The organism is Lewinella cohaerens DSM 23179, from assembly GCF_000379805.1.
Lineage (GTDB): Bacteria > Bacteroidota > Bacteroidia > Chitinophagales > Saprospiraceae > Lewinella > Lewinella cohaerens.
Genome location: NZ_KB903534.1, coordinates 173,015 through 229,035 on the forward strand (window position 1 = coordinate 173,015; position 56,021 = coordinate 229,035).

At 46.3% G+C, this 56,021-nt stretch carries 38 protein-coding genes and 1 pseudogene (1 of these 39 cut by a window edge); 24 read left to right on the forward strand and 15 right to left on the reverse strand.

Going from position 1 to position 56,021, the window contains the following annotated elements; all coding sequences use genetic code 11:
• From A3EU_RS0105570 to A3EU_RS0105585, 4 genes are all read right to left on the reverse strand, one after another.
• Positions 1–257 carry the 5' end (the start) of an OmpA family protein gene (locus A3EU_RS0105570; protein WP_020535144.1) on the reverse strand. 2,335 nt of this gene lie to the left of the window's left edge, so the window shows 257 of its 2,592 coding nt (coding positions 1–257); its start codon is at positions 255–257; the stop codon falls past the left edge of the window.
• An 86-nt stretch (positions 258–343) separates the two neighbouring features.
• Complete coding sequence (locus A3EU_RS0105575; RefSeq protein WP_020535145.1) at positions 344–1,378, reverse strand: PorP/SprF family type IX secretion system membrane protein; 1,035 nt, start codon at positions 1,376–1,378, stop codon at positions 344–346.
• A 146-nt stretch (positions 1,379–1,524) separates the two neighbouring features.
• A complete protein-coding gene (locus A3EU_RS0105580) occupies positions 1,525–2,526 on the reverse strand; it encodes a glycosyltransferase family 9 protein (protein ID WP_026211241.1) in 1,002 nt (333 codons plus the stop codon).
• A gap of 394 nt (positions 2,527–2,920) precedes the next feature.
• Positions 2,921–4,300 carry a sigma-54-dependent transcriptional regulator gene (locus tag A3EU_RS0105585; protein WP_020535148.1) on the reverse strand — a complete coding sequence of 460 codons (1,380 nt, stop codon included), beginning with the start codon at positions 4,298–4,300 and terminating at the stop codon, positions 2,921–2,923.
• A 331-nt stretch (positions 4,301–4,631) separates the two neighbouring features.
• On the opposite strand from A3EU_RS0105585, the gene A3EU_RS0105590 reads away from it, so the two are divergent.
• The 11 genes from A3EU_RS0105590 to A3EU_RS0105640 all read left to right on the forward strand — a co-directional run bounded on the left by A3EU_RS0105590 (position 4,632) and on the right by A3EU_RS0105640 (position 24,631).
• Positions 4,632–5,882, forward strand: coding sequence for an efflux RND transporter periplasmic adaptor subunit (locus A3EU_RS0105590; protein ID WP_020535149.1), 1,251 nt, complete (start codon positions 4,632–4,634; stop codon positions 5,880–5,882).
• A 14-nt stretch (positions 5,883–5,896) separates the two neighbouring features.
• Positions 5,897–6,583: an ABC transporter ATP-binding protein gene (locus A3EU_RS0105595; RefSeq protein ID WP_020535150.1), complete on the forward strand. Its 687-nt coding sequence runs from the start codon at positions 5,897–5,899 to the stop codon at positions 6,581–6,583.
• Positions 6,584–6,763: 180 nt separating this feature from the next.
• A complete protein-coding gene (locus A3EU_RS0105600) occupies positions 6,764–9,139 on the forward strand; it encodes an ABC transporter permease (RefSeq protein ID WP_020535151.1) in 2,376 nt (791 codons plus the stop codon).
• Between the two features lie 329 nt (positions 9,140–9,468).
• Positions 9,469–11,895, forward strand: coding sequence for an ABC transporter permease (locus tag A3EU_RS0105605; RefSeq protein ID WP_020535152.1), 2,427 nt, complete (start codon positions 9,469–9,471; stop codon positions 11,893–11,895).
• A 37-nt stretch (positions 11,896–11,932) separates the two neighbouring features.
• The gene (locus A3EU_RS0105610; RefSeq protein ID WP_020535153.1) at positions 11,933–14,311 is read left to right on the forward strand and encodes an ABC transporter permease; all 2,379 of its coding nucleotides are present in this window, start codon (positions 11,933–11,935) and stop codon (positions 14,309–14,311) included.
• 162 nt (positions 14,312–14,473) lie between these two features.
• The gene (locus A3EU_RS0105615) at positions 14,474–16,909 is read left to right on the forward strand and encodes an ABC transporter permease (RefSeq protein ID WP_020535154.1); all 2,436 of its coding nucleotides are present in this window, start codon (positions 14,474–14,476) and stop codon (positions 16,907–16,909) included.
• Positions 16,910–16,919: 10 nt separating this feature from the next.
• Positions 16,920–19,304 carry an FtsX-like permease family protein gene (locus tag A3EU_RS0105620; RefSeq protein WP_020535155.1) on the forward strand — a complete coding sequence of 795 codons (2,385 nt, stop codon included), beginning with the start codon at positions 16,920–16,922 and terminating at the stop codon, positions 19,302–19,304.
• 146 nt (positions 19,305–19,450) lie between these two features.
• The gene (locus A3EU_RS0105625; RefSeq protein ID WP_020535156.1) at positions 19,451–20,359 is read left to right on the forward strand and encodes an NAD(P)/FAD-dependent oxidoreductase; all 909 of its coding nucleotides are present in this window, start codon (positions 19,451–19,453) and stop codon (positions 20,357–20,359) included.
• A 171-nt stretch (positions 20,360–20,530) separates the two neighbouring features.
• A complete protein-coding gene (locus A3EU_RS0105630) occupies positions 20,531–21,475 on the forward strand; it encodes an SPFH domain-containing protein (protein ID WP_020535157.1) in 945 nt (314 codons plus the stop codon).
• Positions 21,476–21,681: 206 nt separating this feature from the next.
• Positions 21,682–23,538 carry an ATP-binding protein gene (locus A3EU_RS32545; RefSeq protein WP_083937268.1) on the forward strand — a complete coding sequence of 619 codons (1,857 nt, stop codon included), beginning with the start codon at positions 21,682–21,684 and terminating at the stop codon, positions 23,536–23,538.
• Positions 23,539–23,641: 103 nt separating this feature from the next.
• A complete protein-coding gene (locus A3EU_RS0105640; protein WP_020535159.1) occupies positions 23,642–24,631 on the forward strand; it encodes a T9SS type A sorting domain-containing protein in 990 nt (329 codons plus the stop codon).
• Positions 24,632–24,691: 60 nt separating this feature from the next.
• Here A3EU_RS0105640 and A3EU_RS0105645 read toward each other — a convergent pair whose 3' ends face one another.
• The 6 genes from A3EU_RS0105645 to A3EU_RS0105670 form a co-directional block, all read right to left on the reverse strand.
• Positions 24,692–26,716: a dipeptidyl-peptidase 3 family protein gene (locus A3EU_RS0105645; RefSeq protein ID WP_020535160.1), complete on the reverse strand. Its 2,025-nt coding sequence runs from the start codon at positions 26,714–26,716 to the stop codon at positions 24,692–24,694.
• 76 nt (positions 26,717–26,792) lie between these two features.
• Positions 26,793–27,272 (reverse strand): DUF4112 domain-containing protein, encoded by a 480-nt coding sequence (locus A3EU_RS0105650; protein WP_020535161.1) that lies wholly within the window; start codon positions 27,270–27,272, stop codon positions 26,793–26,795.
• Positions 27,273–27,350: 78 nt separating this feature from the next.
• Positions 27,351–30,521 carry a S41 family peptidase gene (locus A3EU_RS0105655; RefSeq protein WP_020535162.1) on the reverse strand — a complete coding sequence of 1,057 codons (3,171 nt, stop codon included), beginning with the start codon at positions 30,519–30,521 and terminating at the stop codon, positions 27,351–27,353.
• A 111-nt stretch (positions 30,522–30,632) separates the two neighbouring features.
• Positions 30,633–33,932, reverse strand: coding sequence for a WD40/YVTN/BNR-like repeat-containing protein (locus tag A3EU_RS0105660; RefSeq protein ID WP_020535163.1), 3,300 nt, complete (start codon positions 33,930–33,932; stop codon positions 30,633–30,635).
• 522 nt (positions 33,933–34,454) lie between these two features.
• The gene (locus tag A3EU_RS0105665; protein WP_020535164.1) at positions 34,455–34,841 is read right to left on the reverse strand and encodes an SET domain-containing protein; all 387 of its coding nucleotides are present in this window, start codon (positions 34,839–34,841) and stop codon (positions 34,455–34,457) included.
• A gap of 103 nt (positions 34,842–34,944) precedes the next feature.
• A complete protein-coding gene (locus A3EU_RS0105670) occupies positions 34,945–35,433 on the reverse strand; it encodes an acyl-CoA carboxylase biotin carboxyl carrier protein subunit (protein WP_020535165.1) in 489 nt (162 codons plus the stop codon).
• A gap of 590 nt (positions 35,434–36,023) precedes the next feature.
• Here A3EU_RS0105670 and A3EU_RS0105675 point away from each other — a divergent pair.
• From A3EU_RS0105675 to A3EU_RS0105690, 4 genes are all read left to right on the forward strand, one after another.
• Positions 36,024–37,052: an adenosine deaminase gene (locus A3EU_RS0105675; protein WP_044085507.1), complete on the forward strand. Its 1,029-nt coding sequence runs from the start codon at positions 36,024–36,026 to the stop codon at positions 37,050–37,052.
• Between the two features lie 187 nt (positions 37,053–37,239).
• A complete protein-coding gene (locus tag A3EU_RS0105680) occupies positions 37,240–37,539 on the forward strand; it encodes a hypothetical protein (protein ID WP_020535167.1) in 300 nt (99 codons plus the stop codon).
• A 26-nt stretch (positions 37,540–37,565) separates the two neighbouring features.
• Positions 37,566–37,949 (forward strand): 2TM domain-containing protein, encoded by a 384-nt coding sequence (locus A3EU_RS29530; protein WP_020535168.1) that lies wholly within the window; start codon positions 37,566–37,568, stop codon positions 37,947–37,949.
• Between the two features lie 43 nt (positions 37,950–37,992).
• Positions 37,993–38,439 (forward strand): 2TM domain-containing protein, encoded by a 447-nt coding sequence (locus A3EU_RS0105690; protein ID WP_071596851.1) that lies wholly within the window; start codon positions 37,993–37,995, stop codon positions 38,437–38,439.
• Positions 38,440–38,441: 2 nt separating this feature from the next.
• On the opposite strand, the gene A3EU_RS0105695 is transcribed toward A3EU_RS0105690, so the two are convergent.
• Positions 38,442–39,908, reverse strand: coding sequence for a hypothetical protein (locus A3EU_RS0105695; RefSeq protein WP_156825664.1), 1,467 nt, complete (start codon positions 39,906–39,908; stop codon positions 38,442–38,444).
• Between the two features lie 150 nt (positions 39,909–40,058).
• Between A3EU_RS0105695 and A3EU_RS0105700 the strand changes: the two genes are divergently transcribed.
• From A3EU_RS0105700 to A3EU_RS0105710, 3 genes are all read left to right on the forward strand, one after another.
• Complete coding sequence (locus A3EU_RS0105700) at positions 40,059–40,934, forward strand: alpha/beta fold hydrolase (protein WP_020535171.1); 876 nt, start codon at positions 40,059–40,061, stop codon at positions 40,932–40,934.
• Between the two features lie 330 nt (positions 40,935–41,264).
• Complete coding sequence (locus tag A3EU_RS0105705; RefSeq protein WP_245569336.1) at positions 41,265–41,912, forward strand: RNA polymerase sigma factor; 648 nt, start codon at positions 41,265–41,267, stop codon at positions 41,910–41,912.
• 26 nt (positions 41,913–41,938) lie between these two features.
• Positions 41,939–43,627 carry a hypothetical protein gene (locus A3EU_RS0105710; protein ID WP_020535173.1) on the forward strand — a complete coding sequence of 563 codons (1,689 nt, stop codon included), beginning with the start codon at positions 41,939–41,941 and terminating at the stop codon, positions 43,625–43,627.
• 234 nt (positions 43,628–43,861) lie between these two features.
• Here A3EU_RS0105710 and A3EU_RS0105715 read toward each other — a convergent pair whose 3' ends face one another.
• Positions 43,862–44,944 carry a CaiB/BaiF CoA transferase family protein gene (locus A3EU_RS0105715; RefSeq protein ID WP_020535174.1) on the reverse strand — a complete coding sequence of 361 codons (1,083 nt, stop codon included), beginning with the start codon at positions 44,942–44,944 and terminating at the stop codon, positions 43,862–43,864.
• Positions 44,945–45,114: 170 nt separating this feature from the next.
• Between A3EU_RS0105715 and A3EU_RS0105720 the strand changes: the two genes are divergently transcribed.
• The 3 genes from A3EU_RS0105720 (at position 45,115) to A3EU_RS0105735 (ending at position 49,392) form a co-directional block, all read left to right on the forward strand.
• A complete protein-coding gene (locus A3EU_RS0105720; RefSeq protein WP_020535175.1) occupies positions 45,115–46,407 on the forward strand; it encodes a hypothetical protein in 1,293 nt (430 codons plus the stop codon).
• 659 nt (positions 46,408–47,066) lie between these two features.
• On the forward strand, positions 47,067–48,365 hold the full coding sequence (locus A3EU_RS0105730) for an amidohydrolase (RefSeq protein ID WP_020535177.1): 1,299 nt from the start codon (positions 47,067–47,069) through the stop codon (positions 48,363–48,365).
• Positions 48,366–48,645: 280 nt separating this feature from the next.
• On the forward strand, positions 48,646–49,392 hold the full coding sequence (locus A3EU_RS0105735) for an EI24 domain-containing protein (protein ID WP_020535178.1): 747 nt from the start codon (positions 48,646–48,648) through the stop codon (positions 49,390–49,392).
• A gap of 29 nt (positions 49,393–49,421) precedes the next feature.
• Here the strand turns inward: A3EU_RS0105735 and A3EU_RS32550 are convergent, their stop codons facing one another.
• From A3EU_RS32550 to A3EU_RS0105750, 3 genes are all read right to left on the reverse strand, one after another.
• A complete protein-coding gene (locus tag A3EU_RS32550; RefSeq protein WP_020535179.1) occupies positions 49,422–50,747 on the reverse strand; it encodes a sensor histidine kinase in 1,326 nt (441 codons plus the stop codon).
• A gap of 170 nt (positions 50,748–50,917) precedes the next feature.
• On the reverse strand, positions 50,918–51,787 hold the full coding sequence (gene arsM, locus A3EU_RS0105745) for an arsenite methyltransferase (RefSeq protein ID WP_020535180.1): 870 nt from the start codon (positions 51,785–51,787) through the stop codon (positions 50,918–50,920).
• 55 nt (positions 51,788–51,842) lie between these two features.
• Positions 51,843–52,169, reverse strand: a complete 327-nt coding sequence (locus A3EU_RS0105750; RefSeq protein WP_020535181.1) for an ArsR/SmtB family transcription factor — start codon at positions 52,167–52,169, stop codon at positions 51,843–51,845.
• 412 nt (positions 52,170–52,581) lie between these two features.
• On the opposite strand from A3EU_RS0105750, the gene hemL reads away from it, so the two are divergent.
• From hemL to A3EU_RS34175, 3 genes and pseudogenes are all read left to right on the forward strand, one after another.
• Positions 52,582–53,892 (forward strand): glutamate-1-semialdehyde 2,1-aminomutase, encoded by a 1,311-nt coding sequence (gene hemL, locus A3EU_RS0105755; protein ID WP_020535182.1) that lies wholly within the window; start codon positions 52,582–52,584, stop codon positions 53,890–53,892.
• A gap of 413 nt (positions 53,893–54,305) precedes the next feature.
• Positions 54,306–54,782, forward strand: a complete 477-nt coding sequence (locus tag A3EU_RS0105760; protein WP_020535183.1) for an AsnC family protein — start codon at positions 54,306–54,308, stop codon at positions 54,780–54,782.
• A 199-nt stretch (positions 54,783–54,981) separates the two neighbouring features.
• Positions 54,982–56,021 (forward strand): annotated as a pseudogene (locus A3EU_RS34175) (hypothetical protein); the annotation flags it as partial.

Below are 56,021 nucleotides of genomic sequence, written 5' to 3' on the forward strand. Positions count from 1 at the left end.
CGCTTGTACCAGCGTTCTGCCTGGCGATAATCCCGCAATTGGTAGTTAAGTTCAGCAAGAATAGGGATGAGTTCTTCATCCTCGCGCTCTTCATAGGCCAGTTCATACTGTTCCAAGGCACGGTAATAATCATTACTGGCCATTGCCGTTTCCCCGAGTTCCAGCATGGTTTCGTAGGAAGAGGTTCCAATAGGTTGTGCGGAGAGAAAAGCAGTACTCAGCACAAGACAACAAATCAGGCTAAAAATATTCTTCATAGCTCGAAAGCTTGACTTTTTGTAATAGTAGTAAAACGTTTTTGCAGCTTGTTTAGGGTGCAGCTGCTCCACTTTAAGACTCGCAATTAGAAGCGAGGACACAAAATGGTCGGTGGCAACTCGGGTTGCTTGTAAATCTTGATGATGTAATAAGCACCTAATTCAAAGCCACCTTGGTAGTTGGTGATAGAATTGGCACTGCTTACTGTCAAGTCATAAGCAAGCGCTGCACGCAAGTCTTTGTAGTCGATACCAAAAAGAATATTGGCAGCATCACCAGCACGGTAACCAAGGCCGAAGTTGATTTTAAAATCAGCATTCATTTGTTTACCGGCCCAAGCTTGAACTTGGATTTCATTACCGCCAGCTTCTGTGGTTTGCCAAAATAACTTGGGGTTGATACTCCAATCGTTATCAAGCTCTCTTTCGTAGATGGCATGTCCAATAGCGGTTATCTCCCGCTTACTAGGTAAGCCGCCTGCGGTCAATAAGGCATTGTCATCCGTATTGAGGTGAAGACCCGCCAAACCAATCTCTATGCTAGAGATTTTGTCGATCTTGGCACGGTAAAGAAGGCCAACGTTAATGTCGGTAAAGTCCGTCATTTCTTCCTGGGTCTGGCCAAATTCGCCATCGGCAGGAGGTAAACCAAGACCACCTGAATTGGCAGCAATGATTTGCTCGTAGATAGGACTGTTGTAGTTGATACTGCGCTGCATCCGACCATATTGTGCACCTAAAGTCAGAATACTGGTTCTTTTTTTATTTGCCAGGTGGTAGCTTGCTGAGAGTTGACCGCCAGAGGTCTGAAGGTCATTTCTGCCGTATTTGTCACTCATTACAAATAATCCTACCCCGATCCAGTCTTGTTCTCTGAAGCCACGAATAATCGGTGCATCAGCATAAAAGGAAGGGGTTCCGAATTCCGTAGCATCACCTACTGTAAACCATTGGCTACGGTAAATGCCGCCAATACGCACAGAACCTTCAAAGGCTCCTGTTAATGCAGGGTTGCTGCGTAAAGGGGAATAGTCGAATAATGTGTAGTGTACATCTTGGGCAGAGAGGCCTTGCCAGCAAAAGAGCAGTACTAAAATGGGTAAAAGTCTGCTGAGCTTCATAGAAGGATTTTTCAAGATTAGCGTAATTTATTTGCTCTAAGCCGAAAGATAAATCTTTTTAGCTAAAGCAAAGACAACAATAGTGCAAATACCTTTGATGACCAACAATCTTATTGAAATAATGCGGGTAGATGACATATAATTAGTCATCTTAAGGATGTCATTTTTTCTACGGCATGTTGGGCAATAGCCTGTATCTGCTGGAGTTCCATACACTTAAAGTGTCCTTTAGGGCAACTGTTGTAGCCGATTTTAGAACATGGGCGACAAGAAAGTGCTGGTACTTCAAAAGAAATATTCAATGTGGGTTGGCCTGGTAAGTAGGGGTACATGCCAAAATCAGGGACGGTATTTCCCCAAATGGAGATAATTGGTCTGTGGAGGGCTGCCGCCATGTGCATTAATCCGGTATCATGGGATATAACCACTTCTGCTTGTCGGAGCATGTCAGCAGATTGGTGCAGCCGTAACTCACCGCATAAGTTATAGACGTGCTCCAGTTTGTCTGCTATTTGTAGGCCCGTCTCCTTATCACCAGGGCCACCGAGTAGAACCACTGGAATATTTAATGATTGGCAGAGTTCCCTCAATTTTTCCATAGGGAGCCGTTTAGTCGCATGTGCCGCTCCTATAACTAGTGCTACAAAAGATGTAGTAATACCATATACATTAGGGGTAACCTTATCTTCTTCAGGAATAAAGTGGTCTAACCCTTTTTTATCATTTTTAATACCAAGTGGCGCTGCTGCCGCTAAGTATCGGTCTACAATATGTAGGTCCGGCATACGGTTGACCTTCCAACGGGTAAGTAGCCATTTTTGCCAATTGAGCTTATTAAAGGTATAGGCACGAATGCCTAAAAGCCCTAATCGAAGACGGCGAGAGCGGAGATTGCTATGGAGGTCTATAATGGAGGAAAATTGCTCTGCACGGAGATCAGGAAGTATTTCGCTTACCTTTTTATCAATTGTCCAGATTTTGCTGAGATAGGGATTGGCTTTAAGTACTCCGGCAAAGGAAGTCTTGGTAAGGAAATGGACTTCTGCGCCAAGTTGTTGCCTCAAGCAACGAATGACGGGTGTTGTGAGTACAATGTCTCCAATAGAGGAGAAGCGGATAATGAGAATTTTTGGAACGGAAGTAGCCAAGCAGTATTCTTTTGCACGAAGATAGTGGAAGAAATGGAAAGTGGCGGCTTCAGATTGGCTTAAAATAGTACTGGGGCAGTAATGTTTAGGTGATTGTGAACCATAGTCCGCACGGCGGGCCCACCCTTAATAACTAGATTAGAATTCTAGTCCGGTTCACCACACATCTTCAGCCTGAAATGAAGACTGGAGACACGCTTTCACACCCTCTCCTGGTAGAACCAAAAGAGGCCAACATTGCGTAAAAAAAACCGATGAGACTTCTTGCCGACCAAGCAAGATTAATTACCGCTGATAGTGAGTATATAGTCATCAATACTCGAAAGCGAAGATAGGGGGATTATATGGAATTAGGTAATTTTTGTTTATTTATTTTTAATAAAAAACAAAATAGTTATAATTCGTATTTGGCCATGCGACGATATAGTGCAGCACGCGTAAGGCCTAAGTCTTCCGCCGCCTTGCTGATGTTGCCTGCATTTTTTGTGAGCGCTTTTTGTACAGCCCAGCGTTCTAATTCTTCCAGATTAACGGTGTGAGGCTCTCCCTTACTTTTGCTATTAGCGCTTGGAGACTGGAGGATGAAATCACTTGCAGTAAGTTGATTGCCATCCGCTAAAATGACGGCTCGCTCTACGGCATGGCGCAACTCTCGTATGTTTCCTGGCCAGGCGTAGGAGCGAAGAAGCGGGTATGCTGCTTTAGCGATCTCCAAATTCTCTTTCTGGTATTTACGAGCGTACTCCGCGAGGAAATATTCTACTAATAGAGGAATATCTTCCTGGCGCTCACGTAATGGTGGCAGCTTAATTTCTACGGTATTGATACGGTACAATACATCTTGACGAAAGCTGCCTTCGCTAATCATATCGTATAGCGGCATATTGGTGGCACTGATCAACCGAATATCTATATCTATTGGGTCATTGGCGCCTACTCGTGTTACTTGCCGAGTTTGTAACGCGCTCAATAATTTAGATTGTAGCGGCTGAGAGAGGTTGCCTATTTCATCTAGGAAGAGGGTGCCGGTGGAGGCTACTTCAAAACGACCCGCTCGATCTGCTTTTGCATCGGTAAAGGCGCCTTTTTTATGGCCAAAGAGTTCACTTTCGAATAAGCTTTCGGGTATAGCGCCCAAGTCTACTGTAATAAAGACCTTCTCTTTTCGGAGGGATTGCCGGTGAATTGCTCTGGCAATTACTTCTTTACCTGTTCCGTTTTCACCTAAAATAAGGACGTTTGCATCAGTTTTGGCTACTTTTTCAACCAGCGTGAATACGCGCTGCATAGCTGGTGATTCACCGATGATTTCACTAAAGGGTTGTTCCAAATCATTGGCAAGCATCTGCTGCTGATCGGTGAGTTGTTGAACTTTTCTACGAGATTGACTTAGCTCTAGTCCTGCTTTTATAGTAGTGAGTAAGCGTTCGTTACGCCAAGGTTTTTCCAGGAAATCTATCGCGCCTACCTTTACTGCTTCAACTGCCGTTTTTACGTCAGCATAAGCTGTCATCATGATCACACCGGTTTCTGGCGAAAGTTCTGTGATCTTTTCCAGCCAACGCATGCCTTCATTACCGGAAGTGTCGCCTGTACGGAAATTCATGTCCAACATCACGAGGTCAAAGGTCTTGCCTCGTAAAAGGCGAGGCAACTGGTAAGGGTTACTTTCGGTAACGACTTCGCTAAAATGTCGTGACAGTAATAGGCGTAAGCTTAAAAGGATATCTTCCTCGTCGTCAATGATGAGAATACGGGCAACTTGTTTACTCATGAAGTGAAAATGACCTTGGTGAAAAGAATGCGCTCTAAAGATACAAGACGAATGCTTAAAGTTGCAAGAGAGTGTTCATTTTTGAACACTTGTTGTCCAGTATTGCACAATTATTTGCACCTTTTGGAAAGTTTGTTAAAGGTAAGTCTTTGATTGTCAGTGTTTACTTTTTGTGGCACAGCCCTTGCCTTAAATAAAGAGAGTTTAATATACTGTTTGCTATAGACGTGTCGCCCGGTAGTGAAATATTGTCACCCGACCAAAGCATTTTTCACTCGCATAGACCCCTTAAAACCCTACTACCGGGCCGACACGATTTTAACTAAGAACGATGGATCGCAAAATAGAAAAGAAAACCTGGACTTGGCAACGGCTTACCTTAATAGGTGCAGGACTGGCCTTGGCATCGGTACTAATCGCTACCATATATAAGGATGCTGGTACAAGCCGGCTCAATGTCGAAAAGGAACGTTTGTTGCTAGACACCGTTCAGCGTGGTGTTTTTAAGGAATACATCACCTTGTTTGGTGTAGTAGAACCGATCAAGACAGTTTACCTGGACGCGATAGAAGGTGGCCGGGTAGAGGAAGTGTTTGTAGAGAATGGTTCGATGGTGAAAAAAGGACAGCAAATTTTGCGCTTGTCCAACCTCGAATTACAGCTTAATGTACTGAACCAGGAAGCTCAAATAGTGAATCAAATCAACGATATTCGGCAGACGAGTATTCTGATGGATCAGCAAAGCCTGAGTTTAAAAGACCAGGCTTTGGATGTACAGTTTCGAATGGATCTTATCGAAAAACGAAACCGTCGTAACCAAGATTTGTATACCGACAAGGTGATCTCTCAAGTAGAGTTTGAGGATACGCGTGATGAATTTGAGCACCTCAAGCGTCGTCAGTTGTTGCTGTCCAATACGATTGAAAAGGATTCATTATTCCAGGTGATGCAAGAGAACCAGATGGCTTCTACCCTGGATTTAATGCAACGCAACCTGAATTTTGCCCGAAATAGCCTGGAAAACCTAATCATTAAAGCACCGATCGATGGCCAGATTTCATCGCTTGATACCGAAGTAGGTCAGCTGATTATCAGAGGAAACCGGATTGCTCAGATTGATGTGTTGGAGCAGTTTAAAATCCGGGCCAATATTGACGAGTTTTATATCAACCGGATTTTCCCCCAGCAAGAAGGTACTTTCCTGATGGAAGGGCAAACCTACACCTTGCGAATCAATAAAATATACCCTGAGGTTACAAATGGTTCTTTTGCAGTTGACCTGATTTTTGTAGGCGAACGCCCTGAACGGATCAAACGAGGACAGACCATTTCGCTAAAACTATCGCTGAGTGATGATACCCAGGCGATGCTATTGGCCAAAGGAGGCTATTATCAAAGTACTGGTGGAAACTGGGTGTACGTACTTGACCCGGCAGCCGGTGTTGCCCGTAAACGCAACATTACCGTAGGCCGCCAGAATCCTAATTATTACGAACTGATAGAGGGCTTGCAGCCCGGAGAAGTCGTCATTGTCTCTAGTTATGAAAACTATGGAGACAAGGAAGAATTGATACTGAAATAATAAAATAAACAACAATGATAAAAACGGAAAACCTAACCAAAGTCTACCGCACCGACGAGGTGGAAACAACGGCGCTAAATGAAGTAAGCATCGAAATCAAAGCTGGAGAGTTTGTCTCCATTATGGGCCCTTCCGGGTGTGGGAAATCTACCCTGATGAATATACTGGGTATGATAGATAACCCTTCGGGCGGTAAGTACAATTTCCTGGAGCACGAAGTGTCGGGCTACTCGGAACGGCAGCGTTCTGACCTGAGAAAAAACAATATCGGATTCATCTTTCAGAGTTTCAATTTGATTGATGAATTGACAGTTTTCGAAAACGTAGAGCTTCCCCTTATTTATACCAAAGTAGGAAGTGCCGAACGTAAAGAACGTGTAGAAGAGGTGCTGGAAAAAATGAACATGATGCACCGCCGCAATTATTTTCCTCAACAACTCTCAGGCGGGCAACAACAAAGGGTAGCCGTAGGGCGTGCAATCATCAACAACCCCAAACTGATCCTGGCGGATGAACCTACGGGTAACCTGGATAGTAACAACGGTGACGACGTGATGAAAACACTCGTGAAACTGAATCAGGAAGGAGCGACCATCATTATGGTGACTCACTCGCAATACTGTGCCGAATTTGGTAACCGCATCATTCGGATGCTTGATGGCCAAGTGGTGACCGAAAATATCGTGCAGCAATATCTTTAGATGGTGTAAAAGTGTAAAGGTTGGATAGGTGTAAAAGTTGGGGGAGTATAAAGGAGTAATAGACTCGAAAACAGGAGACTGTTCACTGTTGTCAAGCACCCTAACTCTTATGTCCTTATGCCTTTTTGCGACCACATCTGAAAAAATATCCCACTATTTTACCCTTAAAACAAACCCGATATGTTACAAATTATCCTAAAATCCGCTTGGCGCCAGCTTTGGAAGAACAAAGGCTACAGTGCGATCAATATTCTGGGTTTATCGGTAGGTTTGGCAGTTGCCATTCTGAGTGGGTTGTGGGTGCATCATCACTGGCAGTATGATCGTATCTATACGGATAGTGAGTTGATTTATCGAGGGATGCAGGAGTATACTCCTAAGGATGGCGAAGCATCTGTTTTTAGTGCACTTTGCCTGCCATTAGCCCAGGTGTTGCGTGAAGAGACTCCGGGTGTCGCCTATGTTGCAGCAACAGATTGGGGCGCAAATTACAGCCTTGTACGGGGAGAACAACGTCTGCTGAGGGCAGGCATTTACGCAGAGCAGGACTTTTTACACATTTTCAGTTTCTCTTTACTCAAAGGAGACGTAGCTACGGCTTTGTCCGCTCCTAATCAGATTGTCATTAGTGAATCTGTTGCCAAAACTCTGTTTGGAGAAGAAGACCCGTTGGGGCAAACTATTTCCCTTGACAATACGGTGAGCTTACAGGTAACAGGAGTGATGCAAGACATTCCTGAGCAATCAAGTTTAGCGTTCGACTTTCTTTTGCCTTTCAGCCTGAAAGAACAAAGGGAGCCTTGGGTAGCGGAAGCTAAAGAGAGCTGGGACAATAATTCTTTCCAGCTTTATTTCAAACTGCAACCTACTGCAGATATTGCTAAGATAGAGGCCCAGCATCGCGAGGTATTAACAGCCCATAGTTCTAACAATACCTCTCTTTTTACCGTCCATGCTTTACAGGATTGGCACCTTTATGGTGAATTCGTAGACGGAAAAGCTACTACTGGATTGATTCGTTACGTGAAGTTGTTTGGAATTATTGGCTTGCTGGTGCTGTTGATTGCTTGTATCAATTTTGTAAACATCTCTACCGCCCGGGCAGAAAAGCGCAGTAAGGAAGTAGGGGTCCGCAAAGCCATAGGTGCCCGCCGTACCAACTTGATGGCGCAGTTTCTGGGAGAGGCTGGTTTTACAGTCATACTAGCTTTTGTATTGTCTTTGATTTTAGTACAATTGCTCTTGCCTTATTTTAATTTGTTGGTCAGCGAAAGTATTAGCCTCCCGTGGCAGTCGCCAGTATTTTGGGGCGTTTCGCTGGCGGTGTTATCACTTAGTACGCTACTAGCGGGTAGTTATCCAGCATTTTTTTTAACCCGCTATCAAGCAAAAGAAGTATTACAAAAAACGTATCAAATCGAGCGTGGACGTAATAGTTGGAGCCGCCGAACTTTGGTGGGTACGCAGTTTGCGGTATCGATTGCCTTGATTGCAGGCAGCCTGGTAGTACACCAGCAAGTAAAATATGCCCAGGAAAGAGATAAAGGCTATAACCAGGAACGCCTGGTAAGTGTGATGAATACACCGGGTATTAATGAAAATTTTGCTACGATTAAGAGAGAGCTATTGGCCTCCAATATGGTAGAAAATGTAACGGGATCAGGTAGCCCTATCACCTCTGTATGGTCAAACATGAGCAACATCAGTTGGCCTGGAAAAGCAGCAGACGATAATCTGGGCGTAGCTTTTGTGGCGACTGGGCCTGACTATTTTGAAACTATCGACCTTCAATTAATAGAAGGTAGACCTTTTCGGGATTATGCGGGAGCAGATACCTCGGCTTTTGTTTTGAACGAGGCGGCAGTGAAACGGATGGGGCTGGAAGATCCACTGAGTACCCAAATTATCTGGGATGAAGCTCCTTTTCAAGTAGTAGGCGTGGTAAAAGACGTGATTATGGAAACACCATTCGAACCTGTCCGACCTACTATTTTTGTCAATATGCCAACGTGGTTTAGTGTTGTTTTTATTCGCCTACGCCCCGATCAACCTACGGATCAGGCCCTGGCCAGCCTGAAAACCATCTTTGAAGCTCACGACCCCTCAACTCCCTTCAATTATGAATTTGTAGAAGAAGCGTATTCAAATAAGTTCAGTGGCACCAATTTTATTGGTACAGTAGCTTTGCTTTTTGCAGGCTTAGCCATTTTCCTTTCCGCACTCGGCCTGTTGGGGCTAGCTGTCTATCTGGCTGAACGCAGGGCTAAAGAAATAAGCATTCGGAAAATATTGGGTGCATCGGTAAGCCAATTGTGGCTGCTGCTATCACAAGAGTTTGTGTGGATTATCCTGGTAGGCGGATTGGTCGCAGTACCTCTGGGGGGGTATTTTCTCGAGGGCTGGCTAGATAATTTCACCTATCGGATTGAATTGCCGTGGCTGGTCTTTGGCTTGGCGGCTGGGATTGCATTGTTGATCGCGCTGGTGACTATCAGTTTTCAAAGCCTGAAAGCTGCGCTGGTGAATCCGGCGAAACGATTGCGGGATAATGGATAATGGTTTGATAGTTTGATTGTTGGATAGTTTGATGGTTGTTGGTTTGGAGAATCAAAATACTAGGATGCGCCATGTTTCCTTCAGTACAATAACATCTGATCATTAAGGCGCGAACCGAACAGGTGAGCGCGGTGCCCGGAGGGCGCAAGGACCAGGGATAGGAGTGGGGGGGNATCCCCACGGATAGCGCGGTGCCCCCGCGATGAGCGGTGGGCAGGGCCACAAATAAGGAGCTTGGATATCTGTCGATTGTTGATAATGACAGTTTTATACTCCAGCCTCAAATCAATTTAAATCATCGACGAAAGTCGTTTAAAGAAGTACCCGTTATGCTAAAACATACCTTAAAATCGATTCTTCGGCAACTGAAGCGGCAGTCTCTCTTTACCGGGATTCACCTCTTGGGGTTGAGTGTAGGGTTGTGTTGTGCGATGTTGTTGTTTTTGTATATCAGGCACGAGATTAATTATGATACACATCATGCAGCGGCTGACCGTATTTACCGAGTAACCCATATCGGGACGAGCCAGGGTGACGTCGAATATAGTGCAGGTACACCTTACCCGCTGGTGGATGCCTTGCGTGCGGAGGTGCCAGAACTGGAGATGGTGAGTGGCATACACGGTAGTGGTCGGGGCATTGTACGGATACCCGGAAAGGACCATTACCGCCTGGAAGACGTGTATTTCGCAGATGGTAGTTTTCTGGAGATGTTTGATTTTGGCCTTGCCCAAGGAGTGGACCCTGCTGTGATGGCGGCCCCTGGCAAAGCCGTTTTGTCGGAGGAAACCGCAAAAATGATTTTTGGAGCGGAGGACCCTGTCGGGAAGACGATCAAACTAGACGAGAAATTAGACTTGACGGTAGTAGGTACCTATGAAGATGAAAAACAAAGCCACCTGTCAGCAGACATGTTGGTGTCGTTGGCTTCGCTGAACGAAGATTTTTTAGGCTTCCCGACTGATCAATGGGGTAATAGTATTGGCGGTGCCGCTTATGTGCGCTTGCCTGAGGGGCAAACTCCAGCGCAGTTTTCGGCCAGCTTGGCGGCATTGGTTGATAAGTATATGAATGGAGAAGAAGAAGGGGTCGCTAATGAGTTGTGGTTGCAGCCATTGGGTATGATACACTTTGACCCTCGCTTTGATGGGTTAGCTTCAGTAGAGGCCATTCGGCCAGTGTACTTGTGGATTGCAGGTGCAACGGGGCTGTTGATTTTGTTGATGGCTTGCTTCAATTTTGTGAACCTGTCGCTGGCGCAAAACTTGAGCAAGCAACAAGAAGTAGGGATGCGTAAAGTGTTGGGTGCCAGTCGCATTCAGTTGTGGGCCCAATATTGGGGCGAGGCGCTGGTGCTTGCACTGAGTGCTGGTGTGGTGAGTGTGTTATTGTTGCAAATAGGATTACCCTACCTACAAGAAAAGCTGCAACAGCAAATTTCGTATCAAGGTTGGCAAGACTATTCATTGATTGGATTTGTCTTTTTGATCACTTTGATTATCAGTGTGATTGCTGGTGGTTATCCTGCATGGGTGATTGCACGCAAGAAGGCGAATGAGGTACTGAAAGGAAATAAGGTAGTGAGCGATAAGAGCCAGGTGAGCTTGCGTAAGGGACTCATTTTGGCCCAGTTTGTGATCACGCTGGTAATGATATGCAGTGCGATTACGGTTTCAAGGCAATTGGATTTTATTCAAAATAAAGACCTGGGCTTTCGGCAGGAAGCGATTTTGCAGGTTTCGCGCAATGAAACTGGCCGAAACCCGCAGTTACAAGAAGAATGGGAGCGGGAAGCGGGGGTGTCGTCGGTTACCTTCAGTTTGGGGGCACCTACCTCCAGAAATAATATCGGTTCGGATTATTATCCTAAAGGGCGTAGCCCACAGGAGCACCGAAACAGAATAGAGTTGAAGGCTGCTGATGAGCGTTACCTGGAAAATTACGATCTGGAATTATTGGCGGGGCGATTTGTTTCAGCAGAAGAAACGGCCAGAATAGGGGACAGCTTTCCCATGGAAGGAGAAGAATGGCCCTTGGTCGTCAACGAGACGTTGGCCAAGGAGATGGGATACACCAACTATGAAGAAGTGCTTGATAAACGCATTATCATTGGCTTTAATAATGCAGAAGGCTATATTGTAGGTGTCACGAAGGACTTTAATATCAGCTCGTTGCATGATGAAGTAGCCGCGACGGCTATCCTGCCTTTATCGATGCTCTATTACCAAATAGGAGTGAAGATGGACCCTGCTCAGATAGCGACGACCTTGCCACGCCTGGAAGCCAGTTGGCAAGAATTTTACCCCGACCAAATGTTTGACTATTCTTTTCTGGAAGAAGATGTACTGAACCAATATCTGGCAGAAGCCCGTACCAATACTTTATTACAAGGCTTTGCAGGGTTGGCGATTTTTATTGCTTGTTTGGGGCTGTTTGGGCTGATGGCGATTATGGTGCGCCAGCGCCGCAAAGAGATCGGCTTGCGCAAGGTGTTAGGGGCCTCGGTGACGAGCCTTTGGGCATTGCTTTCTTCTGATATGATTCGCCTGATTCTTGTTTCCCTGCTGATTGCCGGGCCGTTGGCTTGGTGGTTGATGAGCAACTGGCTAAACAATTTTGCCTACCGGATCAGTATGAATATCTGGACGATTGTCATTGGTGGAGTAGCCCTGTTGTTCATTGCGTTGTTGACCGTCAGTGGGCAGGCCCTTCGGGCGGCATTGACGAATCCGGTGGAGGCATTGCGTAATGAATAGTCCTACCCTCAAATCACTCACTCTAAATCCGTTAATCATGTTCCATACCTATTTCAAAATTGCTTATCGGCATTTACGCAACAACAAGTTTTTTACCCTACTCAATGTTATGGGCTTGGGGGTAGGTATGGCAGTTGCCATCATTATTGGCATCTGGATATGGGAGGAAGTGTCCTTCGATAAATACCACGACAAGTACGAGCGGATCGCTTGCGTGATGCAAAATCATACTTTCGAAGGCGTGGTAGAAACCTGGTGGAGCCAGCCTAAGCAGTCGGCCGCCGTGTTGCGTGACGACTATGGTAGTCATTTTGAGGCTGTGGTGATGACCTCTTTTAACAATGTAAATACCTTACGCAAAGGAGAAAATTTACTTAATAAAAATGGCATTTTCAGTGAACCCGGTGGTCCGGAATTACTAGGACTAAATGTAATACACGGCACCCGCTCGGTACTGGATAACCCTGATGCAATTCTGGTGTCGGAAACAACGGCGCGCAATTTTTTTGGCGTTGAAAATGCCGTAGGAGAAGTGTTAAATCTGAATGAAGAAAACCAGGTCACGATCGCCGGGGTCTACGAAGATCTGCCGAAGAATTCCAGTTATGCTGATATGGATTTTATGGGTAGCTGGCTGCTCTATGAGCAAGGCCTTCCCGAATGGGTAAGCTGGGGGAACAGCTGGTTTCAGACACTAGTGGAAGTGAAAGAAGGTAAAACCTTTGCGGAAGTCTCCACCGCGATTGAGAAACTGAAGCAGGAACGGATGAGCGAAGCAGAGGGACTACGGTTCAAGCCAGAACTGTTTTTGCACCCGATGTCGCAGTGGCGCTTACACTCTGAGTTTGAAAATGGCGTGAGCGCTGGCGGGCGGATTACTTATGTGCGTTCCTTTGCGTTGATAGGTTTCATCGTCTTGCTGTTGGCTTGCATCAACTTTATGAACCTCAGTACAGCTCGTTCTGAGCAACGCGCCCGCGAGGTGGGTATCCGTAAAACGATGGGCTCGCGCAGAGGCCAATTGATCGGACAATTCTACAGCGAGTCACTGCTCTTGGCTTTTGGTGGCGGTCTGGTTGGGTTGGTATTGGTAACCGTGCTGTTGCCTTTCTTCAGCCAGTTGGCAGATAAGGAAATGATCGTGCAATGGAACTCGCCATTTTTTTGGCTCCTGTGTGCTGGCTTTTGTGTTTTGACGGGCCTTTTGGCAGGTAGTTATCCGGCTTTGTACCTGTCTTCCTTTGCACCCGTCAACGCCATGAAAGGGGTGATGAAAAAGGGTGCTGTCAATAATCGCCCGAGGGAGGTACTTGTTGTGTTACAATTTACCGTTTCCGTGGTGCTGATCGTAGGAACTATCGTTGTTTTCCAACAAATAAATTTTGCAAAAAATCGACCCATAGGTTTTAGTAACGAAGGCTTGATTGGCTTGAATTTGCGGAGCCCTGAACTCGATAAACGCTTTGATACTTTTCGTGAAGACTTGCTGAGTACGGGCTTTATTGAAGAAGTCGCCAAGTCGGAAGCTCCACTGACCAGCACTTACGTGACCAACAGCGGGCTATCCTGGCCGGGCAAAGCGGAAGGTTTTCAAGATGAGTTTGTAACGCTGCGCGTTTCGCACGAATTTGGGGAAACTATGGGCTGGAATATCGTAGAAGGCAGAGATTTCTCCCGAGAGTTTGCGACCGACTCGATGGGCTTTGTGATCAACAAAGCAGCACAAGAATACATGGGACTGACCGACCCTATTGGTCAAAAAATAAAGTGGGGAGAAGACGAGACTTACACTATCGTCGGCGTGGTAGAGGACATGATTACGCAGTCGCCGTATACGCCTGTAAAGCAAACGATCTTTTTTATCGACTACGAGCGTTCGCAGTATGCTACCCTCAAAATGAAACCCACTGCAGGTACGGAGGAAACGCTGGCTGCGGTGGAAAAAATCTACACTAAGTACGATCCGGTCAACGTCTTCGACTATCGATTTCTGGACGAGATGCACGAGCAAAAATTTGGCGAGGAGCAGCGGATCGGCCGCTTGGCGGGCTTCTTTACGATCTTGGCCATTTTCATTAGCTGCCTTGGCCTGTTTGGAATGGCGGCTTACGTGGCCGAGCGTCGTTCCCGCGAGATTGGTATTCGCAAAGTATTGGGAGCCACCATTTACAGCATCGTTCAGCTGATTTCTGCTCACTTTCTGAAGTTGGTTATTGTGGCGCTGGTTATTGCAACGCCTATCGCTTACTGGCTAATGCAAAACTGGTTAGAAGATTACGTCTATCGGATAGAATTAAGTTGGTGGATGTTTGCCCTAGCTGGCGGGCTAGCCACCGGAATCGCGCTATTGACGGTAGGGTTACAAAGCCTCAGGGCAGCAGTAGCCAACCCGTTGGATGCGATTAGGAAGGATTAGTGTTCGCTGGTGCTCACGGGGGGGGAGACTATAGGTAATACAAAAAACCGCGAGCGGAGCGAGCACTACCGCGAACCCGATTTATCGGGATGAGCACCCTCGCGATCCCGACCTTTTGTCGGGATCGCACAACGGTGAGGAACGAACATAAAAAAAGAAACAATGAAAATCACCCTTCGCTACCTGTTGAAAAATCGCCGAACTACGCTACTCAATGTATTGGGTTTAGCGGTGGGGATGGCTACTTTTTTATTGATCACAGACCATGTGCAATACGAGCGTAGCTATGACCAGTTTTACGAGGAAGCTGATGAAGTTTTTCGAGTAAATACCCTGTGGGGCTTTGAAGGAGAAGAGGAGCGCTATGCCACCACACCGCCCCCATTGGCTGAGGCTGTCAGGAGTGATGTGCCAGAAGTAGAAGCCGTCTGCCGGGTGTTTTACTGGTCGGATTTTACCATGCGTGCAGACAATGATTTGGAGAAGGTTTTTCGGGAAACCAAAGCTTTTGCCGTTGATAAAGACTTTTTTAAGGTCTTAAACTACGGACTGATTGCCGGCGACCCAGCAACAGCCTTTGCTGAACCTGCCAGTGTGGTGCTGCCACGTTCGACAGCAGTACGCTACTTCGGAGAGGAAGCTGTTCGTGATGGCAAAGTATTGGGCCGTCAGTTGCTGGGAGGTAAAGATGCCGGTACACCTTGGTCGATTACCGGGATAATGGAAGACCAACCGGCCAACAGTCACTTGCAGTTTACGATGTTGATTTCCGCGAGTTCTTATCCTGATGATTTGTATCGAAATCAGGTGTGGACCTGGAATGTGATGCACACTTACTTGCGCACCAAAGCCCTTACTCCTGGCGCACGCGAGCAATTGCAAGCGAAACTCAAAAACATAGCGGAGGCTAAAACACTTCCGAATATGCCCATGGCGGAATCGAATCCGGAGCTGTTGGCAAAAGCAAATTTCAATTATCCACTACAAGCGATCACTGATATTCACTTGACTTCAAATTACCTGCGGGAGATGCGGCCCAATGGGAATGCTACTTACGTAGGGCTCTTCCTTTGGGCGGCCTACCTGGTGCTATTTATGGCGATTATTAATTTCATCAACCTGGCTACGGCCCAGGCTACGCGACGGGCTGCCGAAACGAGTGTCCGCAAAGTGTTGGGAGCGAGCTACGGTAGTTTGGTACGGCAACACTTGTCGGAGTCGGTGGCTACTGCTGTGTTGGCTGGCGGTTTGGCTTTGGTCTTGATCGTTGGTTGGCAAGAAGGAGCCGCACAATGGTTGGGAGCAACCATAAAAGGTGATGCTTTTACGCAACCGATATTTTGGGCGAAACTCCTGGGTTTGTGCTTGTTTACCGGCTTGGCGGCTGGAGCTTATCCGGCTTTGTTTTTGAGTCGGTCTACTACGATGAATGCTTTGCGCGGGAGGCAGGTGAAGTTGATTTCAGATTATAGCTTGCGCAATAGCCTGCTTGTGGTACAGTTAGTGTTGTCGATGGCGCTGATGGCCGGCAGTTGGCTCATTTATCAGCAGGTGGACTATTTCCAAAATAAAGAGTTAGGCTTTGCAAAAAACAACCTTCTCGTCATCGAAAATGATAGAGAGATTGAGGAACGAAAAGATGTTTTCAAGGAGGAACTCCTGCGCCACCCTGGGATCACAGAAGTGGGTTTTTCTAATGGATTACCTGGTCAGTCAGGCTACCAAATGCGTGACTTTCGCGCCGAAGGGAATTCCGAAGGGACTGGCCTGAATTGGATATTGGCAGATGATACTTTCTTGCCCACCCTGGACCTGGAATTGTTGACTGGAGAAAATTTCAAAATTCTCAACAGCCGCGATTCACTTGGAGTGATTCTCAATGAAGCAGCAGTAAAAAAGCTGGAACTTACGAATCCCATCGGGCACGTGCTTATCAAAAACGAAGGCAATGACGACGAGGAACGGCTACAAGTACTGGGTGTCGTCAAAGATTTTCATTTGCAATCGCTGCATCAGGAAATCCAACCCCTGGCTTTTTGTTATTTCAAGGATTTCGTCTTCAAGGATTACATCAGCATTCGATTGAGTGATGAGGATGTTGCCGGAGCCATTGCTCATGTAGAAAATAGCTGGTCGGCCTTTGAACCGGATGTACCACTGCGCTACAGTTTTTTGGATGAGAACTATAATGAATTATTCAAATCGGAAGTGCAACTCAGTAAGCTATTTGGTGTCTTCACGCTTTTGGCGTGTTTCATTGCAGGGCTGGGCTTGTTTGGCTTGGTGAGTTTATTACTCACGGAGCGGGTTAAGGAGATCGGTATTCGCAAGGTATTGGGTGCCTCGTTGGGGCAGATTGTGCTTTTGTTGAGCCGTCAGTTTCTATTCTTGCTTGTGATTGCCTTTGTGGTGGTCGTTCCGCTTTTTTGGTACGGAGGTATGGAGTGGTTACAAAATTTCGCTTACCGAATTGATCTCACGCCCACGCCGCTTTTAGGCGCAGGTATTGGAGTGCTGCTCTTGGCGGCCGTCACGGTAGGAGTTCGTGCCACGCAAGCAGCGCTGGCCAACCCGGTTGAAGCATTAAAAAACGACTAAATTTCAGCTTATGTTACACTTGAAATTAGCTTGGCGCCAACTGCGCAAACACCGCTTTTTCTCGCTTCTCAACCTCTTGGGGCTCACGGTGGGAATGACAGCAGCGATGGCACTTTTTTTATATGTGCAAAAAGAGTACAGCTTTGATCGCCAACATGACCATGCAGATCAAATCGTAAGGGTTAACCTGAAGGTAGCAGATGGAGATTTGGATGAAAATTGGGCCACCGCGCCCAATATAGCAGGCCCTGCACTCGTAGAGGCTATACCGGAGGTGAAGACTTTCGTGCGTTTGCTGCACCATAACTTTGGCCGCACAGCCTCCGTCGCTTTTGGTGACAAACGGTTGAATGAAGAACGCCTTTTTTGGGCAGACTCTACTTTGTTCGATGTATTCGACGTCTCATTGGTCGCAGGGGATCGTGCCACGGTACTCGACCGTCCGGCTACCGCTATGGTCAACACCAGTACCGCAAAACGAATTTTCGGCGAGCAAAATCCTATCGGTAAAGAATTGCTGATTGATAATAAATCAAGCGTAGAAATTACAGGCGTTTTTGATGATTTTCCAGACCATTCTTCTTGGCAACCAAATATTATTGGTTCTTTCAGCTCGGTGGGCTGGGCGTACAATCGCTTGTATTGGAGCAATGCGAGTTATGAAACGTTCTTGCTGCTGCGCCCTGGGTTTGACCTGGCAGATATTAATACCAAAATACAGGCTGTTTTAGAAGATGCTGCTCCACCTGAAAACCGGTGGTTCAGTCTTTGGGCGCAACCACTCACGGATATTCACTTGCATTCCTCGGGCGTACTACAAGGGTACGCCACTCGCCTTGGTGATGCCAAGCAAGTGCGTTTGATGGGGATTTTAGCGCTGGTGGTTTTACTGCTCGCTTGTTTCAATTACATCAACCTGACTACAGCTCGTTCCCAGCAACGATTGCGGGAAGTTGGTATTAGCAAGGCCATAGGTGCCTCTACTCGGCACATGGTTAGCCGGTTTCTTACGGAAACGGCGCTGCTCACCGGTTTGGCAGTTGTACTTTCAATTGGTTTGTTGACGTTGGTGACTCCCAGTTTGTCGGCACTTACTGAGCGTGATTTGGAATGGCAACAGCTCTTGGAAAACGGCTGGTGGCTGTCAATTCCTATAACATGGTTGACGGTTACGCTGGTTGCTGGTATTTACCCGGCGCTGGCTTTGGGAATGAATAACGCCAAGCAATTGCTACAACCCGTAGCACGGCAGGGGAGTGGGCACGCCATCTTCAGGAAGGTATTGGTGGTTGGCCAATTTGTGGTGTGTATAGCGCTGATTGCAGGGGCTTTGCTTTGCCAAAAACAGATCACTTACCTGGGGCAGAAAAAGCTTGGTTATGGTGTTGACGCAGTGGTGGCCATCAATTTAGCTGGTTCGGACAATGAAGCAGGAAAGACGGCATTAGAAAAGAATATCGCCCAACAAGTAGGAGTAGAAAAAGTGGCCCGAGCGCAAGCATTTCCGGGGATAGGTACCAGTGGTTACTCCATCTCTGATCCCGACAATCCGCAGATTCCTCATCGGGTATTAGCGAGTTTATCGGAGCCAGGGTCGGAAGATTTGTTAGGCCTGGAGTTGTTGGCCGGAAAGTTTATCACTGCTCAGGCCGAAGGGGATACGACGATCGATGTAGTGGTCAATGAGCAATTGATCAGCATTTTTGGATGGACGCCAGAAGAGGCTATCGGCCAAACACCTGGCAACTTGTTTGACCCTGGCACCCAAATCGTCGGCGTGGTCAAAGATTTTCATTTTGAATCGCTTCATCACCCCATCGGGGCTTACGTTTTACATAACGATCAGGATAAGGCCAATCCTAACTTTTTGCTGGTTCGGGTGCGCCCGGGTGCGTTAAATGGGATGTTGCCGAAGTTGGCAGACCTGTTTAGAGAGCACCTGCCAGAAGCGGCCTTTGATTATACTTTCCTGGATCAGACGGTCGCAAGTTTTTATGATAATGAGACGCGTCTTTCGCAGGTCGTGTGGCTTTTTACTTTGCTAACGATCTTTATTTCGGCACTTGGTTTGCTGGGCTTGGCGACTTTCGCGGCGGCACAGCGTACCAAAGAGATTAGTATTCGTAAGGTCTTGGGAGCAAGTATTGGCGGTATTGTGTTATTGCTTTCCAAAGATTTTCTGTGGCTGGTGTTCATCGCCGTGCTTCTTGCGGTCCCATTAGGCTGGTGGGCTATGCAAGAGTGGCTGACCAACTTCGCCTACCGCATCGATATCGAATGGTGGGTGTTTGGCCTGGCTGGTGGAACGGCGCTGGTAGTAGCATTCCTGACCATTGCGGGGCAGAGCTGGCGGGCCGCCATTCGCAACCCGGTGGATGCTTTGCGGAATCAGTGATTGTTGACATTATTCCTTAAATGCAACATTGTTGCATTTAAGGAATAATGTATTACCTTTGTGATGGTTCACAAGCAGGCAAGGACGACTGATAAGGTCAGTAATACATTCGCTTGCGTAATAAAATCACCATCAACGCTTGATTCATGAAGGATTCACAATCATTTGACGTAATAATTATAGGAGGAAGTTATGCTGGCCTATCGGCGAGCCTTGCTTTAGGAAGGTCTTTACGCAAGGTATTGGTCATAGATAGTGGGAAGCCATGTAATCAACAGACTCCTCATTCCCATAATTTTCTTACCCAAGACGGAAGAACACCGAAAGAAATTTCAAGTCTGGCAAAACAGCAAGTTGAGGAATATGATACGGTGAAACTTCACAGTGGATTTGCAAAAACAGGGACGAAAACGAGTAAAGGGTTTGAAATTACTACCCAGTCAGGCGACACTTTTATGGGTACGAAAGTTCTATTTGCAACGGGCGTAAAGGACATTATGCCTGACATTAAGGGGTTTTCATCGTGTTGGGGCATTTCTATTCTCCATTGCCCCTACTGTCATGGCTATGAAGTAAAAAACGAGAAAACTGGAGTTTTAGGAAATGGGGATTATGGATATGAGTTTTCGAAGATGATAGCACATTGGACAGATGACTTGACACTATTTACCAATGGCAAGTCGACTTTAACACAGGAGCAAACAGCGAAATTAGATCAGCATAAAGTTAGGATAATAGAAAAAGAACTCCTTGAGTTTAATCATGATGAAGGCATGGTGCAAAGCATAATTTTCAAGGGTGGAACAAAAGAATCGATAAGAGCGGTCTATGCGAAAGCTCCATTTGTTCAGCATTGTGATATTCCTGAAAAGCTAGGTTGCGAATTGACGGAGCAGGGGTACATCGAGATAGATATGTTTCAAAGAACAACCATTCCTGGGGTGTATGCATGTGGCGACAATACGACCTTATTCCGGTCTGTTTCAAATGCAGTAGCAGCGGGTTCAATGTCGGGCGCGGTGATGAATAAGGACTTGATTGATGAAAGTTTTTAGGAAAAGACAAGCTGTTACAGTCTGCCAACCCACGATCTCTCGCTTTTTTACAAATAATCAACCTCAGCTAACGACTACGCGCTTACCAGCTACGCTTACGCATTGTCTTAATTAATAAGGAGTAAGAGCGCTTAGTTTTGGGTTATTCTTCACACAGAAAACCTCATTACTATGCGCCTATTAGGATTTGTTTTAATCGGATTAATTATCGCTCTGCTCTGTTGTAGCTGTGGCCAAAAAGCGGCGGCTTTACGTACCGAACAGATTAGTGAAATCAGTTTCTCGGATGTACGCCTCGGGGATGGTGTCCCGTTGGATATCTCCATTGCTGTTTATTGGCAAGGCGAGGATACTGAAGTTGGCCCTGCTCGGCCAGATACAATACTAGGCCGACTGTTGTATGCTCGCGGCATGGAAACCATCCGTGACATTACCAATCAGTTTGCACCAGTTGATTCTGTTTTTAGTACCCGCAGGGATGATTTTATCGCTACCGTTAAAGAAGAGTTGCTACTGCGTTTGCCAGAACCAGATTTAACGGTACGGGATGTAATTGTACTAGATGTAAAATTTCCGCAAGCTTTTACTCAGGCACTCGAAGACATCGGGCTACAGGATTTGCGGGAGGAACAAATCAAAAAACAAAACCAGTTGGCCTTGGCCCAGGCAGCTGCCAATGAGAAAAAAGCAGTTGCTGATGGCGAAGTCGCGATAGCGCTTGCAGAGGCGGAAGGCCGTTTGCAAGCCATCCAGGCCCGCACTGAAAGTAACCGCCGCAAGAGTGAGATGGCTAAAGCAGAGACCGCCGCCGCCGTCGCCCGTACGCAAGCCGGAGCTGAAGCTGACCGTTTACGCCAGCTCAAAGTAGTAGAAGTAGAAAAGCAGCGTGAAATAGAAATGATAGCGGTAGAAAAGCAGCGTGCAATGGATAAAGTCGGTTTCGAGCAGCAGCTGGAACTCGCTCGTCTTTGTCAGGAAAACCCTACTTATGCGTCCTTTTTGGTAAACCGGGAATTAGCTGGTAATGTAGAAATTGCCGTCTTGCCCACAGGTACTGATATGAATGTCTTCGGTGGGTTGTTACAATCCAAACTACCAGGGAAAAGCAATAATTAGGAATAGCTCAACTTATTTTTCTCACAATGCTTAGTAAAAAAACGCGCTCTCTAAATTCATTAGTCTTTTACATATATTTGCAATTGCTAGTATTTTGATGGAAATCAGGTATTCTTACCTTTATACCATCACTTATCTCTAATTCCCATACGCTGGAGTGCCTAAATAGTTATCTTGTTGTCTGTTGTATTGTGTGGAAGATAATTATGAGGAATATTTTTAAACTGTGGATGCTATTTTTCTTTTTGCAGCTTCAATTTAGCGTAGCTGCACAGTCTAAGCCTATGCCAAAGGTGTTAGATTCTATACTTGTAGAACGCTATAATGAGGAAGCCTGGAAGTTTAAGAACACAGCCATTGATACAGCACGTCAGCGAGCTTTAATGGCGATAGAACTGGCAGAACAAATTGAATTTCCCAAAGGAGTTGCAGACGGGCTGCATATTTTGGGGATGGTTCAGTGGTCTCGAGGAGATCGCGCTGGTGCTTTGGATTATTATCTTCAGGCTTTATTCATCAGGAGGGCTATTACTGATTCACTAGGTTTAGGCCGCTCATTCAATAATATTGGCAACGTCTATTTTGCACAGGAAAATTATGATTCCGCCCAGGTTTATTATTTGCAAGGAAGGGATATTCGTCGTAAACTATTAGATATCCAGGGCTTGGTTTATTCACTGAGTAACCTTGGTGATGTAGCCTTGGAAATGGATGATGTTTCGAAGGCGAAACAGTATTACAATCAAAGTGAAAAGCTTGCTCGTAGAGAAAATGTTGTTACAGCTATAGCTCATGTCAAGGGCCGTTTAGGTAAGCTGTCTTTACAGTTAGGAGATCAGGCTACTGCCCAAAAACACTGGGAAGAAGCTTTGTCTTTTGCAGAACAATCAACAGATCGTAGATTGATAGCCAGCTGTTTACAGGAGGTCGTTCGATTAATGATGCTCAATCAGGAAGAAGTACTTCCTTTACAGGAGGATTATGCTCGTCGGAGTTTGGACCTAGCTGCTGCTGCCGGCGCACTGGATTTACAGACGGAGGCAGCAATGTTATTAGCGCAACTGTCGGCCTTGAAGGGGGATTTTAAGCAAGTTTATTATTACCAGGCTCATTATCGGCAATTAGCAGAGGCACTGGTGGAGAAAAGTAAGAATGATGCCATCACGGCTATCCAGGAACGTTACACTTTTGAGCGACAAGCTGAAGAAGAATTGGCTGCGGAGAAAAAGCTGGGGCAGCAATTGTCAGAAAGAAACAATCGATTATTATTTGGGTTGCTGCTCAGTGGAATACTTCTAGCATTGGTGCTAGCTGGGAGTTTTTTTCGTGCTTATCGCAAACAGTTTGCATTTTCTAACACCTTGGAAGTAAAAAACAAAGAACTGGCAGCCCGTTATGCTGATTTGCGGGAATTTGCCAAAATTGCCTCTCACGATTTAAAGGAACCGGTAAGGAATATTGGCGCTTTTGCTAATTTGCTACAACGTAAGCAAGGCGATGTACTGAATAAGGAAGGGCAGGAATATTTGGCGTTTATTCTGGGTGGTGCCCGGAAGATGAATGACTTACTAGGTGATTTGCAGCTCTTTACAGACTTGGCCAACCGAGTCAAGTCTACGACTCAATCTATTGATTTAAAGCCTCTCTTGGAAAAGGTTTTTAAAAAACAGGCAGAAGAGCAGGGAAAGCCCGACGCTAAATTGGTGATGGAGCAATTACAAACAATTAAAGGTCATCCCGAATTGCTGAGCATTTTGTTTGAGCAACTTTTTCAGAATGCTTTGAAATTCGATCAGGCCGAAGCTCCACAGGTGGAAGTCTCCTATCAGTTAAGAGGAAAAAACCATCAATTACAAATCAAGGACCACGGGGTTGGTATTGAAAAAGAATACCAGAAACAAATATTTGACATCTTCCAGCGCCTTGATAAGCAGCATTTTGATGGAACAGGCATCGGGTTGGCCATTTGCCGCAGAATAGTAGAGCTACACCAAGGGAAAATATGGTTGGAGAGCACGCCAGGGCAGGGAAGCACCTTTTTTGTAGAATTGCCGGCGTGGTAGGGTAGGTCTTTGAGCAATCATTTTTTGTACACTACTTTACACAAGGAAAATAGAAAAATTCTTGTGTGCCCATGAATTTGTAATTTGGTAGAAACAGTATACCATGAAGAATTTAGCACTCTCTTTCTTTGTCTTTTTGAGTAGCCTCGCTTTTGGGCAAGAAATTCCCTACTCTTTTTCTTACTCCTCTGGTGATTTTGAATACCTGGTCAATCCGATTGATCTTAACGGAGACGAAATTTGGTCCGACAATTTTTATCGGCTATTAGATTTAGGCTTCGAAATTGAAGTTGCAGGTACATCGTTTGATCGAATTGAGGTCAGGTCAGGTGGTGTCGATTTTTACGAAGTGGGTTCAAGTAGGTCTAGGCGTCTCTTTTCTTTTTACCGACTTTTAGAAGATCGAGGAGAAGCGGTGTCCGAATCTCCTGTTACTTATCAAATAGAAAACTCACCAACAGATGCAGGGGGTGTTTTTAAGATAGAATGGAGAAATGCTGGCGTTGTAGCTGGACCTAATTCTACGAGTATACCAGAAGATTTTCTGAATCTCCAAGTTTGGTTACATGAGAATAGTAATATCATCAGTATCCATTTTGGTACTAGCGAAATCAGCTCAGAATCTCAAGTGTATTCGTTGGTCAATTCGTCCGTATTGGGGATTAAATTACTCATTGATGACACCTTTATCGGCCCTGTTGGTGATGGTACAATGCCAGGTTCGGTCGTTGACTTTTGTGAACCCGGAGTATGTTACCAAAACATAAGCAGCCACCCTGAAGAGGGGACGATCTATTGGTTTACACCAACACCAATTATGGTAAGCACGGTTGATGTAGAAGCCTTAGTAAATGTGAGTGTTTACCCAAATCCGACGACAGACGAATTTAGTGTTTCTATTGCACCAGAACAGTTGTCAGGAATAACAATGTTGCGTCTTGTGAACCTTGTGGGTGAAACGATTTGGGAAGCTACAAATTCTGCGCTTTCTTCCTCAATGACGGTGGATGTTAAAGGGTTTCCTGCTGGAATTTACACCCTGATTATTGACCATACCGAGGGTGTCGTAGCTAAAAAGGTGGTCAAAAAATAAAAACCCCAGACTTTGCAATAGGCAAAGTCTGGGGTCAGGATGGCTGTTAGTAAATACAGCTTACTTAAGGTGAGAATACTTGCCGGCATATTCGAGCATCTGCTCCGTGAAGTCATCCGGGTATTCCACTTTGATATCCGTAATATTACCTTGGGCATCTTGCACGGCTACCAATCGAGGATTAATAAAACCACCGTAAGGCGGGATGTTTAGCGATTCACTCCGCTTCAAAACTTCCTGGTGGATGGCTTGGTCTACTTGTACACCGTAGCCTTCAATAAGGGTTTTTCCGGCTTCATAATCGCCTTGGCTCTTGATACGCTGTACTTCTTGTAGCAATTCTCCGAAAAGAGTCCGCAGCGTACCATAATCTTTGATATCAATGTAGGTTTTGCCATCGCGTACGGGCATCTCTACAGCACCGCTGGCCAAGGCTCTTTCCATTACCCAGCTAGCTACCATCTGGCGATTGCGCATGTGAGCTTGCTGGATGTTTTGCCCCGGTTCTATACGGCGCAATTGTAGCATCAGGCCATTGCGGAGATAATTGTCGTAAGCTGCTTTGCCCACCTCATCGGTCTCAATCAAGCCGAGTTCCTGAAGCTTAGCATCTGTGATGTAATAGAGGGCAAAAAGATCGGCGCGCGCTTCTTCTAGTGGCGAAGCGTAGTTTTTTAGGGTTTCCCCTGGTGTAGCGACCCCTTCTTCTAGCTGACCAGAAGCATGACCTAATACTTCGTGCAGGGCAGTGATCATCTTGCCGGCGATTTGACCATGTGCTGTTGCACGTGCTTTTTCTTCTTCGTCATTGGCAAATTCGGTGAGTAAGCCGGGGCCATTAGCCTCGCTATACGCATGACTGATGTTACCCAAACTAACAGACTTGGAGCCATATTCTGCTCTGATCCAGTTCGCATTGGGCAAGTTTACACCAATGGGCGTTGAAGGGCTGGCGTCACCCGCTTCACCGGCTACAGTCACTACTTTGTAGCTGATTCCCGTAACGGTAGGCTTGCGATGCTGGGGCAGCACTGGGCTGTTGTCTTCAAACCACTGTGCGTTTTCAGCAACTTTTGCCATGCGAGAAGAGGCATCAAAGTCATCAATCTGTACGATGGTCTCGTAGCTACCTTTGAGCCCCATAGGGTCGAGGTAGACTTCAATAAAAGAATTGATGTAATCAATATCTCCTTTGGTTGCTTTTACCCAAGCGATGTTGTACTCGTCCCAGGTCACTAGGTCGCCGGTACGGTAGTATTCGATGAGCTTGCGCAAAGCATCAGCCTGTGGTTCGTTTTCGGCAACGCTTACTGCTTTTTCAAGCCATTTGATAATTTCCTGAATTGCAGAACTATAGAGTCCATCTGCGCTGTAAACCTGTTCGTAAAGCTTTCCGTCTTCATTGCGGGCAACCCTACTATTGAGGCCTATACTGACTCTGGGGTCTTCCAGGTCAGCCTTCAAGTCGGCGTAAAAAGCCTCTACTTCTGCTTGGGTGATATCAGGCCCGTAAAAGTTAACGGCTGAAGCCAAAACCAGATCGTCCCCTTCTTGGGCTACTTTTTTGTTGTCCTTGGTAGGATCAAAAATGGCGGCTAATTCTTCTTCGGTGAGGCTGGCACCAACGTCACTCAATAACTCAGCCAAGTACTCCTGTGAGAAGCCGGGCTTGAATTTGTCGTTGGAGTAATGGTGGTGGATACCGCTGGCAAACCACATTTCCTTGGCGTAAAGTTCAAATGCTTCCCAGTCAGGATTGTTTCGCTGACCAGAATAATTGGCCATGACGGCGTCAACAGCGTGGCGGATCGCAAGATTGTGGCGATAGTTCTGGTCGTAGATAATGTCACGACCTGCAAGGCCAGCTTCGGTTAAGTAGTAGACCAATTTTTTCTGATCGAGGCTTAACTGATCAAAACCTGGTACCTGATACCGGACGATGCTTTTGTCGGCGAAGCTTTCAGGGCTCCAAACAAATTCGTCGTCCGCTGGAACGGTTAGTTCCTCAACTGTCTCAGTGGGTTCCTGAGCCGGTTGGCAAGCGAATAGTGCGAATAGTGGCAATAGCCAGAAATATTTTTTCATACAAAAAGGGTTTAAATTATCTGTGCTAATGGGGGTGTTAGGAAATGATCTAGCTAATACTCCCTAATGATTTCGATTATGTTGTTCCGGTTATCAAGGCCCAAAAGGTACCTAAAATCCACCCAATCAGGTAAATTGCGGATATAAATATTCCGATGACAAACAGGAGTACCATGATGACTACGAATGTTGCACTACCTTGGTGTTCTCCTTCTTCATAGTGTTCTTTCAGCAGTTCAAGGTTCCTACGGTTGGCACGATAAGAAAGATCGAAAAGGTCTCCTATTATCGGAACTGTTCCGATGATCGCATCTAAGAAAATGTTCCATAGCATCTTAACGATCACCATCCCACTAGCTCCTTTTCGGGCCATCACGGTTACCAACATACCACTGATGCCTAAGGAAACTACATCACCGATACCGGGGATTAGCCCAATTAGGAAATCAAACCCAAACCGAACTTCTGTTCCCGGAATACGGAACCGATTATCCAATAACTGGGTCGTGGTATCCAACCATTTTAGTTCAGGCCTTTCCTGGTCTTTTTCTTCCATTGTTGTCTGGTTAATCAGGGGCTTGATATTCTATGTTCAGGGTAGATTCATGAACCTGCCCTGAACATGGAACCGATTTTATTTCAATTCTGATAACAGTACTTCTACTGCTTTCTGTAATTGTTCATCACGGCCTTCGGCCTTGCTGTTTGGACTGTTTTCTATTTCTACATCTGGAACGGCAGGCCCTAGTTCCATGTTTTCTCCGGTTGCTTTTACATACCAAGCCCGGAAAGGCATACGTACAAAATTGCCGTTGATTAATCCTTGTCCGCCAGTAGAAATAACGGCTCCGAAAGTAGGCATACCTACCAATGTACCGTGATCCAAGGTCTTAAAGGCGTGCGAGAAAATCTCGGCATTGGAATAGCTGGTTTGGTTACACAGCGCTACACTTGGTTTGGTGAGTGCTGCCTGAGGCAAGCGTTCTCCGTAAGGGTAGTTGTCCGCAAAGTCTGGGTGGTTACCTTCCAGTTTGTCTACTGCTCCCCGAGGTACGGTGTAGGAATGCTGACGGACATTGAGTACAGTCATAAGCATGTCGGTGGTCCAGCCGCCGCCATTGTAACGTACGTCGATGACGATGCCTTCCTTACCCAGGCCACTGGCGGTGAGTTCGCGCTCGAAGCGTTCAAAACTAGGCCAGTTCATTCCCTGAATATGGATGTACCCCAGGCGGCCGCCAGAGTATTCTTCGGTCAGGCGTTTGCGTTCAGCTACCCATTCTTCGTAAAGTTCGGTGCGGAGGCTGCTCGCAGGGCGGATGACTACTTCACGAGCGGTTCCCGTTGCATCAATGATACTCAATAGGGTACGGTCATTTGCTGTTCCCTGTAGAAGGCTGTACAGATTGGTATTGCCCGAAATAGTCATTCCATTAACTGCGACGATGGTTTCTCCAACAGCAAGGGTACTCTTCTCCCGGTTCGCAGGTGAACGACTGACAATACGGGTGATTTTTACACCATTTGTTGCAGGCTCTACCTCCAGCCCTAACAGACCGGTACGATCTCGCTGAGTTTCTTCAGGATTAGAACCATACATTCCCATGTGGCTGGCATTGAGTTGGCCCAGCATAGTATTGAAAAGATCGCGGAAATCCTGCTCGGTAGAGGCAGACATAGCCAGCGGCTCGTACTTTGCGCGGAGTTTATCCCAATCTTGGCCGTGGAAATTGGGGTCGTAAAACCCGTCTCGTAGTGCTCGCCATGCTTCGTCAAATACCTGCTGGCGTTCCTGTTGGTGATTGATGGCCATATTAGCGGAAAAGCCGAGGTTGTCTGCTTTTTTGCCATCGATTTTCATGCTGGCCAAGGTGCCGTTAGATTTCAACAGATACAGGGTTTTACCATCAGTACCTACGGACAAGCTACGTAATCGGGTATCACTTAATAAAGTCTTGGCATCACTGCCATCCCATTTTATACTTTGCAGTTCTCCGCCTCCGGGAGAACCAGCACGGCCACCATTGTTGGTAGTAAAGAAGAAGGTTTCGCCATCGGTACTAATTCCCAAATCTCCTTCATTGCCAGGGAGGCGAGTCACTTGTACGAGGCGTTCATGAATATTTTTGAAGTCGATGACCGTTACAGAATCCTTCTCTTCTTTTTCATCTTCCTCTTCTTCCCATTCCCAATCCTGCTTGGTGTTTTGCCAATCAGCATCTCGCAACCAGGCAAACCAGACGTCGGAATCGCCATTGTTACGAATGGAGAGGAAGCCCAGTTTGCTACCGTCTGCACTCCAAAAAGGGCTACTATCCGAGCGAGGGTGCATACTTACATTGACAGGTTCTTGGCTACCGTCAGCTGCGTGGATGTAAATTTCTGAGTTGAAATCAAGGTCAGAAAGGGAATAAGCCAGCCATTGCCCATCGGGGCTCCAGCGTACACTCCGTGCTGTTGACCAACCATCCAATAGTACTTTTTCGTTACTTAAACCCTGGGCGTTAATGTCTGCTACCACGAGTTGTCCTCGGCCACGGTTGATGGCAACTTTGGTACCGTCTGGCGAAAGGCTGATGTTTGCTTCATCAACAGGCGTACTTGTTATCCGCTTGGCAGTCCGCTTCAAGGTGCGGTAAAGGTCGGGCTGATCTGCATCAGCAGAATGCAGTACATAGAGTTCTTTATTACCATCTCTATCTGAGATGAAGACCACGGTGCTGTCATTTAACCACTGTGCATCTTGGTCGCGGTAAGGGTGGCGCGTGAGCTGCACAACGCCTTTCTTTTCCTTGTCATTTACGCGTAGGAAAATCTCGCCACGTACTCCAAAGAGGAGATAATCACCATTAGGCGAAACAGCCATTTCAGTGGCTCCGCGACTTAAGCTTTCCTGCTTTACAGGATCAAAGCGATAGTCTGCGGTTACTTGAATGTTTACCTTTTGTGCTTTGGCACTACCATCGGTGGGTAGTGTGTAAATGCCATTACCCCGTTCGAAGACGAGCTGCTTTCCGTCGGCACTAACATCAAAGTAGCGGATGCCTTCGTCTTGGAAATTGGTCAAAGGCCGCGCCAAATCCTTGGTCAGTACTCCGTTTTTGCGGTAGATGTTGTAGCGGCCATTGGCTGCACTTAGGTAGAATAACTGTTGGTTGTCTCCCCAGACAGGGTGACTTTCTTGCGCATTTTGAGCAGCCAGTGCCATATAGTTGCCACTTTGAGTATCGTATACCCAAACATTGCGGTTAGCTGGCCCGGTGTATACTTCCCGCACAAAGCGGCAATTACCGGCCACATAAGCTACATAACGACCATCATTGGATGCAGAGGCCATCTGGCCCAATGCATCCATCATTCTTTGCGGGGTGCCACCGGTCACAGGTACTTTGAAGACTTCGCGATCACGTTCAACCTGGCGGTACATGCGCGAACTCATGAAGATGATTTCATCGTTGCCATTCCACTGCGGGAAATTGTCGCTACCGGAATAGTAGGTGAGCCGGAGGGGCATTCCGCCCTGAGCATCCATGACGAAAATATCGTCGTTGCCGTATCGGTTGCCTTCAAATACAATACGGCTACCATCAGGGCTCCACTGCGGGTGGCTTTCGTAGCTTTCGTGAATCGTCAGACGGCGTGCGACGCCACCATTGGTGGGTACTGTCCAGATGTCACCCTGGTAAGAGAAGGCAATCTGTTGCCCGTCAGGGCTTAGCGAAGGAAACCGCAACAAGGGTTCCTCCTGTGCGGAAAGCCCCAAAGCAAGTACAAGAAAGGCGAAAGAAAAGATATATTTAATCATGTTTTTTATGTAGAGACGTTGCAGTGCAGCGCCCGTGTATAATATGGTGGTAGATATGTAATTATAGCGGTGGAGATGTTGCATTGCAACACCTCCACCGCAACGTCTGTATTATTCATTCCATTCCGGCCAGCGGCCAGGAGTATACGGTGCGTTGTTCATTTCTATTTGTTTCTCTAAGGCAGTCACTTCATTTGCAATGAGCTTCAATTCACGGAGGGCTGGCCCAAATTGCTTGGCTGCAATACGGTAAGCATCCTTGTATACTTGTGTTGGTGCTGAAGTGACATCCCAGAGGCCATATTCACAGCGGCCAATACGACCACCAATACTTGGAGGCGTTTCGAACTGACGGCGCGCAAGGCTTCTATCACCATTCATTTTTCGACTGAGCTCGCTCAGTTGTAGCTTTAGCTCACTGGCTTTGGCCAAAAGACCCTCTGGAGCAGCGGGCATATCCAGTATAGCCGACTGGATATGGTTGAGGTTTCCTGACAATTCTCGGCGAATATCGTTGGCAGCACTGAAAGCTTTGCGGATATCAGCGACCTTGCGAACAAAGGCATCGTATTCGGCCCAGTCCGTTTCCGGCATGGACGATTGGTTCAGGTAGTTAAGTTGGAAACTTACAGGCTCGGTCAGCTTACTGACTTCGCCGTTTTCAAACTTGCTGAGCGCTACGGTATAAGTTCCGGGCATGGCCAGGTGACCCAATTCGGCTGAACCAAACAGTACATCGGGAGCAGGGGTGTAACGACCAACTACCGGCGCGGGAGTGTCGTGACGCATATCCCAAGTCAGCCGCTTGAGGCCTTTCTTGGCAGGCGCCGTCAGGTGGCGAACAACCTCCCCTTGAGCATTGCGGATGGTGAAAATAAGATAAGGATCTTCTTCGGCATCCTCCTGACGAAGCTGATCAAGGGTGGGGTAGGGGTCATCGTCTGTCTCCTTCTCCTTTTCTTGCCGCTGGTCTTCCAGCGTTTGGATGCTCTCCTTTAGATAGTAAGTGAATACCGCACCAGGCTTTGGGTTAGGCGTGGTGAAGTAGCTGCTCCCCAGGTGGCCTTTGTCCCGTAAGCCAATATCGGTACGTTCAATATAAAGCAAAGCATCTTTAATGGAGAAGATTTCAGCATCTTTCTCCAAGGCTTCTGCCGTGATTTCCCGTAAAGGGCTATAGTCGTCGAGTACATAGAACCCACGACCAAAAGTACCCAATACAAGGTCATTCTCTCGTTTTTGAATCTCCATGTCTCTTACACCCACCGTCGGTAATCCCGCTTTAAGCGGAATCCAGTGCTCGCCGGCATCAGGACTGAAGAATGCACCAAATTCAGTACCACAAAACAGAAGATTGGGTTGAACATGGTCTTCTGCGATGGTGTACACGCTTCCGCGTTCGGGCAAGGTAGCGTGGATAGGCCTCCAAGTCTGGCCTGCATCAGTGGTTTTGAAAAGATAAGGTTTGAAATCACCATAGCGGTGGTGATTAAACGCCGCGTAAGCAGTATTTTTATCATGCTGCGAAGCAATAATCTGGTTGACGTAAGTCATTTCCGGCACACCGGCAAGACCTGTTATCTTCTGCCAATTTTGCCCACCGTCGGTGGTCAGGTGAATGAGTCCATCATCGGAACCTACCCACAACATATTTTCGTCGATGCTACTTTCTGCAATGGTTGTCAGCTGACCGAAAATATCGGTAGAGCCATTTTTAGAGATGGCATCTACGCTCCAAACCTGATCCATTACTTCGAGGGTGTTACGATCAATTTGTGCAGAAAGGTCTGGGCTGATGACTTGCCAGGAATCGCCCTGATCGTCAGTGCGGAATAGTTTATTGGCACCAAAGTAGAGCCTTTTGTGGTTATGGGCAGAGATCAATAAAGGAGCATCCCAGTTCCAGCGGAGGGCGGGTTCGTCTTCGCCTTCCATGGGTTTGATGTAGTAGTATTCTCCATTGCCTCGGTCGTAGCGACTCAAGGCACCATACTGAGCTTGGGCATAGATGATGTTGGGATTGGTAGGGTCTACCTGGGTTTCGAAGCCATCGCCGGTAGAGGTCACAAACCAATCGGAATTAACAATACCATTCATGCTGGTCGTGCGGCTAGGGCCACCCAGGCTGAGGTTGTCTTGCGTTCCGCCGTGAATATTGTAAAAAGGGGTAGCGTTGTCGGTAGCTACTTTGTAAAACTGAGTTACAGGCAGATTGGGCTTGAAATGCCAAGTGCCGGCCAGGTCCCATGTTTCGTACACGCCACCGTCACAACCAGCCAGTAGGTGGTTGGTATTATCTGGGTCAATCCAGAGGGCATGATTATCGATATGCTTGTTGAGTTCACCGAGGTTGCGGGTGGTTTTTCCTCCATCGTCACTGATCTGAAAGTAAGTGTCGGTAATGTAGATGCGATCAATGTCAACGGGATCACAGATTAATTCTTGGTAGTAATTGCCGCTGGTATATCTGCCACTTTGTTTACTCCAGCTGGCGCCGGCATCATCAGTGCGGTAGATTCCTCCTTTGCGGTCACCAGCTTCAACGACAGCGTAGAGCGTATTGGGATTGACAGGGGAGATGTCTAGCCCTATTCGGCCTACATCGCCACCAGGGAGGCCTCCTTTCAAGGGCTTCCAGGTTTCACCACCGTCTGTGGTTTTGAACAAGCCAGATTCTGGTCCACCACCAATGTAGGTAAATACCTTTCGCTGGCGCTGGTGAAAAGCAGCATAGAGGACATTAGGGTTACGTGGGTCCATGACCAGCTCGTTGCAACCGGTATATTCACTGACCTCTTTTACGCAAGTCCAGCTATCACCACCGTCGGTGCTTTTGTAGACGCCGCGTTCGCCGCCGTTGCTCCATACAGGGCCGTAAGCAGCTACCCAGATAATATCGGAGTTGGTAGGATCGACGATGATGTCGCCAATGTGTTCAGAGGTTTTCAAGCCTTTGTGTTCCCAGCTTTGGCCACCATCGGTGCTTTTGTAGACACCATCTCCGTAGCCTACAGAGCGTTGATTGTTGTTTTCGCCAGAGCCTACCCAAACGGTGCTGGGCTGCTGAGGATCGAGGCTGACACAACCTATGGAGTAGGAGTTTTGCTGGTCGAAAATAGGTGTATAGGTGGTGCCGTGGTTGACGGTTTTCCAAACGCCTCCTGAAGCGGTAGCAACGTAGTAAACATCCTTGTTGTCGGGATGCACCGCGAAGTCAGCAATACGCCCCGAAGTAACGGCGGGGCCTACCGAGCGAAAAGCGAGTGCAGAATAAGTGCTAGCTTTTAGGTGAAGAGGTGTTTCTTCTTTGGCCGTAGCCGGATCGGTTTGTTTTTTTCGTTGGGCCATTGCTTGGTCGCAAAGGACAAAACTTAGGAATAAGAGTAGGTAAATGCTTTTGTAACTTGGCATAAGTTGGTGAATTTGGCGACTGAATTTTCGGAATCGAAAAATAGGGAAAATCGCAGACCTAAGGAAGTGAGGAGGATACCTTGGAACGAAAGGGTGGAATTCTGCTATGAAAAGGGTGCTTTGATAGCAAAATAAATGTGCTTCAAACGAGTGACTCATGTATTAGTATTGCGCAGAAAACAAAATGCGATTCTCTTTAGGTTTTTCAAATAGTTAAAACTCTTGAAATGAATCGTTTATTCAACTATTATGAAAAACAGAATCGCCTTTTGTTTTCGTGCTGTTCCTTAGAGATTCCCCACGTATGCCATTTATTCCTGAAGGAAATAGAACCTTTTTGGTTAGTGCGCAGGCCTATAGGCCGTAGCTCGGGGCCAGGATGGCGCAAGGACAATAGGATGGGCCGGAGCGTTAGCGACAGACAGCCTGGTGCCGATCCCGTCTCGACTTTTCTGGTCGGGACGGGAGATGGCATGGCCCCAAATGTTAAAGAAGAGGAACGTGTTTCTGTTAAAGAAAAAACTACTTCTCTTCAAACCACAGCTCGGTCTCGTGGAATTCTCCGTCGGTATAATTGATGGTTATTTCTTCGCCGGGCTGGATATCCTTTATGGCAATGATTTCAAGAGATTCCATCTCGATGTCCATCTCGTAATCGGCATTTGCTTCGGAAGAATGGTTGTAAAGGGAGCCAAAACCCAGGGCAATGGCCGATTCCCCCTCGTCTCCCCAAAGGAAATAATAATCGTGTAGTTTGGTCTGATGGATAAGTGTAGTGCCCTCTTCCGATAGCACTAAAACAGGGCAAGATTCAATATGGCTACCTTCGGGAATCTCCTGGGCCGTAAAAACCCCACGCCCTCTTCCATTGGTTGTTTTGATGTACAGGAATGGTAATCGAGTAGACATGATTTAGGAGGTCGGAATTAGGAAATGGGAAGTCGGAATTAATACGAAATCAATGAAGAAGGGCGGCGGTTACTTCCGACTTCCGACTTCCGATTTCCGATTTTTAATCTTCCATTTTTACCAACAACTGCCCTTTCTCCACGGCAGCCCCTTTGGAAACGGAAATATCAGCGATAACGCCGTCGGCAGTGGCTTTGATGACGTTTTCCATCTTCATCGCTTCGAGGATGAGGATGGGCTGACCGGCGGTGACACTTTCTCCTTTTTGGGCCATTACTTGTAGTACCAGGCCTGGCATGGGGGCCATAATGTCTGCGACCACAGAAGTGTTGATCGCACCTAAGCCCAGGCGTTCTACCATTTGGTCATAGGCATCGGCGAGGTTGACCTCGTATTTGCTGCCATTGATTTTGATGGTAAAGCGCTTGCGTTGGAAGTTGCGACTTACCAGCTCTGCACGGTAAGACTTGCCATTGGCAAGAATATGAAAATTACGATCATCAATGGGCGTAAAGTCTAGCTGGTCGATATCTTCATTGGTGAATTCGAACTGGTCATTGACTTTGGCGCTGATGTCTTCCAGATGTTTCATGGTAGGGGCAGTTGTTAAATGTAAAGAACAGCACAAAACCAAATAGAGTCTTCGTTTTTTCAATAGCTGGCTAAGCGGTTCATTTCAAGCGTGTCAGTTATTGGACAAACCGCAAAGACCACGAAGTAGACGCGAAGCGAACACACCATTTGTTTTTTGCGCAATATATGGATCCCAAAAGTAACACTATTGTTCCAGAAAAATCTAAAAAAGGGGCTTACCTTTAGCGTATGCGAAACTTACTCTGTTTTTTCGGCCTGATCTTGTTGGCGGTGCTTCTGCACCAGTTTTTGCCCTGGTATGCGATTGTTATTGCAGGGTTACTGTTTGGTGCTTTTGCTCCTCTGTCCTCTGCGGGCGAGGCATTTGCTTATGGTTTGCTGGCTGGGGCTATCGTTTGGGGCGGCTACAGTGGTATTCTCAACTATCAGAATGAGAGCATCCTGGCTACGCGCATCGGCAATATGTTTGGCGGGCTCTCTGCCTGGAGCATGGTCATCATTACCGCTCTATTGGGAGGCATCTACGGCGGCCTTGGAAGTCTTGTTGGCTTTTGGGGGCGGCAATTGTTTGGGCAAGGTCATACGGAACTGGAAGATTTCATTCAAGGCATTCCCAAAGCAGAACTTCACTTGCATATCGAAGGGAGCTTTGAGCCTGAACTCATGTTCGAAATAGCCAAAAGGAATAATATAACTCTGGATTATGATTCCATCGAATCATTAAAGAAAGCTTACAAGTTTAATAATCTTCAAGAATTTTTAGATATCTACTACACTGGCGCGCAGGTATTGATCCATGAGCAAGATTTTTTCGATTTGACATGGGCTTACCTGACTAAAGTGCATAGCCAAAATGTGGTTCATGTAGAGGTGTTTTTCGATCCGCAAACACATACGGACAGGAGCGTTGCGTTTGATGTTGTTATTAATGGTATCCATAAAGCATTGGAAAAAGCCAAAGCGGAGTTAGGTATTTCCTATAAGCTGATCATGTCTTATTTACGGCATTTGAGCGAAGAAGCGGCATTCGAAACACTTGAATCGTCACTACCCTTCAAGGATTGGATTGATGGTGTAGGATTAGATTCCTCTGAAATGGGCAACCCTCCCAGCAAGTTTGCCAAAGTATTTAAAGCATCTGCAAGCCACGGTTACAAATTAGTTGCTCATGCTGGGGAAGAAGGCCCTGCGGAATATATCTGGGAGGCGCTTGATCTTTTGAAGGTGGTGAGAATAGATCACGGCAATCGTTGCTTGGATGATGAAGCGCTGGTTCAGCGAATTGTCGAACAAAAGATACCGCTGACCTTGTGCCCATTGAGTAATGTAGAACTCAAAGTTATCCAAAAGATGGAGGAGCACCCCGTTGCGGAAATGCTCGAGAAAGGAATATTAGCAACCATCCACTCAGATGATCCCGCTTATTTTGGAGGCTACATGAATGAAAATTATTACGAAACAGCTAAAGCCTTAAACTTAACAGAGGATCAATTGATGCAATTAGCCATCAATGCCTTTGAAGCGAGTTGGCTGAGTCCTGAAGAGAAGGGAAAGCACATTGCTCAAGTAAAAGACTATTTCCACTCCTCTAAATATTCACAAAAGCAAGTAGTGTGATATTACTGTAATACTTGGCCGCCCCCCAACCATCAACGAACAACCATCAACAAATAAACCAACAAACCATCCAACCATCCAACCATTCTCCCCAATTCAGTAGCCTTTTTGCTCAATTCAGTCGAAAAAAGTAGTGTGTAAGTACCCTTTAGGAGCATCTTTGAAGCAAATCAAAAAACATTCAGAGATGAAAGCTTGTCATAAATCTTATCAGGACGATGAAAGCCGTGAGGCGAAATTTCGCAAGAGCTTGCGTTCCTTTTTCGGCTACAATTTCGTTATCTTTATACTCATGATCCTAGGAATGGGAGGCGTTGTTTTGTGGAAGATCAGCGTAATATGGGGTGCTATTTTGGCCTTTAAAGGTTATGGTATCTATGGTAGTGAAGAGCGCGATACACGAAGCTATCCATCGGAAGACGAACCTAGTCGTGAACAATACGGCCGCCCAAAGCGCCCTCAGTGGAAAGATAAGGACTTGGTATAAAACAGCTAGTGTAATATAAAATCGCAATGAACGAAGACCAACAGTTTGAGCAAGCGCGGCGGCGCGTAAAAGAGAAGAAGGCTTTCTACAATCACCTGACGACCTACCTTGTGATGGGCGGATTTTTCTTTACCTTAAATATGCTTACGAGCCCTGGTGCTTGGTGGTTTTATTGGCCGATGTTGGGGTGGGGAATTGGTGTTGCTATTCAGTATTTCAAAGTATTCGGACTTCCTGGTAGTGGCATAGGTTCAAAAGAATGGGAAGATCGTGAATTAGAAAAAGAAATGAAGCGACTCAACCCCAACAGAAGGAAACCAGGTCTGGACCTGGATAGCCATCTGGAGTTGAGGGAACTCGATACTGAAAAGCAGAAAGAACCTTCCTACCGCAATGATGATCTAGTTTAGTAGTTGTAATAATAGTATATTAGAGGTTCAGAATTCCCGACTTATGAGACGAAACAGAAAAAACGAACCGGAACACGTCCGGCAGGCGCGCCGCAAGGTGCGTTCCAAGAAGTGGTTCTTTCGCCATTTTTCCATTTATCTGGTAATAAGCATATTCTTCTTTTGCATAAATATGCTTGACAGTCCGCACGACCCTTGGTTTTTATACCCTGTAATCTCTTGGGGGACCCTCATCGGGATACAGTATTTATGGACTTTTGGCCTCCCCTTCACCAAAGCGGGTACCCGAGAATGGGAAGAACGTGAATTGGCGCGCGAATTGGCAAAGTCTGCCCCTGGTTATCAAGACCCTCAAGATTATCAAGAGGAAGCTCCACCGGTACAACGGCTTGCATCAAGTGGCGTCAATATCGACGATCATTTAGAGTTGCAGGAGGTTAGCAAAGAAAAAGTTGCGGAGCCGATTTATCGGAACGATGATTTGGTGTAGTTTTATCTCAGATATTTCAACAATACATCCGCCCGGTGATCCAAATACGCATCAGTGGGAGACTCTTGCCTGCCTTGCTCAATAAAATTGAGGGCTTGACGGTAGTCGTTTTGACGATAGTAGTAATTTGATGCCGCCAGATAGGCTGTTAATACCCAGGAATCATAACGCGGTGTTCTACCGCTGGATTTGGCGAGTCGCTTGAAGTCTTCCATATAATGCAGGCCTTTAATACGGTCATCCTGATCAAAAAAGTAGCGTACTCTTTCGGCTTGATACAGTAAGTGACGATCTTGAAACAAGGAGTTGTTGGTCAGGAAAGGATACTTTCTGCTGTATGCAGTAATGCGCTCCAGGCCTGATTCAAATTTCCGTTCCTTACGCAATGACCATACGAGCATGCCTGCCAACACCTCGTGTATAGCAGTGTTGTTGGGTTGGTACCGATAAAGGCTATCCATATAGTTCATCACGCTAACGGTGTTTCCTTGCTGGGCATGCATACGTGCGCTTTGCAAGTAGTAAATTTCCCGTAGCTGTCCCAAAGCACCTGGATAATCAGAGAAACGTTCCTTAAAAGCATCATAAGTAGAGTCTATGACCCAGCTGTTGGGGGTGGGGTGATCCCGAAGTAGTTCGTTGAACCGGTGAATCAATTGTCCTTGCCAAGGTGCACCAGGGCTACGTTCCCATATTTTCCATAAGTAATCCAGTGACGTTGTTGTTTTGGTATCCTCGGTGGCCAGTTGTAACCAGATGGCCCGTTGTAAAACCTCCTGCACTGGCCAGGGGTGAAGCTGCCGAGCTTGATGGAGCCAATCGAGAGAACTGGCCCAGGCATGATCGGCATACGCTCGTAAGGCCTGTCGGTAATAGAGGAAACTGGCCAGTTGACGTAGGGTCAGTTGTTGGTCTCCACCCAGGTAATAACGATTGAAAAGCTGATCAGGTGGATTGTTCCACTCTGCGGTGGGGATGTAGCCTACACTGCGGAGAACCTCGAGGTAGGCGTTTTGAAAACGGCGTTCATTTTCCGCATTCAAAGGAGAGGCTCCTTTTACGCGGATACGCTCGGTATTTTTTCCTACATCTACCAAAAGGGAGACTTCTGTTCCTTGCACTTGCAAAAGATAGTGCATACCCAGGTAGTCTAGGGTCATCGCATATACGGCAGAAGCGGTCGTCTGATCGTATTGTCCTTGGGTGAAGAAGAATTGAATTTTGGAAAACGACTGATGGTTTTTAAGAAAACGCTGACCCATTTCTTCCCTTAGCATTGCCAAGGCTTTGTGGGGCTTCTTTTTGCGAATATTTTGCGCTTCAAGGCTGGTCAACATTTCGCTGATACGCTCTTTGGCGTAAGCGCGCACCGATTGTTCCTGGATACCTGTTCCCGGAAGGAGTAGCTGCAACTGTTGGTCTAGCTCTGCCGAGCGATCTGCTGCCAACAGCGTCTCTTTTGCGGACATTAGAGTGCTACAAAAAAGGAAAATAAAAAGTAGTGTGGATAGTTGCTTCATGTAGATTTGGGACCCAGTTTAAACGATTGCTCGAAATTACGGATATTACAACGGCCTGCAAAATAGTTTCGTATTGGGCGTATTTAAAACCATCAAATTATGACCTTTAAAGAATGGCATTCTACCGGCCAGTATTTTGATTATCGGCAGCAAAAAATCTTTTATCAGCAAGCAGGCAATGGGTCGGTACTGGTATTGCTGCATGGTTTTCCTACAGCGTGTTGGGATTGGCACAAGGTGTGGCCTTTATTGACAGCGCACTATACGGTTCTCACGTTGGATTTTATAGGCTTTGGCTGGTCGGATAAACCGAGGAAGTATCGCTATTCCCTGATGGATCAAGCCGACTTGGTGGAAGCGCTATTGAAAGAAAGAGGCATTGGGCGTTACCATTTGCTGGCACATGACTACGGCGCTACTGTGGCCCAAGAGTTGCTGGCGCGGCATTATGAGCGAAGTGAAGAAGAGGATTTGGCGAAACAGACAGAATTGTTGTCTTTATGCTTTCTGAATGGAGGGATTTTTCCTGGAACCCATCATCCCCGGCCGATCCAAAATGCATTGGCTAGCCCGCTGGGGATTTTGCTTACGCCATTTTTGAGCAAGGCCAAGTTGCGGAAGAATTTCAGCGTCATCTTCGGGCCGGCGACCCAGGCTACAGAGCAGGAAGTAGATGAGTTTTACGAGCTCATTCAGCACCAAAACGGCAAGTACCTTTTTCATCGCCTGATCCGCTACATGCGGGAACGGGAAGTACACGAACCTCGTTGGGTAGGTGCTACCGTGCGTGGAGAACTGCCCCAGCGGTTTATTAATGGTGCTTACGATCCGATCTCTGGCGCGCACGTCGCCGATTATTATGAGCAATCAGTGAATAATGCTGATGTAGTGCGGCTCTCTAATATCGGGCATTACCCGCAAATGGAGGCTCCAGCGGCGGTGGTGGAGGCGTATTTGTCGTTTCGGGGTTTTTGAACCACCAGAGGCACTAAAGTTTTAAACCATATGAGGGATTATAAGGACATTTAAGGGCGAGCCTGCATAGGCTAAATTCACGAATTTAGCACGCGCGGGCACGCGGGGATAGCACGCGGGTACCATCCAAAGATCAGTGCGCAGGCCGGGAGGCCGGAGCGCGCCGGACGAAGGAGGAGGACAAGGGATGGGCCGGAGCGGTAGCGACAGACAGCCTGGTGCCGAGGCACGAAGGCATGGCCCCAAAAAAATACTTCCCAAAAAACTGTTACTTTCGAACCTCGTTTGCATTATGCTAAGGAATGAAAGATCAAAACCCAGAGCATCGGGATGTTTAGTATCTTGCAGACGAGTAGCGTCGCGTTGCGTCGCGACAATACTAAAACGGTCAATAACAGGTTCATGACGGAACCCCAAAAGACGGTGTCGGCATCGGCAATGGAAGCCGAGTGGCTTGAAATTCAGGCTGCGCAAGCTAACCCTGCGCGGTTCCGACCTTTATACGAACGTTATTTTGAACCCATCTACCGTTTCGTCTATCGGCGTACTAGTAATGCTGATCTCTCGGCTGATCTTTCTTCTCAAGTGTTTTTAAAAGCTTTGCAGCGTCTTGGAGGCTACGAGTACCGAGGTGTACCCTTTTCAGCCTGGCTGTTCCGAATTGCGAGTAACGAAATTGCCCAGCATTTTCGCGATTCCCGCAATAAACGAACGGTTAGTGTTGAGGATCATACCTTAGGTGAAGTGGCTGAAGAAATGGAATTGGACGAAGACCTTTGGCAGGTAGAAGACCTGATCGGAGCCTTGGACCAGCTCAAACCCTCTGATGTCGAAATTATCGAGTTGAGGTTCTTTGAGCAACGCCCCTTCAAAGAGGTGGCCGAAATCCTGGGGATTACCGAAAGCAATGCCAAGGTGAAGACCTACCGGATCTTGGAACGACTAAAAAAGCGACTAAAAACAAGCCAAACCAAGTGATTTTTGACCTTTGAGAAGCGTCAACTATGGAAAGAAACTACAATTTTAAACGAAACCCGAAGGAGCCGGGTAGCGAAGACATTCGACAGCGGATGGACTTTGATGCTTTGCTTCAAGAGTTTGAAGCCCAGCCAGCGGTTAAGACCACAGGTGGTGCCCGAATACGGCGGTTGATTTACTTCAGTACGGCTGCGGCCGCTGCGGTAGCTTTGCTGCTTTTGGTACCCTTTTTGAGTGGTAATAAACCATTGAGCCCAGAGGCTTACTTTGCCCAACAGGACTTTGTACACATCCCGCTGCCTCAGCAGGAACTGCAAGTGGCGTTCACCACGCAAGCGGTATCGGATGCCCACAAAGGAGGGGTGATTGATTATCCCAGCGGGTCGCGTTTGGTGATTCCTGCTGCTGCGTTTATGAATGATCGCGGTCGACTGGTAGGTGGCGAAGTAGCCATTCACTACCGTGAATTGCATGATTATATCGACTTTTTTGTGTCTGGAATTCCATTGGCCTACGATTCTGTAGGAATGCAACGCTACCTTACTTCGGCCGGTATGGTAGAAGTATATGCTGAGCAAAATGGGAAACGCCTGAAGATGGCTCCCGGCAAAGCTATTCAGGTAGAACTGCGTAGTGAAGTGGTGGTGAAAGACTACTTTAGCTTGCCTAAATACCACGTATATCAGTTGGATACTGCCTCTCGTACTTGGCAGTATAGCAATGTAGATATGCTGCAATTTGTAGAAGAAGACTTGATCACAGGAGGTACCAATACCCCACAGCAACGCTGGCAAAGGGAGTTGGGTAACCTGGAGCAAGAATATGAAAAGGCATTGCAAGACCTGCAAATGGATTTTCCATTGCCATCAGCACCGGTCGCTCCGACTCAAGCCAATGGCAACCGTCCTACGCTGGAGCTTGACTTTGCCCAAGGTGCTTTGGCGCTTGATCCTGCCAGCGACTTGCAACCCGAAGATTTGGCCTACCTGCATGCAGGCACCATTTGGGAAATAGCACCCGAATCACCAGAGGTTGACCCTCGTGCGTTTCGAGTAAGCTGGGAAACAGTGAAACTCCGCCGCCTCAATACCCAACGCTTTGAGTTGACACTACAGCACCGGGATAATGAAGAAACCTTGATAGTAGCCCCCGTTTTATTAGGAGCTAACTACCAACAAGCAATGGCAAAGTACCAAGATGAACTTGCTACTTACGATGCGATGGTCACCTTGCGCGAAGAGGAAGTAAGCAGCGAACGAGAACGCCTACAGACGGAGTTTGTGGCAAGAAAAGAGGCCTTAAAAGAAAGCCTGGAGCAAGAGTTTCAGAGCCAACCGGGAGAACTTCGCCGTCAGGTAGTGAATCGTTTTGTCGTAAGTGAATTCGGCGTGTGGAACTGTGCACAGACGATTGATGCGCCTTCTACGGTACATGGTATTCAGTACCGCACCGAAGGAGGGCAAGCCATCGAAAATACCACGGCTTACGTGGTAAACCGGGAGTACAATACTATCTTCAGATACTTGGCTTCGAGTACTGCTCCTATCGGCATTGAGCCTGCAACGGATAACCTTTTGTGGGTGGTAAATGAGAAGGGTACGATCTCTCGTGTGGAGCTAAAACAACTACACGATGATGGCGCCGAGCTGGTACTGGAAACGGTAACTCCTCCGGCAAAAACGAACGCAGACTTGCGTAAGGCGTTGGAGTTTTAAGGTACAAAGTACTTAGTACTAGGTAGGCGGACTTTGATTGGCCTAGGTGCAAGCAGACCAAAAAAAATAAAGAGGTCTACAAATTTAAATAGACCACGGATCAGAGTCCGTGGTCTATTTTAATTTAAGTAACTGCCTTTTATGGTGTTTTCTTGGCATGATGCATATGCTAGCATACCTTAGATTTGACACAATCCAAGTACCAAGTACCAAGTACCAAGTACCTCTTCCTCACTATTCCGAAAGTTCAAAAACCACACTTTTTACACATTGGATAGCTTGGCCACTTTCGTCGAAGGTGTTGACCAAGAGCGTTTGGGCCAGTGGTTGTGCAAAGACATCAGGCAAGTCTCTTACAGCGCCTGCGGGGATATTATTTTTTTGGAATAAGGCTAACAATTCCTCCCGTTTAGCGAAAGCGCCAATTTGTTCTTGTAATAAAGGAATCAGTTCCAAACGGTGTTTTACCCGTTGGGCATTGGTAGCGAAGCGGTCATCGTTGATGAGTTCAGGGACATTCAGCACTTCTCCTAACTTTTTCCAGTGGGCTTCTACGCCTACTGCCAAGACCAACTCCTGACCATCAGCGGTGCGGAAAAGGTCGCCGTAAGGAGCAATATTGGGGTGTTGGCTGCCTAGTCGCTGCGGTGCGAAGCCAGCAATCAGCCAGTTGGTTGCTTGATTGGCAAGGCTGGCCAGGGCTGCGGCGTAGAGGCTGGTGCTTACTTTGCTGCCCCGCCCGGTTTGTGCCCGCTTTAGTAAAGCTACGAGAATACCCTCTTTTAGTTGGTGCGCTGCGAGGATATCAATAAGAGCAACAGGCATCTTGACGGGGGAGCGGCCCGGTTCTCCCGTAAGGTAAAGGAAGCCACTTTCGGCTTGAAGCACAACATCAAATGCGAGACGAGGATCATTGGCACCGAACCCAGTGAGTTCGGCGTAGATGATTTTAGGGTTGATTCCTTTCAGGCGATCATAATCCATGCCTAGTTTTGTGGCGGCTCCGGGGCGGTAGTTGACGATAACAATGTCTGCTTCTCGGATCAGCGCCTCTACCTGCTCGCGCCCTGCGGTAGATTTTAGATTGACCAGTAGCGTGGTTTTTCCAAAATTGACAGATTGGTAGTAAGCTGAGTCGGATTTGTTGGCAGCCTCGGTGGGGGCTTTCCAGCGGCGGGTAACATCTCCGGAGGTAGCGGCATTTTCAATTTTGGTAACCCGTGCACCTAGTTCTGCAAAAAACAAACCTACTGCGGGGCCAGCTAATACGCTGGCGAGTTCTACTACTTTGAGGCCTTGGAAAAACTGATCTTGCATCTTTGTATTATATTAGTGTTCGCTTCGCTCACGGGAGACTCTCTCGATAAATCGAGTTTGTGACTGTACTCGCGCTAACGCTCGTGGTGGTGTTCACTTCGCTCACGGTGGTACTCGCTTCGCTCGTGTTCAAAAACCGCGAGCGAAGCGAGCACAATAAACAAAATACGATGCAAGATAAAGAACAGTCTTGGTTAGAGCGGCTCTCGATGGAAAGTTGGCAGGCGGAGATGGTAATTTCCGGGGTGGCGATTTTCGGTTCTTTTCAGCTGTTTGAAGGCGTGAGAAGCCTGATCGATTGGTTTTATTTCAGTCTTCCGGGCAGTTTTATGTATATCGCGTACTTTCTTGGTTTTTATCTTTTTATAGCGGTTGCCGTTTTGTGTATGAGCTTTTTGGGGCACTTTATTGTGCGTTCGATTTGGATTGCTTCTATTGGATTAGAGAGTGTTTACCCGGAGATACGCCGAGATAATGACACTTATACGCCCCATTTTATGGATCAGCTCTTACGTCAATTTCCAAGTTTTAAAGACTTTAATGGAGAGTTGGATAGGGTAGGGAGTTCTATTTTGGCATTTGCCCTTATGTTGGTGATGGTTTTCATAGGCATTGGGTGCCTTATTGGGTTAGCGTTGTTGTTGGGGACGATAACTGCCATGTTTTCGACCGAAGAAGTAGGATTAAAGGTATCGTTGGTTTTACTGGGGATAGCTGCTCTGGTCACCTTTATTAATGCAGCTTTGAATAGTAAGGCTTTGCAGAATCGTGCTTGGGTACAAAAGATTCATTATCCGTTGACAATAGGAATTGGCTATGTTTTTGCCAACGTTTTCTTTCGGCCACATGCTTACTTGAGTTTTATTATCCGGACCAATCTTGATACCAAACGCTACTGGAAGTTTATGACGGTTGTTATGATTGGTGTCGCTATAATTTCTGGTAGTGTCTTTGAGCGTACCCATATCTTGGCCTTGATGGACGATGTTTATTTTCGCTATGATCAACGTACGGACCGATTGTACAGTAGCAATTACCTTGCTGAATCAACGGATCAGGAGTTGGCTTTTATTAACCCCCAGATTCCGTCAATGGTTATTCATTCTGCTGCCGATTTGACCCTTTTTCTACCGATCCCGGAACGGGAGGAAAGGAAAATCTTTCTGGCGTGTTCAGAAAAGGAACCTTCGGGGATTGATGATCGCAAAGCGGCTCGTTTAGCTCGCTATAATTATCGTTTAACATGTTTCAAAGAACAGATCATTATAGAAATAGATGACCAACCAGTAGAGGTGATTATGAAGGTATATACCCATCCTCATGATTCAGAACCGGGGCTGCAGTATTTCTTTCCAGGCTTGGAATTGTCAACAGGAGAACATCAAGTCGTAATTCGGCATTTGGCTTTAAAAGGAGAGCAGGAGAAAGTTGATCGTGTCCCTTTTATTTATCTTCCTAAGTAATAGCTGGTTAATACGTCCTAATATTTTGTTAATCCTTGCTTTAGTAAGTATATTTTCCTAATTTTATTTCACAATTTTTCTCGCGACTAAATTGGGGATGAAAGATTTTTTTCTACAACGACTCTTGCAGCGTCTGGAAAAAGACGGTAATGACGACCTGGCACTCATTATGGAGTTCGGGGCTAATAGCTATTCTACAGAAGAGTTAAGTATTATTTTACGACAAGTAAGTGAACAAAAAGAGATTGCCAGTCTGTGGCAGCACCGATTGTTTTTAGTTGGTTTTAGTGTTTCTTTTTGGATCGCGGTGGCCTTTATTGCTGCTGCTTGTCATGCCCGATTACTAAGTTTTCTATTTCTGGCGATGGTACCTGTATCGCTACTTCTGGCCCTTGGCGGCCACTTTTATTTGCGACGGACATTTCCGGTTTACCGAAATATTCACTTGGTCGCCTCTATTATCNAACAAGAGCTGGATCGGCGTAAAAAAGACGCCTCTATCTTTTAGCATTTATTCGCATTAATTCTTTTCCTTGAATTATAGGGATATTCGTTTCAAACCAAATGAAATCTCCCGGCAAGCTGTTAACTTGTCTGTCATTAATAGACAGAGAGAGGTTTTGTGATTTATTTCTGTCAAACTACAAATATCGACTAGTATGAAAAATCTTTTAGCCATTGGCTTATGCCTAATAGGTCTTACCCTGTTTGGCCAGGGCGAATTTCAGGCATTCGTACACGAGCAGGCCACTCAAATGGAAGACAAAGTTATAGAATGGCGCCGCTATCTACACGAACATCCCGAGTTGAGTAACCGAGAGTTTGAAACAGCAGCGATGGTTGCTAAACATCTACAGGCGCTAGGAATGGAAGTTCGCACGGAAGTAGGCCTTACGGGTGTGGTAGGGATTCTTCGGGGTGGTAAGCCTGGTAAAACGGTTGCCTTACGTGCCGATATGGATGGGCTTCCGGTAACCGAACGTGTAGATATTCCCTTCGCCAGTAAAGTGACGACTACCTTTTTAGGGCAAGAAACCGGAGTGATGCATGCTTGCGGGCACGATACCCACGTAGCGATGCTTATGGGCGCGGCTGAAATACTAGCAGGTATGAAAGCAGATGTACCAGGGACGGTCGTTTTTATTTTTCAACCAGCAGAAGAAGGTGCTCCTCCGGGAGAGGAAGGTGGCGCAGAGCTGATGGTGAAAGAAGGCGTACTGAAAGAACCTGCTGTAGATGCTATTTTTGGGATACACATCAACTCCAAAACGCCGGTCGGAGAGGTGAGGTTTAAACCAGGCGGTGCCCTCGCTGCAGTGAACCGGCTGGTGATAAGGGTAAAAGGAAAACAAACCCACGGTTCTACTCCCTGGACGGGCGTTGACCCTGTAACGGTCTCTGCTCAAATTATCCTGGGGCTGCAAACAATTGTGAGCCGACAGACGGAACTGACAAAAGAAGCCGCAGTCATCAGTATTGGCAAGATCACAGGTGGAGTGCGCAGCAATATTATTCCTGAAGAAGTAGAAATGATTGGTACTATTCGTACCCTCGACCCGGAAATGCAGCGCGAGATTCACGAACGCATACGTCGGACAGTCACTCATATTGCAGAAGCATCAGGAGCAACAGCGGAGGTGGAAATTGAAAAAGGGTACCCCGTTACGTACAATGACCCAGAGCTGACGAGGGCAATGGGCAAAACGATGCAGGCGGTAGCTGGTGTGGATAATGTTGTGCTTACACGAGCGCGCACTGGTGCAGAAGATTTTTCTTTTTATGCGGAGGAAATTCCGGGTCTTTTTGTCTTTTTAGGCGGTATGCCTGCTGGTCAAGACCCTGCTGAAGCTGCTCCTCACCATACACCGGATTTTTATATTGATGAATCGGGCTTGCAGCTAGGCGTTGAGTTATATACTAATTTTGCGCTCGACTATTTGTTATTGATGAATGATTAAGTTGTAGGGATTCTATCGAAAAAGTAAGGCCTTTGGGCGGATCAATTTGTTTTTATGGCCTTACTTTTTCACCTTGCTGAGCGTTTGGGATAACAAGCCAAAACCTTATTTTTGGGAGCTATATGAAATCGTTTGGTGGAAAAGCGTAGGCTGGACTTCAGTCCGGCCACAATCGCAATATTTTCCTACTCGGACTGAAGTCCAAGCCACGTCTTAGGTATTCAATCCCAAACGATTTTATCTAGCGCCATTTTTTTGCGCACTTATTAAGTAATTCACCATGCAAAGTTTTTTAAAAGGAGTAACATCTTACCTGAAAGGACTTCAGCTGATTGCCAAACATGGCTTGTGGCTCTATTTTTGGATTCCGGTCCTTTTGAGTCTGGTTCTGGGGGTCGTTGTACTACAGGCGGCTTGGGGGATCAGTGACGATTTAGGCGGTTGGTTGATTTCTTTTTATCCTTTTGAATGGGGAAAAGCAACCTTCGAAAAAATTGCTACTGTAACTGGTGGTGTAAGCCTGGTTGCTTTTACGCTCCTTGTTTTTCGCTATATCATAATGGCTATAGCTGCCCCATTTATGAGTTTGCTCTCTGAAAGGTTAGAGCAAAAAATGTATCCGGAATTACCAAAAACAAGTTTCAGTCTACCCAAGATGTTGAGTGACCTTGTACGAGGGTTAAGGATAGCTTTGCGCAATATCATTCGAGAGGTTGTTATCACCCTTTTTCTTTTGATCTTAGGAATTATTGTCCCGATTATTAGCCCCTTAGTACCGATAATGATCATCTTGGTGCAAGCTTATTATGCGGGGTTTGGTAATTTCGATTACACACTAGAGCGGCGTATGGGCGTCAGGGAGAGCGTTCGTTTTGTGAAAACAAACCGTACTCTCGCCATCGGCAATGGTATTGTCTTTGTGGTATTACTGATGACGGTAGTCGGGTTTCTGTTTGCGTTGCCGCTAGGTACTGCAGCTGGTGCGGTAGTTACCTTGGAAGAATTGGAAGGTAGCCCGCAAAGTTAGTGCTTGTCTTCAAAATTATCGAGGAAACTCTATTGGGCTGTAGGCAGAGAAAAACTAAAAGTAGAACCATAGCCAAGGCCCTTGGAGGCTACACTGATTTCGCCGCCATGTTTTTCTATAATCCGCTGGCAGAGGCTTAAGCCCAAGCCATTGCCTTCGTACTCCTCTTTTTTATTTAGGCGACTGAATAGCTTGAATATGCTTGCAATGTATTGAGGTTCAATGCCGATACCATTGTCTTGCATCTTGAAATGATACATGTCGCCAATTTTTGCAAAGCTCAAACTAATGCTTGGAGGATGATTACAGCGTCTAAATTTGATAGCATTAGCCAATAGGTTTTGAAAAAACTGGACAAGCAAACTTTCAAAACCATCTACGACAGGCAGTTTAGGATAGGAAACAGTACACTGGGTTTCTGAAATGATTACAGAAAGATTCTGCGTTACACTTTGTAAGGTCTGGTTTAAATCTACCGCCTTTATTTCTTGGTTGTGATCCCCGATTTTGGCATAAACCAATAGGCCATTAAGTAGCTGTTCCATTCTGCGGGCACCATCAATGGCAAAGTTGATGTATTCTTCTGCCTCTTCTTCAGAAAGTTGTTCTTTCCTGCGTTTGATGAGGCTCAAAAAACTTGCAATGGTACGAATGGGCTCTTTTAGGTCGTGGGATGCGGCATGCGCGTATTGTTCCAAATCATTATTAGAGCGACGGAGGTCAAGAACAAGTCTTCGGAGCCTACTGGTACGGCTATCCACCAGTTCTTCCAGTTTTATCCGATACTGATGGAGCTTCTCCTGGGTTTGAGCGTGGATAATTCGATTTGCAGACATTGCTGCTACGGTTTCCAACAAGTACAAATCATCGGTGGTGAAAAAATCTTTATCAGGGTGTTCAGAATCAATAACGCCAATAACTTTTCCTTCAAGGCTTATTGGTACGGCCATTTCGGAATAACGCAAGGCATCGTCAAAAATGTAGCGATGATCCTTGCTGGTGTCCGGCACAATAATAGATTTCCCGCTTCGCGCTACATGACCCACTATTCCTCTACCCAATGGTATTTCCAAGCGATTAATAATTTCATGTGCTTCCGGGTTTTTCAAGCCATGCGCGGCTTTTTGTACAAGTACCTGCCGTTTTTCATCAAGTAAATAAACAACACAATCAATGAAGCCAAGTTTAGCAATTACATTAGTGGTGATCGACCAGACAATCTCTTCAATTGTATTTTGTCGCAATAGAGAAGTCGCAAAGTTATTTATAATCGTAAGGTGACGCTCTTTCTTTTGCAAGAGCGCTAATTGTTGCTTAAGTGCTGTACCCAATTGATCATCAGTAGGTTTGTCCACTTGTTATTGATATTTCCTCATAGTCTATTGTAGACGTTAAATTACGAAAAAGTCATGCATGATTTATATATATCTAAAAACACATAGCCGATCTAACAATAAAGCTAGATCGGCTACAGTGATTTATCGCGACTCTTCGTCACGATAATAGAGGTTCATTCTTAGACAATCTACTTTTCCCCGTAAACGGTAATACTGTAGATGCCAAATTCTTTACTAAAAGCAGCGATTTCACTGGCACTCAAATGTTGAGCCAACACTTCTTCTGGCAATACAATTGGCTTTCTCTTCTGTACCTGCAAGTTTTGGAAGCCTTGTTGGCGAAGCAAACCAAGATATTCTTCGTGCTGAATGGCACCAGCTACACAGCCGGCATACATTTCAGCGTCTTTCTGGAGGGCTGGAGGCAAATTCCCTTCCAGTACAATGTCAGAAATACTGAAATGGCCACCTGTCTTGAGGATGCGATGCGTTTCCGCAAAAGCTTTAGCTTTATTGGGTACAAGGTTGAAAACACAGTTGCTGACCACCACATCTGCTGTTTCGGCAGGAAGTGGAATATCTTCAATGTCTCCCTTGACAAAAGATACGTTGTTGTATCCAAGGGTGAGGGTGTTCTTACGGGCTTTCATCAGCATGTCGTCTGTGAAGTCTACACCAATGACTTGCCCGCTATCACCCGTTTCAGAACGAGCCACAAAACAGTCGTTTCCTGCGCCCGACCCCAAGTCAACTACAACATCTCCAGCCTTGATTTTTGCAAACTCCGTAGGGAGGCCGCAACCCAATTTCAAGTCTGCATCAGGTGCATAGCCACCTAGTGTGTCATACTCATCGGCCATGATACTGTAATCCATAGACTGATCGCCACAGCAGCCACCACCGGCAGCACGGCGAGCAATAGCACCATATTTTTCCTGAACCAGCTCTTTGAGTTCCGTCGCTGATTTGTTTGTATTGTCATCTGTGCAGCAATCACTGGCACAGCAGTTGGTGTCGGCGAGTGGTAAGCTGGCCGTTGTTTCTTGCTTGTTTTCCATTATTAATGTTGTTAATTTACTGGCTAAGAGATGGTGAAGTTATTGCCATCTTTAGTTAGCAGCAGCCTGGTGTTAGAATATTTTTGAAGAATTGATTTAAAAGAGGACTCATCTTTTCGAGGTATTCCAAGTTGAGACAGTAACAGGATTTTACACCCTCTACCTCGCCCTTGATCAAGCCTGCTTCTTTGAGCGCTTTCAGGTGTTGAGAAACAGTAGCCTGGGACAAAGGAAGTATTTCAACAATCTCGCCACAAATACAACTTTGCTTCTGAGCCAATGCTTGTAGTATCGCAATCCGTGCCGGATGCCCTAGTGCCTTAGCCAATGCTGCCAGCTCTTGTACCTCTTCTGGGAATATGTTCGATTTGTTAATTGCCATGTATTTTATCTTATATCGCAAATATACGATTAATGTTTACTTGTGTCAATACTTCATCTAAAAAAATATAGAAAACTGTCAAATTTATGAATTTGACCTACTGAATTCTCTGTTAGGCGGAGGTTGGACCCTCCGTCGACATGCGCCTAACAATCCCTCATGTGGTTTAGTCTGCTAAATTTGTGAATTGAGCCTATTGAGCCAGCCCCTGACATGTCCTTATAATCCCTCATATGGTTCAAAAAAACCTTACGTGCCTTTGGTGATTCAAATCGTCTGCTCTTTGGTGCCCTTGGTGGTTTAAAACCGAAAATCTTTGATCAAACCCTGACAATCCATATTCGTAAGTCCTATCCTTAAAACTTTACCTTTGCGGTAGCAAAAAATGTTAGCGCATTAAATCATAAAAGGAATGGAGTTTACCAATCGTATTACCCGCACCGCTTCAGCGGCCTTGTTCGAAGAAGCAAAGCGATATTTTCCAGGAGGAGTCAATTCACCTGTACGGGCTTTTAAGTCAGTATCGGGGCCGCCGTTGTTTATCCGAGAGGGGGATGGCTGCCGTATGACGGATGAAGACGGTAATACCTTTCTCGATTTTTGCTGTTCTTGGGGGCCGCTCATTCATGGACACAACAATGATCGTATCCGTGAATTTGTCGTAGAAACACTCAGCAAAGGCACCTCTTTTGGTACCCCCAATCGCATGGGCAATCAGCTAGGTCAACTTATTTTGGAAAATCATTCCTATATCGAAAAAATCAGGTTTGTCAGCTCTGGTACCGAAGCCGTCATGTCGGCCATTCGCCTTGCTCGCGGGGTGACGGGCAAGAACAAGGTCATTAAGTTTGACGGCTGTTACCATGGTCATGTCGATAGCCTGCTGGTTAAAGCGGGTTCAGGGTTGGCTACTTTTGGTACTTCTACTTCTGCTGGTGTTCCCGATTCTTTTGCACGCGAAACCCTGGTACTTCCTCTCAACGATGAGGTGGCTTTGGAGCAAACATTGGCTGAACACGCGCACGATATAGCCTGTATCATCGTAGAGCCAGTACCAGCCAATAATGGTCTATTGCTACAGAATCAGCATTTCCTCGAATGTCTTCGACTCAAGGCTTATAAGCACAATGTACTTTTGATTTTCGATGAAGTTATTTCCGGTTTTCGGGTAGGTTTTGAAGGTGCTGCCGGTTATTACGGGATACGCCCAGATATTATGACTTTTGGGAAGATTATTGGTGGTGGGTTCCCGGTGGGTGCTTACGCAGCCAGTGCAGAGATTATGTCACATGTTGCGCCCGAAGGGCCGGTCTATCAAGCAGGAACGCTATCCGCTAACCCCGTAGCTATGGCCGGTGGTTATGCCGCCCTAGAGCAGTGCTTAGCCGAGGGTTTTTATGAAACAATGGCGAACAAGACGAAAAAAATTGTGGCTGGTATTCAAGCGCATTGCGATAAGCATGGTTACGAAGTCAATATTCCTCATATAGGGTCGATTTTCTGGGTAGCCTTTAGCCGTAAAGAGATTCGTGCAGCTGGTGAAATAGAGGTGGCTAGTATGAATAAATTCAAGGTTCTTCATCACGAACTTCTACAGCGAGGCGTTTATCTTGGTCCTTCTGGTTACGAGGTGGGCTTTGTGAGTAGTGCACATAATGCAGCTGACCTAGAGGAAGCCAGCGCTCATATCTGTGCATCGCTGGATGTGGTATTTGGTGGTTAAGATGATTGATGTAAAGTAAAAGAGGGGGGCACCAAAGGCACTTAAGTTTTTTTTGAACCATATGAGGGATTATAAGGACATATAAGGTGGTGTGATTAGTACGTTGAAATCATAATTTGGCACTGCTCACGCGATAACAATAGGCGGCGGTATCCTTTAGGGTGCCGCCGTTTTTGTGTACCACATATCTACTTTTCCAACAACCATCTAACCATTAATCATCTAACCTTTTACACCGTTTGTAGTAGTTTTGATGTAGTGCTGATGTACCAATAAATTGCTGTAGTAGCCTTGATGTAGTGGTAAATAGTATCGGTGTGCGATTAAAGAATAATATTACGCTTAGGCTTGCGTGGGCGAAATACTAAATGGTCATTTCCCTTGTCGGAAATTATTACGCTTGCATGTAAAATATGAAACTGTTAGTTGTCGGAATCACTATCGTGTATTGGTCTCTGTTTGTCATAACAGGATTGTCACTTATTGCTGTATTTCTATACTTGAGGAAGAAAATTCTTCAGACGAAAGAAAAACAAAAAGAACTGATACATAAAGTGGCTGAGCTGGAAAAAAGAATAGCGATACATGCAGAGGAAGTAAAGCCTGATAAAAAGAACGGATCAGACTTGGATAAAGCAAAGATTGAACAAACGATTAATGCTAAGTTGGGGACATCTTCTTGGGGGATTTTGAAACTGATGGTTGAAAACCCGTCCATTAGCAATAAGGAGATTGCCAGGCAGGTATCCTTGAGTGTTGAAGGTGTCAGTTCTTCCTTGCGGAGAATGTACGCTTCTTTTGAAGTGAAAACCTCTAGTAATAAACGAATAGCATTGGTAATGAAGGCTTTGGAATTGTCGGAAGCACCTCTTGATGAGGAGGATGGTTAGGGGCCCCAGATACCTGTTTTTATGAATGGCACCTTAGATAATTGAACGGTCTGGCGTGCAAATGATAGTCAAATAAGAATTATCAAGCCTTGCTTGGTGAAAAGCTACGCCATCACGCCTATTTTAGTGCGTTTTATGGAGTCGCTGCTAATTATTTGATAATTAAATTAATGAAGTACTGATTCTTTAAAAAAAATTTATGTCGAAAATTCTACCATCTTGTTTTTTGAGGAAATTATTAATTATTAGCTTCTTGGTACTACCAGGGCTAGTAGCTGCTCAAAGGACAATAGTTTTAACCCAAAACGAAGGAGACGCGACAATAGGGTTAGATAGGAAAGCATTTGGCGGCCCCTACAGCCAAGGTTATCACCATGATTTTGACCTGGGATCCAGTGTTAGTCCTTGCGAGCGCATTGTTTCTATTAATTTAGATATAACTATTCAAAGCTATACAGCGAATATACCGCCTGGATGTGACCATTCCCGTGTTTATTATAATATATATTATGGTTGTGGTGTCTATAACGGTACAGGTGGGTCTTGCCCAACTGCAAATATAGTAGATGAACCTAATTTTGCTCCTGGTGGCGCTCCATATAATACGACTTACAGCTGTAACGACTATCCTTTCGATTTTGGTGGAAACTTTAGTGCTGATGTCGTACCCGTTTATAATACCGGGTGTACAGACGGTCAGAATGCCATTCTTGCAGGACATGTTGCCTATGCGCATACGGTAACCGTAACTATCCAGACGGACTTGGTTACGTGTTCAGGTACGGGTTGTTTGGCTGGAACTACTTCCGTCATGCCTTGCGATGATGGTGATCCTTGCACCACCGGTGAGTTCGCAACGTTCCTCGATTGTGACGGCTCTATCTGTATCCCTTGTGGCGGTGGAGTCCCTATCGGATGTGGCGGTGGCCCGACGACTGTGATGCCTTGCGATGATGGTGATCCATGTACCACCGGTGAATTTGAAACGGTCCTCGACTGTGACGGTACCGTTTGTATCCCTTGTGGCGGTGGAGTCCCTATCGGATGTGGCGGTGGCCCGACGACTGTAATGCCTTGTGATGATGGTGATCCATGTACGACGGGTGAATTCGAAACGGTTCTCGACTGTGACGGTACCGTTTGTATCCCCTGTGGTGGTGGAGTACCAATCGACTGTGCCAGCGGCCCAACTTCTGTGATGCCTTGTGATGATGGTGATCCATGTACGACGGGTGAATT

What these genes read in the sequence shown, in the direction of transcription:
- A3EU_RS0105680 (WP_020535167.1), top strand. Translation starts at nt 37,240, where the DNA reads ATGAAAGCTTGTCATAAATCTTATCAGGACGATGAAAGCCGTGAGGCG.
- A3EU_RS0105650 (WP_020535161.1), bottom strand. Translation starts at nt 27,272, where the DNA reads ATGGAAGAAAAAGACCAGGAAAGGCCTGAACTAAAATGGTTGGATACC.
- A3EU_RS0105695 (WP_156825664.1), bottom strand. Translation starts at nt 39,908, where the DNA reads ATGTCCGCAAAAGAGACGCTGTTGGCAGCAGATCGCTCGGCAGAGCTA.
- A3EU_RS0105625 (WP_020535156.1), top strand. Translation starts at nt 19,451, where the DNA reads ATGAAGGATTCACAATCATTTGACGTAATAATTATAGGAGGAAGTTAT.
- A3EU_RS0105655 (WP_020535162.1), bottom strand. Translation starts at nt 30,521, where the DNA reads ATGATTAAATATATCTTTTCTTTCGCCTTTCTTGTACTTGCTTTGGGG.
- hemL (WP_020535182.1), top strand. Translation starts at nt 52,582, where the DNA reads ATGGAGTTTACCAATCGTATTACCCGCACCGCTTCAGCGGCCTTGTTC.
- A3EU_RS0105700 (WP_020535171.1), top strand. Translation starts at nt 40,059, where the DNA reads ATGACCTTTAAAGAATGGCATTCTACCGGCCAGTATTTTGATTATCGG.
- A3EU_RS0105665 (WP_020535164.1), bottom strand. Translation starts at nt 34,841, where the DNA reads ATGTCTACTCGATTACCATTCCTGTACATCAAAACAACCAATGGAAGA.
- A3EU_RS29530 (WP_020535168.1), top strand. Translation starts at nt 37,566, where the DNA reads ATGAACGAAGACCAACAGTTTGAGCAAGCGCGGCGGCGCGTAAAAGAG.
- A3EU_RS0105595 (WP_020535150.1), top strand. Translation starts at nt 5,897, where the DNA reads ATGATAAAAACGGAAAACCTAACCAAAGTCTACCGCACCGACGAGGTG.
- A3EU_RS0105660 (WP_020535163.1), bottom strand. Translation starts at nt 33,932, where the DNA reads ATGCCAAGTTACAAAAGCATTTACCTACTCTTATTCCTAAGTTTTGTC.
- A3EU_RS0105735 (WP_020535178.1), top strand. Translation starts at nt 48,646, where the DNA reads ATGCAAAGTTTTTTAAAAGGAGTAACATCTTACCTGAAAGGACTTCAG.
- A3EU_RS0105645 (WP_020535160.1), bottom strand. Translation starts at nt 26,716, where the DNA reads ATGAAAAAATATTTCTGGCTATTGCCACTATTCGCACTATTCGCTTGC.
- A3EU_RS32545 (WP_083937268.1), top strand. Translation starts at nt 21,682, where the DNA reads ATGAGGAATATTTTTAAACTGTGGATGCTATTTTTCTTTTTGCAGCTT.
- A3EU_RS0105690 (WP_071596851.1), top strand. Translation starts at nt 37,993, where the DNA reads ATGAGACGAAACAGAAAAAACGAACCGGAACACGTCCGGCAGGCGCGC.
- A3EU_RS0105585 (WP_020535148.1), bottom strand. Translation starts at nt 4,300, where the DNA reads ATGAGTAAACAAGTTGCCCGTATTCTCATCATTGACGACGAGGAAGAT.
- A3EU_RS0105720 (WP_020535175.1), top strand. Translation starts at nt 45,115, where the DNA reads ATGCAAGATAAAGAACAGTCTTGGTTAGAGCGGCTCTCGATGGAAAGT.
- A3EU_RS0105605 (WP_020535152.1), top strand. Translation starts at nt 9,469, where the DNA reads ATGCTAAAACATACCTTAAAATCGATTCTTCGGCAACTGAAGCGGCAG.
- A3EU_RS0105715 (WP_020535174.1), bottom strand. Translation starts at nt 44,944, where the DNA reads ATGCAAGATCAGTTTTTCCAAGGCCTCAAAGTAGTAGAACTCGCCAGC.
- A3EU_RS0105620 (WP_020535155.1), top strand. Translation starts at nt 16,920, where the DNA reads ATGTTACACTTGAAATTAGCTTGGCGCCAACTGCGCAAACACCGCTTT.
- A3EU_RS0105730 (WP_020535177.1), top strand. Translation starts at nt 47,067, where the DNA reads ATGAAAAATCTTTTAGCCATTGGCTTATGCCTAATAGGTCTTACCCTG.
- A3EU_RS0105600 (WP_020535151.1), top strand. Translation starts at nt 6,764, where the DNA reads ATGTTACAAATTATCCTAAAATCCGCTTGGCGCCAGCTTTGGAAGAAC.
- A3EU_RS0105640 (WP_020535159.1), top strand. Translation starts at nt 23,642, where the DNA reads ATGAAGAATTTAGCACTCTCTTTCTTTGTCTTTTTGAGTAGCCTCGCT.
- A3EU_RS0105575 (WP_020535145.1), bottom strand. Translation starts at nt 1,378, where the DNA reads ATGAAGCTCAGCAGACTTTTACCCATTTTAGTACTGCTCTTTTGCTGG.
- A3EU_RS0105670 (WP_020535165.1), bottom strand. Translation starts at nt 35,433, where the DNA reads ATGAAACATCTGGAAGACATCAGCGCCAAAGTCAATGACCAGTTCGAA.
- A3EU_RS0105705 (WP_245569336.1), top strand. Translation starts at nt 41,265, where the DNA reads ATGTTTAGTATCTTGCAGACGAGTAGCGTCGCGTTGCGTCGCGACAAT.
- A3EU_RS0105710 (WP_020535173.1), top strand. Translation starts at nt 41,939, where the DNA reads ATGGAAAGAAACTACAATTTTAAACGAAACCCGAAGGAGCCGGGTAGC.
- arsM (WP_020535180.1), bottom strand. Translation starts at nt 51,787, where the DNA reads ATGGAAAACAAGCAAGAAACAACGGCCAGCTTACCACTCGCCGACACC.
- A3EU_RS0105590 (WP_020535149.1), top strand. Translation starts at nt 4,632, where the DNA reads ATGGATCGCAAAATAGAAAAGAAAACCTGGACTTGGCAACGGCTTACC.
- A3EU_RS0105610 (WP_020535153.1), top strand. Translation starts at nt 11,933, where the DNA reads ATGTTCCATACCTATTTCAAAATTGCTTATCGGCATTTACGCAACAAC.
- A3EU_RS0105615 (WP_020535154.1), top strand. Translation starts at nt 14,474, where the DNA reads ATGAAAATCACCCTTCGCTACCTGTTGAAAAATCGCCGAACTACGCTA.
- A3EU_RS0105760 (WP_020535183.1), top strand. Translation starts at nt 54,306, where the DNA reads ATGAAACTGTTAGTTGTCGGAATCACTATCGTGTATTGGTCTCTGTTT.
- A3EU_RS0105630 (WP_020535157.1), top strand. Translation starts at nt 20,531, where the DNA reads ATGCGCCTATTAGGATTTGTTTTAATCGGATTAATTATCGCTCTGCTC.
- A3EU_RS0105750 (WP_020535181.1), bottom strand. Translation starts at nt 52,169, where the DNA reads ATGGCAATTAACAAATCGAACATATTCCCAGAAGAGGTACAAGAGCTG.